Source organism: Streptomyces sp. NPDC001868 (assembly GCF_040297125.1).
In the GTDB taxonomy this organism is placed as follows: Bacteria; Actinomycetota; Actinomycetes; order Streptomycetales; family Streptomycetaceae; genus Streptomyces.
In genome coordinates this window covers 331,524-389,194 of record NZ_JBEOYO010000001.1, presented here as the reverse complement: position 1 = coordinate 389,194, position 57,671 = coordinate 331,524, and the positions used below count along the sequence as shown (strand labels likewise).

Here is a 57,671-nt window from a genome sequence, read left to right as displayed (position 1 = left end):
GCCGACGCGCTCGCCCGGTTCCGCGAGGAGACCCCGCACCGCACCCAGCTCCTCCCGGTCAGCCACGCCTTCCACTCCGCCGACATGGAACCGGCCGTCGCACCCTTCGCCGAGGCCGTGGCCGCCACCGCCCTCAAGCCGCCCACCATTCCGTTCGTCTCCACCCTGACCGGGACCTGGCACACCCCCGACTCCGCCGTCGACGCCGCGCACTGGGCCGAGGCCATCCGCCGGCCCGTCCGCTTCGCCCAGGCCCTGACCGTGCTCGCCGAGACCGTCCCGCAGGCCGTCTGGGAGATCGGGCCCCACCCCCATCTCACGCCCCTGGCCCGTACGACCCTCCCCGAGCCGCACCCCGTCTGGCTCACCACGCTCCACCGCGGGCGCGAGGACCAGGTCCAGCTCCACACGGCCCTGGCCGCCCACCACAACCGCGCGGGCGCCGACCTGACCTGGAGCGCGCTCCACGAGGGCAAGCGGCACCGCACGACCACCATCCCCACCTATCCGTTCCACCGAGAGCCGCTGGCCGCGCCCCCCGCTCGCCGCCGCGCCGTGACGAAGGCCGTCAGCCACCCGCTGTTCGACCGCCACTACGAGCACCGGAGCGAGGGACAGTGACGCACCGAGCCGAGACCTACGAGAAGACCTTCGCGGGACACGAACCCTTCATCGCCCAGCACCGCGCCGCGGGCACCGGACTGCTGCCCGCCGCCGTGCAGTTGGAGATGGCGATGGTGGGCGTCGCCCGGCTCGGGCCGTTCACTCCGCTGGAACTCACCGACGTGGCCTTCCTCAGGCCCCTCACCGTCGCCGACGACGCGACGGCCGCCGTCCGGCTCGACATCGCCCACGACCCGGACATCGGCCCGGACATCCGCTTCGAACTGAGCACCGTCGTGGCCGGGGAACGCAAACAGCTGTCCACCGGCCGCGGCCGGCGGCTTCCGGACGGCTCGGCTCCCGGGCCCGCCCCCCGGGTGACCGGCACCCGCACCATCACCTCGGACGACCTGTACGACAGCTGGTCGCGCGCCGGCCTGCGGTACGGGCCGGACTTCCGTACGGTCCGGGAGCTGACCGTCGGCGACGGCACCGCCCGGGCCGTCCTGCGCAGCGACGCCGAGCCCATGCCGTGGTTCGCCCACCCCCTGCTGACGGACGGCGTGTTCCAGGTCGTCAGCTGCGCGCTCCAGGACCTCCCGGGCACGACCGCGCCCCGGCCCATGCTGCCGATCGGCGTGGCCCGCGTCGCCGTCCACACCGATCTGTCGGCCCTGTCGTCCGGAGCCACCGTCCTGGTCCGCCGGACCGGGATCGAGGGCGCCTACTCGACGGCCGACGCCGTGATCCTCGGGCCGGGCGGCGAGGTCGCCGCTCAGTTCGACGGTGTCCGTATGCGCCGTACGACCGCGATGGCCCCGGCCACCGGGCCCTCGGGGCGGGCCGAGCCGTCGGGGCGGACCGCCCAGCCGCTCTCCCGCATCCACTGGCGGCCCGCGCCCGGCCCGGAGCGCGAGCCAGCGCACGGCACCTGGGTGGTGCTGCACCACGGCGACACGCTGGGCGAGCACACCGCCCGGCAACTGCGCGCCGAGGGCGCCCGCGTGGTGGAGGCCGGCCTCGGCACGTCCCCGGCACACCCTGCGCGGGACCGCGACCACCTTGTTCTGCCGCACGCCGACGAGGACGGATTCCGGCGGCTGTGGGAGGACATCGGCGAGCCGGTGGCGGGAGTCGTGCACCTGTGGAACGCCACCGAAGCGGCCGACGACCGTACGGAGGACTCCGAACTCCGCGCCGGACTGTACGGGTGCTTCGCCGCCCTGAAGACGCTCGGCGAGCGGCAGCGCAGGTCCCGTTTCCTCGTGGTGACCCGGCACGCCCAGCCGGTGTCGGACGACGACACGCCCGTGCCCGCCCGCGCGGCCCTGTGGGGTCTCGTGCGGACGGCGGCCATCGAGTACCCCGGCCTGCGCCCCCGGCTCATCGACCTGGACGACACCGCCGACCTCGACGACACCGCCGTCGTCGACGCGCTCACGGCGGAACTCGGCGAGGGCCCCACGGAGGTCGCCTACCGGCTCGGCGTCCGCCACGAACCCGTCCGGCTCTTCGATCTGCTCGACGTGCGGGACCGTACGTCGAACCGGCCCATCAGGCAGGGCGGCCGCTATCTCGTGCTCGGTGGACACGGGGGACTGGGCCTGGAGGTGGCCCGGCGGTTCGCCGAGGAGGGTGCCGGACTCGTCGCGCTCGTCAGCCGGAGCGGTACAGCGGGCGCCGACCGGTCCCGGCTGGCCGGGATCGAGGCGGCGGGCTGCGCGGTCGTGTCCTACGCCGCCGACATCACCGCCCCCGGTGAGCTGCGGGCCGTCGTGGAACGCGTCCGGGACGAACACGGCGCACCGCACGGCGTGGTCCACGCGGCGGGCACCCTCAAGGACGGACTGATCCGGTCCACCACCGCCGAGGACATCGACGCGGTCATGCGGCCCAAGGCCGACGGCGTCCGCGAACTCGCCGCCGCCGTCGCCGGAACGGACCTCGACTTCGCCGTCCTGTTCGCCTCCGTCTCCGGCACCTTCGGCAACCTCGGCCAGGGCGGATACGCCGCCGCCAACGCCTATCTCGACGCCTTCGCCCACGCGCACGGCACGCCCTGGCTCAGCGTCGACTGGGGCCTGTGGGGCGAGGTCGGCATGGGTACGGCGGTCGCGGACCAGCTCCGCCGCCGGGGCGTCCGGCCGCTGGGGACGACCGAGGCCCTGGACGCCTTGACAGCAGTCCTGGGCACAGACGCCCGCCAGGTGGTCGTCGCCCACCCCGACGGCACGGAGCCTGGGCCCGAGGCCGCCACGGAGTCCCGGCCCGACACCACGGGGGGCGTGCACGCCGACGAGGGCCGGGAGCGGGTGGAGGACGAGCTGGAGCGCTTCCTCGGCGAACGGCTGGGCGTGACCTCCTTCGACCGCCGTACCCCCCTCGCCGACTACGGCATGAGCTCCATCATGAGCGTCGAGCTGTCGGAGGAGCTGTCCCGCCGCTGGGACCTCCACCTCCCGGCCACCCTCTTCCTGGAACACGGCGACTTCACCGAACTGGCACGGGCGTTGACGGACCGGTACGGCGCGGCGGGCGCGGTACGGGCGCCGGCCGCCGGGGAGACCGCTGAACCGGCGGCGGCCGACGCACACGCAGCACAGGAGGCACAGGAGGCACAGGAGGCACAGGAGGCAGAGGAGGCAGAGGAGGCGCGGGCGGTACAGGACGTGCGGGAGCCCGAGTCGGAGGTCGCTCCTGCCGCCACCTCTCCCCGGCGGGCGAAGACCGGGCGGGACACGGACGTGGCCGTGGTCGCCGTCTCCGGCGACCTGCCCGGCGCCCCCGATGTCGCCGGTCTGTGGCCGCTGCTGCGCTCCGGCGGACACGCGTTCACCGAGATCCCGGCCGAACGCTGGGACATCGACGCGCACTTCGAGGAACGCGGCCCCCATATGACGGGCACCTACTGCCGCACCGGCGCCTTCCTCGACGACATAGACCGCTTCGATCCGTCGTTCTTCGGCATCTCCGTGCGTGAGGCCGAAGAGATGGACGCCCAGCAGAAGCTGCTGCTCGAACACGCCTGGGCGGTACGCGACGAGAGCGGTCTCGTCGGCCGCCGCGACATCGGCGTCTTCGTCGGGGCCACGTACACCCACCACCGCGACGCCCAGGGCCTGGACAGCGTCGGACCGCACACCGCGCTCGGTTCCCTGAACGCCGTACTGGCCAACCGTGTCTCCTACGCGCTCGATCTGACGGGCCCCTCGCAGACCGTCGACACCTTCTGCTCCTCCTCCCTCGTCGCCGTCCAGCAGGCGGTCGCCGCGCTGCGCGCCGGGACGTGCGCCGCCGCGATCGTGGCGGGCTGCCACGTCGGGCTCACCCCCTGGTACTACCGCAGCCTCAGCCAGCTCGGGGCCCTGTCCCAGACCCTGCCGCACCCCTTCGACGACCGTGCCGACGGCTTCGTCCCCGGCGAGGGAGCGATCGCCGTCATGCTCAAGCGTCGTGCGGACGCCGAGCGTGACGGTGACCGGATCTGGGGTGTGATCCGGGGGACGGCCGTCAACCACGGCGGCCGGGGCAGCGCCCTGCCCGTGCCCCGCAGCGAGGCCCAGACCGCCGTCGTCCGCGCCGCCCTCGACGACGCCGGGGTGGCCCCGGCGGACATCACCCTGATCGAGAGCCACGGCACGGCGACCCGGCTGGGCGACCCCGTCGAGATCGCCGCGCTCACCGACGTGTTCGGCGACGACCCGGACCGCCGTACGCCGGTGCACATCGGCTCGGTGAAGGCCAACATCGGCCATCTGGAACCGGCCGCCGGACTCGCCGGACTGGTCAAGGTCCTCCTGTGCCTGCGACACGGCGAGATTCCGCCCCTCGCCGGCTACGAGAGCCCCGGCGCACACCTCGACCTCACCGGCGCGCCCTTCGTGATCCCTACGGAACCCCGTCCATGGCGCTCGGATGGCCCGCGCCGCGCGGGGATCAGCGCCTTCGGCATGGGCGGCACCAACGCGCACATCGTCGTGGAGGAGTACGAGGGGCACTCCGCCGCACAGCCCGCCGAGCCCACCCCCGCACCCTCCCGCCTGGGCGAACACCTCCTGCTCCTGTCCGCACACACGCCGGAGGCACTGGCCCGGCGCGCGGCGGACCTGGCACAGCTGCTGCGGGCCGAGCCGTCGGCCGCGAGCGCGTTGTGCCGCTCGGCCGCCGTGGGCCGCGACCACCTGCGGCACCGCGTCGCGGTCCTCGGCTCCACGGCCGAGGACCTGTCGGCCGGACTGGCGCACGTCGTCCACCGGGGTGGCGAGGCCCTGGGCGCCGTCCTGCGCGGCGGCACGCTCCTGGAGAGCGGTGCCCGTACGGCCGACGCCGCGCTCGCCGCCCGCATGGCCCCCTTCACCTCCCACACCGCCGAACGGCTCGCGGCCCAACTCCGCGTCCCGGAGGACCGGTTGAGCACCGCACTGGCCTTCTTCCACGTCGGCGGCGGAACCGTCGACTGGCACCGGGTGTACGAGGGAACACCGGCGCGACGGGTCGCCCTGCCGCCGTACCCCTTCCGGACGGGCTCCACGGGGACGGGCTCCACTACGACGGAGGGCCCGGACGAGGGCACGGTCGCGATGGCCGCGACCGTCCACCGGCTGTCCCGCGCCCACCGCGTGTTCGGAGAGGCGACGCTGCCGGGGGCGCTGACGGCGGCCCTGGCACTCGGGAGCGCCGACGTCCTGCGGCGGATCGCGTTCGTGGGCCGGGGCACCGGACTCCACACCCTCACCAGCGACCTGGACGATCCCACCCGCACGGGACCGGTCACGTTCCGGTACGGCGACCGGATCGTCGCCCGCCTCGAAACGGGCCGTGCGGACGAGCCGCTCGGCGACCCGGCCGGCGCCCATGACATCGACGCCCTGCGCGCGGGCCTCGACCGGACGCTGGACCCCACGGGCCTGTACGCCTGGTTCGCGGCCAAGGGCATGGACTTCGCCGCCCCCCTGCGTTCCCTCACGGACGTGCGCTTCGGGCCGGCCCGCGTGCTCGCCCGGGTCGACGGCACCACCGGCGACGACCTGGAGAGGACCGTGGTCGCCCTCGACGCCGCCCTGCAGAGCATGGCCGTACTGACCCTGGCCGACCCGTCCGCGACGTCGGCGACCTATCTGCCGGTGTCCATCGGACGGGTCGTACGGCGGGACGATCCGGCGCGGACGACCTACGTGCTGCTCGACGCCGACACCACCTCGCCGGACGGGGTACGACGCGGCCACGCCACCCTGCTGGCCGCGGACGGCAGGGTGCTGGTGCGCCTTGAGGACGTGGAGTACCGCACGGTGACGGCGAAGGACGCGTCCGACGTGGTCGAGGAGCCGCGCCGGGACGCGCCCCGGCCGGTCGTGACCGCGTCCTCGTCCGCCCCCGGAGCCGCGATCCAGGCCTCGGTGCTCGCCCTCGTGCGGAACACCCTGCACGACCCGAGCGTCACCCCCACCACCTCGCTGTCCTCCGCCGGACTCGACTCAATGCTCGCGACGGCCATCGCGGCCGACATCGAGGAGACCCACGGTGTGCGGCTGAGCCCCACGGATGTCCTGGACGCGGCGGACTGCCGCGCCCTGGCCGCACGGGTCGCCGAGCAGGCCGACGTGCCCGAGCCGGCCGACGTGCCCGGTCGGACCGTCACTCTCACCACGCCCGCCGTCACCGCCGAACCCACGCCCGCGGTCACCGTCGAGCCCACGCCCGCCGTCGCCGCCGAATCCACGCCCGACCCGAAGGACATGGCCGTCATCGGCTTCGCCCTCGCCCTCCCCGGAGCCCAGAACCCGACGGAGCTGTGGTCGCTGCTCACCCGGGGCGGCACCGAGATCGGCCCCGCGCCCGCGCACCGCTGGGGAACGTACGCGCAGGGCACGGAGTCCGATGTCGGCGGCTTCCTCGGCAACGTCGAGGAGTTCGACGCCCGCTTCTTCGACTTCTTCCCCAAACAGGCCGAGGTGCTCGACCCCCAGGTCCGCTGGCTGCTGCGGACGACCTGGGAGGCATGCGAGTCGGCCGGCCTGCCGCCACGTCGGCTCCCGTCGTCCACGGGCGTGTTCGTCGGCGCCAGCTACCAGCACTACCGCGACTACAACATCGCGCCGGAACTGGACGCCCACAGCGGCCTCGGCAACCACAACGCCTTCCTCGCCAACCGGCTCAGCCACTTCCTCGACCTGCGCGGCCCGAGCATGACGGTCGACACGCTCTGCTCGTCGTCGCTGGTGGCCCTGCACACGGCGGTGCGCAGCATCAGGAACGGCGAGTGCGAACAGGCCGTCGTCGCGGGTGTCCGGGTCGCCATGTCGCCGTTGCACTACGTGGCCATGAGGAACCTGCGGGCCCTGTCACCTTCGGGTGCGTCGCGTGCCTTCGACGCGGCGGCCGACGGGTTCGTGCCGGGTGAGGGGGTGGTGTCGGTGGTGGTGAAGCCGCTGGCCGCCGCCCTGCGGGACGGGGACCGGGTGCGCGGTGTCATCCGGGGTAGCGCGGTCAACCATGGGGGCCGCACCAGCGGGTTGACGGTGCCGAGCGCCCGCGCGCAGGGGGACGTCATCGCCGGGGCGCTGCGGGACGCGGGGGTCTCGCCGGAGACGGTCGGGCTGCTGGAGGCGCACGGTACGGGGACGGGGCTGGGCGATCCGATCGAGGTCGAGGGGCTGACCCGGGCGTGGCGGGAGCACACGGATCGGGCGCAGTTCTGTGCGATCGGGTCGTTGAAGTCGAACATCGGTCATCTGGAGCCGGCCGCCGGTCTGGCGGGGCTGGTGAAGGCCTTGTTGGCGATGGAGCACGAGGTGATCCCGCCGACGCTGCACGTGACCCGCCCCAACGACCACATCCGCTTCGAGGACACGCCCTTCTACCTCGCTGACCGCCCTCAGCCGTGGCCGCGTGGCGGTCACCCCCGGCGGGCCGCGATCAGCGCCTTCGGCATGGGCGGCGTCAACGCCCACGTCATCGTCGAGGAGCCACCGGCGGCGCCGATTCGCGCCGGGGCGGCCCCGAGCGGCCATCTGGTACGGGTGACCGGCGTCGACGAGGCCGCCGTGCGCGCCCTCGCCACCGCCTACGCGGACCGCTTCGACGCGGCACGCGACGCCTGGGAGACCGCCGACCTCTGCCACACGGCCAACGTCGGCCGCTCGCCCCTGGAGTTCCAGACGGCCGTCAGCGGACCCGACGCCGCCGCGCTCGCGACGGCGCTGCGCGCGGTCGCCGCAGGCCGTGTGCCGATCGCCCGCGCCGACAGCGGCCTGACCGCCGAACAGGCCCAGGAACGGGCCCAGGAACAGGCCCAGGAACGGGACCGGGGACAGGCTCCGGGAGACAGGGCTCCGGCCGGGGAACCGCACCACCACCCCACCGCCGTCGCCGCCCTGGTCCGCGCCGGATACGCGCACGTCGACTGGGCGGCGCTCTCCGCGCCCGGAGCACGGGTCACGGACCTGCCGACGTACCCGTTCGCCGCGCAGAAGCACTGGCACATGCACGAGCCCAAGGCGGAAGCACGGGCCGGGCGCCGCCCCGAAGCCCTCCGGACCGAGTGGCGCACGGGCGAACTGCCGCCGCCCGCACCCTCGTTGCGACAAGCCTCCGTGCGCCTGGTCACCACGGACCCCGCCCTGCGGGACGCGCTCACCTCCGCTCTTCGCGACCAGGGCGCGATCGTCGAGGAGACTGCTCGAACGAGGCGGAACGGGCAGACAGCTCCGACCGAGCGGACCCCTCTGCACGCGGACACGATCGTCGTCGTGGACACTCCGCACCGGCAGTCCGCCGAGCCGGACGACCTGAGCGTGTTCTGGTCCGAACTCGGCGCCCTCGTCGCGGCGTTGCCCGCCCACGGGCGGCTGCTCTGGGCGGGACACCACAGCGCGGCCGTGCACGCGGCGGAACGCGGACGGCTGCGTCCGGAGGCCGCCGCCATGGCCATGGCCGTACGGGCGGCCTGCGCGGAGAGCCGGAAGCACTCCGCCGTCGTCGACCTGGACCCGGCGGACCCGGCGGACGTAAGGGCCCGGCAGATCGCCGCCGAGTACGCGGCGCTGCCCCAGGGCCCCGACGCCGAGCCGGGCACGGACCCGTACTCCGGCACCTTCGCGGCCTACCGCCACGGCATCCGGTATGTTCCGCACACGGTCGCCGCCCAGCCCGGTCCGGCGTACGAGCCGTCCGGGGACGGGTACTACCTGGTGACCGGCGGACTCGGCGCCGTCGGACGGCATCTGGTCCGGCGGCTCGTCGACCGGGGAGCGCGTCGGATCGGCGTGGTCGGGCGGTCCGTGATCGACGAGACCCGCTCCGAACCGCTGCGGGAGCTGTCGGGGCGGGCCGAGGTGGCGTATCTGCCCTGTGATGTGTCCGACGCGTCGGCTCTGGCCGCCGTGGCACGGGAGTTCGGGGCGCGCTGGGGCCGGCTGCTCGGTGTCGTGCACTGCTCCGGCGGGGTCAACCCGTTCGGCGCGATGCACCGCCGGCCCTGGAGCGACGCCACGAAGGTGGTCGCCCCGAAGATCCCCGGCTCACTGAACGCCGTACGGCTTGCTCAGGAGCAGGGCGCCGACTTCGCGGTCCTGGTCTCCTCGATCGCGGGCACCCAGGCCCGGGCCGGCCGCGGCCTGGTCGACTACGGCCTTGCCAACGCCTACCAACTGGCGCTGGCCGAACGCGAGAACGGCATCGCCACCACGGTCACCGCGCACGCCTGGCCCAACTGGACGGGCACCGGCATGGAGGCGGACGCGTCCTACTCCGCCGCGCACTCCATCGGCACCCATGAGGCGGCGGACGCGTTCCTCGACCACCTACGGTCGGGCGGCGCGGTCGTCTTCCCCGGCACCGCGCCCACACCCACGTCCCCGCCCGCACCCACGTCCACGCCCCCGCCCACACCCACAGAGCCCGACGTTCCCGCCGCATCGGCACAGGGCGCGGCGCGTTCCGGGGCGTACGGCGCGGTCACCGAGACCCGTACCGAGACCCGTACCGGGATCCGTACCGTGATCCCCGCACCGGCGACCGGTGGACGGGATCGCGCGGAGATGCGCGGGCATGTGCGGGACGCCTTCGTGCACGTCCTGGGGGAGGACCCGGGCGACCGCCCGCTCCAGGCGCTGGCACTGGACTCCCTGGTCATCGCCGAGCTGACCACCGCCCTGGAACAGCGCGGCGGCCTCACCGTCGACCCGTCCCTGTTCATGCGGGTTCGCACGGCCGACGACATCGCGGCCGCGCTCGCCACGGCCACGGCCACGGCCACAGCCACGTCGGGCCGGTCCGCCGCCCCCGAGCAGGAGGCGCCGCCCGGTCGGCCCGTGGCCTCCGACGACCAGCGCGCCTCGGCCCTGAGCGCCCTGTTGCATCCGCTGCTCACCCGCGACCGGGGAACGGTGACGCCATGACGCCGGTGCCGAACGAAAGGACCGCTGTGAGCGAGCCCGACAGCCGAATCGCCGTGATCGGCATGGCGGTACGGCTCCCGGGGGCCGAGGACGTCACGGACTTCGGGACCCTGCTGAGGCACGACGGGGTCGAGGTCGACGAGGTCCCGCCGAGCCGCTGGGCCAGGGGGCTGTACCTCGGGGACGGCGCCCACCAGGGCACGCACCACCGTGGTGCCTTCCTGCTGGACCCGTTCTCCTTCGACCACGCGGCGTTCGGCATGACCGCCGAGGACGCCGTCCTCCTCGACCCGCAGCAGCGCGTGATGCTGGAGGTCGGCGCCCGGGCCCTGGAGGACTCCGGCTATCTGGGGGCGCGTCGGCGGCTCGACGCGGGCGTGTTCGTCGGCGCCCGTATGAACGGCTACGGGTTCGACCACGGACGGGGCCCGGGCCCCGGGGGTGCCCAGGTACCCGGCCTCGCCGGGGAGCCGAGGGCAGCATCCCTCTGGGGCCGGTCGCAGAACTTCATGGCGGCCTGGCTGTCCGACCGGTTCGACCTGGCGGGCCCGAGTCTCGTCGTCGACACCGCGTGCTCGTCCTCCCTGTCCGCCGTCTGGCTGGCCTGCCAGAGCCTGACGGCGGGAGCCTGCGAGCTGGCCGTCGTCGGCGCGGTCGACCTGCTGATCGACCCGCTCACCTTCGTCCTGCTCTCCCGCACCGGAGCCCTGTCCCCGGACGGCCTGTGCCGGACCTTCGACCGCAGGGCCGACGGGTACGTACCCGGCGAGGGAGCCGTCGCCCTGGTCCTGAAGCCGATGCGCGCGGCACTGGTCGACGGCGACCTGGTCCTCGGCGCCATCGCCGCGACCGCCGTCAACAACGACGGCCGCACCATGGGCGTCACCTCGCCCAACGTGGAGGCCCAGGTCGAACTGCTCGGCAAGGTCTACGAGCGGATCGACCCCGCGACCGTCCAGTACGTCGAGGCCCACGGCACCGGCACGGCCATCGGCGACCCGATCGAGGCGCGCGCCCTCACCGAGGTGTTCGGCCGGCACGGTGTGCCCCGCAACTCCGTGGCCCTCGGCTCCCTCAAGCGCCGCATCGGCCATCTGCACTCGGCGTCGGGCCTGGCGGGACTGGCCAAGGTCATCGTCATGCTGCGCGACGGCATCGTCCCCGCGCTCACCGTCGAGGAGCCCAACCCCCGCCTCGGCCTGGCCGGCAGCCCCTTCCACCTCCCCGCCACGCACGGCCCCTGGCCCGAGACGCCCGTGCGACGCGCCGCGGTGAGCGGCTTCGGCTTCGGCGGGACGAACGCGCACGTCGTCGCCGAAGCCGTACCCCCGGCTCCGCGCGCGCGGAACCACACCGGCGGGCAGCCCCGTACGGTCCACGTCCTGCCCCTGTCGGCCGACACGCCGTACGCGCTGCGGGAACTGGTCGCGCAGTGGATCGAGTTCCTGCCCACCGTGGCCGACGACCTCGACGACGTGTGCGCCACCGCCCGGCTGGCACGTCCGCACCGCTCGGAGCGGGTCGCCGTCTCCGGCGCCGACGCCACGGAGCTGACGTCCGCCCTGCGCGCCTGGCTCCTGCGGTACGACGCGTCCGACACCGCCGCGCCCGGCCTGCTCGCCGTCCGCGTGCGGCCCCGTGAGGACGAGGCACCCCCCGCCTGGCTCGTCGCCCTCGACCGCTCGGTGCCTCCCGTGCACGAGATAATCGGCCGCTTCGAGACGGCGACCGGAGCACGCCTGACCGACTTCACCGGCGAACTGCTGCGCATCAGCGAGGGAGTCGCCCTCGCGGTGGCGCTGCGCGACGCGGGGCTGCCGGACAGCGCGGTGGACCTGCCCCCGGGGTGGGAGGCGATCCGGGAGTTCGCGTGGGGCCGTGTACCGCTCGAAGAGGCGTTGGCCGACGTCCTGCGCCACGACGGTGACCCCGCCCCCGAGCCCCCGCACGAGCCCACCGCCGCCGCCGACCTGTGCGCCCGCCTGGCCCGGGCCCACGACGGCCGGGACGTGGCCGAGGTGCTCGCCGCGCTCACCGCCGACCTCTTCGCGGCCGGCCGGGACATCGACTGGGCCGCCCACCAAGGGGAGACGGCATGGCACAAGCGCCTGCTGCCGTCGGCCCAGCCGCGCGGCCGGGCCCTCGACCTGCGCGAGCCCCGGCGCTCGCCCGAACCCGGCACGCCCGCCGAACTCGTACGGGACGAGGGCGCCGACGGATACGTCTTCGCCCGGGTCTTCGGGCCCGGTGAGACCCCCCTCGCCCAGCACGCCGTGTACCGCAGGATCATGCTGCCGGGGGTGGCGTGGTTCGAGTTCCTGCGCGAGGGCGCCGCGTTGCGCGGCGAACCCTTCCACGGAGTACGGGACCTGCTGTTCCACCGCCCGCTGATCCCCTCCGGCGCGTGCCGCGTGGTGTGCCGCGTCGACGCGCGGGGGCGGTTCACGGTGGAGGACGACGGGAACGGGGCCCCCTTCGTCACCGGCCTTCTGTTGCGCGAGCCCGCCACCCGGCCGACCCCCGTACCGATCCCCGCACTGATCGGTTCCTGTGGGGAGGTGCACGCCGGCTCGGGTCTCTACCGGTGGCTCCGGCGCATCGGCTACCACCACGGCCGCTACTACCGGAACATCTCCTGGGTGGCGGGCCTTCCGGACGGCGGCACGCTCGCCCGGATCGAGGGGCGCCGCCAGCGGGAGTCGAACCCGCCCGGCGTCCAGCTGTTCCCGGGGCTGCTCGACAGCGTCACCATCGCCGCGATCGCCCCGGACAACCCGGTGTTCGGCGCCGCCGAGGCCTCCGCGTTCATTCCGCTCTCGGCGGGCCGGGTGGACGTCCACGGCCCGCTGGACGACGCCGCCTACGTCCGTACGGAGATCGCCTTCTGGAACGAGGAGGCCTGCCGCGTCACCCAGACGGTGACCGACACGACGGGCCGGCCGCTGCTGGTCTTCGGCGACATGTCGTCCAAGAGGGTGCCGCTGGAGGCGTTCAGCGACGAGGGGGCCACGCTCGGCGGTGCCGCCCTGCCCGTGCCCAGCGACACCACCACCCCGCCTCCCATCCGCACCGCCCCCGCCCCTGCCCCCGCGACGCGCGGCGACCGGCCGGTGATGCCCGGGCGGGTGCTCGACTGGTTCCTGGAGCTGACGGGGACCTCCGCGGACGACGCCGACACGGAGTTCCTGTCGGCCGGGTTCGACTCGGTGGGCCTGGTGTCGCTGAGCGAGCGGATCTCCCAGGAGTTCGGGCTGTCGCTCTACCCGACGGTGTTCTTCGAGCACCCGACACCCCGGCAGTTCGCCGAGTTCGTCCTGACCGAGGCCCCGGACCGGGCCGCCGCACTGGCCCCGTCGCCCCGCCCGGCCGACGGGACGTCAACCCCCGCCACGCCGCCCGCGCCCGCCGAGCCGGCCACCGCGCCCCGGACACCCGCCGACGACCCGACCCCGGCCCCCCGCCCGTCCACCACGAGGCCCGCGGCGCCCGCCCCCACACCCACAACTGCCCCCACACCCACAACCGACCGCACACCCGCCCCCGACCGCACACCCGACACCGCCCGCTCCCGCGACATCGCCGTCGTCGGCGCGGCGGTCCGTCTTCCCACCGCACGTACCCTCACCGGCTTCGCGGACCTCCTGCGCGAAGGCCGGGACACCGTACGCGCGCTGCCCGACGGCCGCTGGAGCCGGCCGTCGTACGGACCGGCCCCGCACGCCTCGTTCCTGGAGGCCGTGGACGAGTTCGACCCGGGCCCGTTCCGGATCTCGCCCCGGGAAGCGCCCCTGATCGACCCCCAGGCGAGGATCGTGTACGAAACGATCTGGGAGGCCCTGGAGGACGGGGCACGGGCGGGCGAGCGGGCCGAGCGCAGCCGTACCGGACTGTGGATCGCGTACAGCCACGACCACTACCACGAGGAGCGCGCCCGCCACGGCGTACCGGACGGCCGGGGCCTGGGTCTGGAGGCGATGATCGCGAACCGGCTGTCCTACCTGATGGACTGGCACGGCCCGAGCGCGCTCGTCAACACCCTCTGCTCGTCCTCGCTGGTGGCCGTGCACACGGCCTTGCAGCATCTGCGCGCCGGGGACATCGACACGGCGGTGATCGGTGCCGTGCACGCCGCCATCAGCCCGGAGTACTTCCGCTCGATGGGCGATCTGATGGCCCTGTCACCACGGCACCGCTGCCGTGCCTTCGACAGCACCGGCGACGGCTTCGTCCCCGGAGAGGGCGCGGTCGCCGTCGTCCTGCGGCGGCACGACGACGCCCGGCGGGACGGCGACCGGATCCGGGGCCTCATCAAGGGCGCGGCCGTGAACCACGGCGGCCGTACCACCCGTTACTCCGCCCCGAGCCCCCGCGCCCAACGGGACGTCATCACGGCGGCGCTGCGGGACGCGGAGATCTCCCCGGAGACGGTCGGGCTGCTGGAGGCGCACGGCACGGGGACGAGCCTCGGCGACCCCATCGAGATCGACGGGCTGACCCGGGCGTGGCGGGAGCACACCGACCGGGCGCAGTTCTGCGCGATCGGGTCGTTGAAGTCGAACATCGGTCATCTGGAGCCGGCCGCCGGTCTGGCGGGACTGGTGAAGGCCTTGTTGGCGATGGAGCACGAGGTGATCCCGCCGACGCTGCACGTGACCCGCCCCAACGACCACATCCGCTTCGAGGACACGCCCTTCTACCTCGCCGACCGCCCCCAGCCGTGGCCGCGTGGCGGTCACCCCCGGCGGGCCGCGATCAGCGCCTTCGGCATGGGCGGCGTCAACGCCCACGTCATCGTCGAAGAGCCACCGCCGGTGCCCCGGGACACCCCTCTCCCGCAGGACAGCCACATCGTGCGGGTCGGCGCGGCGGACGAGGCCACCCTGCGCGACCTGGCCGGTGCCTACGCCGACCAGCTCGCCGGCACCGCCGAGGACCGGCTCGGCGACTTCGCCCGCACCGCCAACACCGCACGCACCGCCCACCGTTACCGCACGGCGGTGCACGGCGCCACGGCCGGCGAACTGGCCGCCCGGCTCGCGGAGGTCGCCTCGGCCACCACACCCCCGACCCGGCACACCCGTACGGCGACGACGACCGCGTTCCTCTTCACCGGGCAGGGCTCGCAGTACGCCGGCATGGGCCAGGGGCTGCGGGCCACCGAACCGCACTTCCGCGACGCGCTCCAGGAATGCGCCGACCTGCTCGTCCCCTGGACCGACGTGCCCCTGCCGGACCTGCTGTACGGCGACGCCCGGCACCTGCTGGACCAGACCCGGTACGCGCAGATCGGCATCGTCAGCGTCCAGGTCGCCCTGGTGGCGTCGCTGCGGGCGGCCGGGGTCCGGCCCGACGTGGTCGCCGGGCACAGCCTGGGCGAACTGACCGCGGCCTGGGCGGCGGGAGTGCTCGCCCTGCCCGACCTGCTGCGGCTGACCGCGCTGCGCGGCGAGCTGATGCAGGCCCAGCCCGCGACCGGAACGATGGCCGTCGTCCACACCGACGCGCACACCCTCATGGCCGAACTGGAGGCGTACCCCGGCCTCGAGATCGCCGCCCACAACGCGCCGCGCGTCCACACCGTCAGCGGCCCGGCGGAGGTGATGGCCCGCTTCCGCCGGGAAACCTCCGCCCGCGTACAGCCCCTGACGGTCAGCCACGCCTTCCACTCGGCGATGATGGAACCCGCCCTCGCCCCCTTCGCGGACGCCGTGGCCGCCACCCCGCTCGCACCCCCGTCGATCCCCTTCGCCAGCACCCTCACCGGCACCTGGCACAGCGACATCACCGCCACCGACCCCGGGCACTGGGCCCAGGCGATCCGCCGCCCCGTCCGCTTCGCCCAGGCCGTCACCACCCTGGCCGAGACGGACCCCCACGCCGTCTGGGAGATCGGCCCGCATCCGCAGCTGGTCCCGCTCGCCCGCGCCACGCTCACCGAGCAGCGCCCCGACCTCGACTGCGCGTGGATCACCACGCTCCGGCGGGGCCGTGAGGACCAGCCGCAGTTCCACGCCGCGCTGACGGCCCACCACAACCACACCGGCACCGACCTGGACTGGACCGGCCTCCACCACGGCAAACACCAGAGCGTCACCACCGTCCCCGGCTACCCCTTCCGGCGCCGCCGGTTCTGGATCACACCCGGCACGCCCACCGCACCGGGCCCCGACACCACGACCACCGACAGCACCCATCCGCACGAGACGAAAAGGCCCGAGCACCATGGCTAGCGAATACGGACTGAAGCGACACTTCAACGGTGAGGCCGCGCGCCTCATCGGCGGCAAGGTCCGCGCCGTCCACCCCGAGTTCGACGTCGAGGGATACGCCACCGAAGTCGAACAGCGCATCCCCGGCAAGGAACTCAAGGACCGCGTCCTCGTCCTGACCGAGGGACTGCGCACCCGGCTCCCCGAGGACTACCCGGCCGCCGTGGCCGTGCTCGTGTCGATCCTCGGCGACGACCTCGCCGAGGGCGAGGGCATGTTCAACACCAGCTGGTTCCTCATGCCGGTGGCCAGGTTCGTGGAGGAGTACGGCCGGGACCACCCCGAGGTGTCCCTGGACGCCATCGAGGAGATCACCCGGCGCCACACCGGCGAGTACGCCATCAGGCCCTTCGTCGAGCTCCACTACGCGATGACCATGAAGCGCGTCGCGGAGTGGGCGGTCAGCCCGAGCCACAACGTACGGCGCCTCGCCAGCGAGGGAATCCGCCCGCGTCTGCCCTGGGCCCGCACCCTCGACGTGTTCGTGAAGGACCCGGCGCCCCTCCTGGAGATCCTCGAACCCCTGCGCAGCGACCCCTCCGAGTACGTGCGCAAGTCCGTCGCCAACAACCTCAACGACATCTCCAAGGACACCCCCGACCTCGCGCTCGCCACAGCGCTGCGCTGGCTGGAGGAGAGCCCCACGCCCGAGACGAACTGGATCGTGAAGCACGCCCTGCGCACCCTCGTGAAGAAGGGCGACCAGCAGGCCCTGGCCATCCTCGGGGCGACCGGCGGCGAACTCGTCCAGGTCACCGACCTGCGCGTCACCCCCGGGGCGGTGGTCGTCGGGGACACCGTCGTCATCGACTTCACCGTCGAGAACGCCGACGACCGGGCCCACAGCGTCACCGTCGACTACGTGGTCCACCACGTGCGCAAGAACGGCCGCAGCATCCCCAAGGTCTTCAAGCTGACGACCCTCGAACTCGCCGCCGGCGAACGGCGGGTCGTGCGCAAGAGCCACACCCTCAAGGAGGTGCAGACCCGCCGGTACTACGCGGGTGAGCACGCGGTCGACATTCAGGTGAACGGCCTGGTCAAGGCCACCGAGCGGTTCGACCTACGCACATGAGCGGCACCCGGGTCCATCTCGCCGCCACCGATCCGCTGGTTCACGACCACCGGATCGGTGACACCCCCGTCGTCCCGGCCGCCGCCCAGATCGACGCCCTGCTCACCGCCTGCGACACCGGACGGCCCGACCGCGTGTGGACGCTGGAGAACGTCACCTTCCGCGCCCCGCTGCGGGTGACCGGGCCGGGCGTCGACCTGAGCGTGGTCACGGCCGACGACGGGCGCTGCGCGCTCAGTTCGCACCCGGCCGACGGAGACGGCGCGCCGGTCGAGCACAGCACGGCGCACGCCACCGGTGTTCCCCTGCCGCCGCCCCACTACGTCGACCTGACCGGGCTGCGGGCCGACTGCACGCGGTCCGTCCCGCTGACGGACGTGGCCGCGTGGCGGCGGGCCAGCGGCATCACCTACGGGCCCGCCTACCGGGCGATCCGGTCCGCGTACCGGGGGCAGGACCGGATGCTGGTGGTGCTGCGCGCGGACGACGACCTGCACGGGACCCGGTTCGTGCCGCCGCCGCTGCTCGACAGCGTCTTCCAGGCCCTGGGCATGCTCGACGACGGGGCCGCCGGGGCGTGCCTGCCGTGGTTCGTGGGCCGGCTCGTGGCCCGCCGGCGGATCTCCGGCACGGTCCTCGCCCTCGTCGAGCGGGACGCCTCCGCCGGGTCCCGGGGCGGTGCCGTACGGGGAAGGGCCACCGTCTGCAACCAGCAGGGCGAGGTGCTGCTCGAACTGGACCGCGTCACCCTCAAGTCACCGGCCCCGCCCCGGCCCGCCGGGGCGGTGGGGGAGCGGGCCCGGTCGGCCCGGTCTGCCCGGTCGGCGAGCGGCTCGATCGAGACCGTCGTCTGGCGGGGGACCGAACCGGCCGTCGTCCCCCGGGCCTCCGATGCCCCTCTGCTGCTCATCTCGGCGCAGCCGACACCGGTGCCGGAGGGCCGGTCCGTCGTCCGTCTGACGCCGGACGAGCTGACCGAGGAGCGTCTCGCGGACGTGCTCGACGGCACGCCCGTGGGCGCGGTGCTGTACGCCGCGCCCACGGGCGTGCCGGCGGGCGAGGAGCGGGTGGAGGAGGCCCTGCAGGGGGTGTTCACCCTGGTACGGCGGCTCGCGGCACGTCCGCCGATGCCCGATCTGCTGATCGTCACCGCCGGGGCCCACCAGGTCGCGGAAGGGGAGAGCGTCGACCCCTTCATGACCTCCCTGTGGGGACTCGGCCGCACCCTGCGCGTGGAACACCCCCGCACCACCGTCCGTCTGGTGGACCTGGAGGCCGGTGCCGAGCTCACGGCGACCGCGCTGGAGGAGGTACTCGGACAGACCGAGCCGGAACTCGCCCGCCGCACGGGCGGTTGGTACCGGCCCTCGCTGGAGCCGAGCGGGCCCGCACCGGAAGCACCCTCCGACGGCGGCGCACCCTCCGACGGCGGCGCGCGGGTTCCCCGGTTCCGTGGCGGGCGCTTCCTCATCACCGGCGGCATGGGCGGCATCGGGCTGCGGGTCGCGGAGTTCCTGGCGGCCGAAGGCTGCGCCCGGCTGACCCTCGTGGGCCGGACCGTCCCGGACGCGGGGGAGGCGCGGGCACGGCTCGACCGGCTCGGTGCCCTCTGCGAGGTGGACACCGTGGCCGCGGACGTCCGCCGGCTCCCGGAGGTGCTCGACGGCGCCGAACGCTACGACGGGGTGTTCCACGCCGCCGGCGTGCTGCGCGACGGCCTGGCCCGCACCCTGACGCCGGACCGGATCGGGGACGTCCTCGGCCCCAAGACCGGCGGCGTGCAGGCGATCGCCGAGCTGATCGCCCGCGCCGACTCCCCGGACTTCGTCGCCCTCTTCTCGTCCGTCGCCTCCGTACGCGCCAACGTCGGGCAGAGCTCCTACGCGGCGGCCAACGCCTACCTCGACGGCTACGCCGCCCGCAGACGCGCCGACGGCGAGCCCTGGTTCAGCCTCGGCTGGGGGCTGTGGAACGTCGGCATGGGCGAGGGCATCGCCCCGAAGGCCGCCGCGCACGGCGTCCCGGTCCTCACGGCGGACAGCGGGGTCGCCCTGCTGCGCGCCGTCCTCGGCCGTCCACCCGCCCACTACGTCCTGTCCGCCGCCGTCGACGCGAAGGAAGAACCCATGACCGCTGTGACACCGGAACGCGGGCTGTGGCTGTCCCTGACCACGGCCCTGACGAACGTCCTGCACGTCGACGACGTGGCGCCCGAGGACGATCTGCTGGAGCTGGGCCTCGACTCGATGATGGCGGTCGAGCTGGCAGCCGCCCTGTCCACCGACGGCTTCGAGGTCGACCCGATGGTCTTCTTCGAGCACAGCACGGTCGGCGCCCTCGCCGACCACCTCCAGCCGCCGACCCGAACGACCGCGCCGGCCCAGCCCCCCGCGACCGCGACCGTGCCCACCCCGCCGGCCCCGGCCCCCACGGCCCCGGCCCCCACGGCCCCGGCCCTCGCGACACCGACCCCTGCGGCTCCGGCCCCCGCCCCTCCGGCCCCCGAGAGGGAACGCCCGGCGCCGGCCGCCGCGCACCGGAACACGGCCGACTCCTTCGTCCCCGACTGGGACCGCTTCCGCGCCCCGGAACCCGCCGCCCGCCCCGAGGACGGCCCGGCACCCGCCCGCCCCCTCCCGGCGGCCGCGCGCACAGCGCACCCCACGAACGCACTGCTTCCCGGGGCGGCCACGTCCCGGACGGCTCCGGCCCCCGAGGCACCCCGGCCCACCGCCCGCATCCCCCGGCGCACCCTCCCCGGCCGCCTCTCCAGCAGGCCCGACGGCACCTTCCTGGACCGGCGCATCGACGCCCTCTCCGTGGAGGACCGGGTGGTCGTCGCCAAGGACGAGTACTTCTACGAGCCCGTCATCGAGGAGGCCCGGGGCGCCCGCATCAAGTTCGACGGCCGCTGGTTCCTCAACTTCGCCTCGTACAGCTACCTCGGCCTCATCGGACACGACTACATCGAGCAGCAGGCGCTGCGTGCCGTGGAACGGCACGGGACCGGCGCCCACGGCGTACGGCTCCTCGCGGGCACCCTCCATCTGCACCGCGAACTGGAACTCACGCTCGCCCGGTTCCTGGGCACCGAGGACGCCGTCGTCTTCTCCAGCGGCTACATCACCAACGTGGCCACGGTGGGCGCGCTGGTCGGCCCCGGCGACGTCATCATCGGCGACGTCTACAACCACGCCAGCATCCTCGACGGCTACCGGCTGTCGGGCGCCAAGGTCGTCACGTACGCGCACAACGACCTCGCCGACCTGGAGCGCGCCCTGAGGAAGGCGGGGGACGCGGGACGGCTGGTGGTGACCGACGCCGTCTTCAGCATGGACGGCGACGTGGCCGACCTGCCGGGCATCGTCGAGCTGTGCGAGCGGTACGACGCCCCGCTGATGGTGGACGAGGCGCACAGCCTCGGTGTGCTCGGCCGTACAGGACGCGGTATCACCGAGCACTTCGGCATCGACCCCGCCCGCGTCGACGTGAAGATGGGCACGCTGTCCAAGACCGTGCCCAGCGCGGGCGGTTACATCGCGGGATCGAGCGACCTCGTCTTCGCGCTGAAGAACAACGCGCGGGGCTGGATGTTCTCCGCCGCCGCGACACCGGCCCAGGTGGCGGCGGCCAGGGCGGCGATCGAGGTGATCGACGCGGCGCCTGAACTGCCCCGCGAACTGCGGGCCCGTACCGCCCGCTACCGGGAGCAGCTGAGGGCGCTGGGCTTCGACACGCTCACCGGGGAGACGCCGGTCGTGCCGATCATCTGCCGCAGCGCCGAGCAGGCGGGCGCCATGGCCCGCGCGTGCCAGCTCGACGGGCTGTTCGTCCAGCCGATCGTCTACCCGGCGGTGCCAAGGACCCTGCCGAGGCTGCGGACGATCGTCAACCTCGGCCACTCGGAGGCCGATCTGGACACCGCCGTCGCGACGTTGGAGAAGGCCGGCCGGGCCTGCGGCCTCCTCACCTGACCACGGAACCGACACGCCACGGAACCGACACGCCACGGAACGACAAGGCACGAAACGCCACGACAAGGCACGGCGGTACGGCACCACGGCACGTCGCACGACCACACGACGACCAAGGGGGAATGGACATGACGGACTTCGACCAGACGGCGTTCTTCTCGGCGGTACTGAAGACCATCGCCTCGACCCGCAACCACGGCACCGACCGGGACGAGCACACCAAGGGCGTGGTGGAGCCGGCGGCGCGCATCCGCTCTGTCGAGGAGGAGGCCGGGGAGCGGCGGCTCACCTCCGGCGAGACCGGTGAGGTGCTGGACCTGCTCGACTCCACGTTCCGCGCCAAGCGCACCCCGGACGAGGAGCGGGAGTACTACCTCCAGTACATCGAGAAGGTCTCCGGCGTCAGCCGGGCCTCCCTGGGTGTGTCCGCCTGGTGAACACGTCCGACCTCGCGTGGTTCAGCCACGAGATGTGCTTCTGGCACGACCCCGGGCCCGGCTCGGGGTACGTGCCGGTGGGGCCCGGCGTCGAACCGCTCCGCCAGTTCGCGGTCGACCCCGATCTGCGCCGGGCCGAGGGACTGGTCCAGGCGTCCGGCGTGATGGACCGGTACACCCGCGTCACACCCGCGCCCGCCTCGGACGAGGACCTGCTGCTGGTGCATGTGCCGGAGCACATCGAGCGCGTCGAGGCGGTGTCGGCGTCCGGCGGGGGTGACGCCGGCGTGTACGCGCACGTCAACTACCACAGCGCACAGGCCGCGCGGCTCGCCGTCGGCGCCTCGGTCCAGGCCGTCGAGCAGGTCCTGGACGGGCGGTTCCGGCGGGCGTACTGCCTGGTCCGCCCGCCCGGCCACCACGCGGAACCCGACCGGGCCATGGCCCTGTGCCTCTACAACAACGTGGCCGTCGCCGCGCGGGCCGCGCGGCGCCGCGGGGTGCGCCGGGTGCTGATCCTGGACTGGGACGTGCACCACGGCAACGGCATCCAGCGGGTGTTCTACGACGACCCCGACGTCCTGTACGTGTCGATCCACCAGGACGGGCTCTTCCCGGCGGCCTCCGGTCTCGTCGGGGAGACGGGTACGGGCGCCGGGACGGGCAGCACGCTCAACGTCCCGCTGCCCCCGGGGACGGGGCACGACGCGTATCTCGCCGTCGTCGCCCGTGTCGTGGAGCCCGCGGCCCGTGCGTTCGGCCCCGATCTGATCCTGGTCGCGGCGGGCGTCGACGCGAGCGGCCACGACCCGATGGGCCGCATGATGTGCACCAGCCGGACGTTCCACGCCATGACGTCGGCGCTGTGCCGACTGGCCGACGAACTGTCCGGGGGCCGGATCGTCTTCGTCCACGAGGGCGGCTACTCGGCCTGGTACCAGCCGATGCTCGTCCTGGGCACGGCGAGCGCGATCGCCGGTCTGCCCGCCCCGCAGGACCCGTTCCTGCACTCGCTGGACCATCTGCCGGGGCAGCGGCTGCAACGCCACCAGAGGCGGGTGATCGAGCACCTGGAGGCCCGTCACCCGCTGCTGGCCCCCCAAGTGACCGCCACCGGCCCGGGACGGGGAGCAGCCGATGGGTAACTGGTGGATGACCGTCGGCGCCGGCGCCCGCCAGGCGCCCCGGTTCCGTGTGGTGGCCTTCCCGCACGCCGGCGGGTGGCCCTCCGCGTTCCGCTCCTGGTGGCAGCTGCTGCCCGCCGACGTCGAACTCGTCGTCGCCCAACTGCCGGGCCGGGGCGCCCGTATCAAGGAGCGGCCCCTGACCCGCGTCGAGCCCCTCGTCGACGCGCTCGTCCGGGACCTCGCGGACCTGCCCCCGCTGCCGTACGCGGTCGTCGGCCACAGTTTCGGCAGCGTGCTGGCCTACGAACTCACCCGGCTGATGGAGCAGAAGGGGCTCGCACCGGAGTTGCTGGCCGTCTCTGCGCGGCAGCCCCCGTGCTTCCCCGACGAGCCGCCGTTCGCCCACCTCAGGAGCGACGCCGAACTGCTGGAACACCTGCTGGACATCGGCGGTATGACGCCGCAGCTGTTGAACCGGGCCGATCTCGTCCAGCCGTCGCTGCGCGCCATCCGCGCGGACCTGGAGGCGATGGAGCGGTACGAGCGGCCGCTGTCGGGCACCGGCGTGCCCATCCTGGCGCTCGGGGCCGTCGACGATCCCGTCGTCGTCGCCGAGCGGCTGCATCTGTGGTCCCTGGAGACGACCGGTGGTTTCGGGCGGCTGATGTTCACCGGCGGTCATTTCTACCTCTACGAGCCCGCGCACGCCGCGGCCGTCCTCCACCGTCTGGTGGCCGGCCGGCCCGGCGCACCGTATGCGGGCGTCCCGGACGAGGGCCGTGTCCCTGGTCCGCCCAGCCTCCCGGCACCCGTTCCGGGCGGCGATTCGAAGTACCCCTTGAAGGAGACAAGTTGAGCACCATCACCGATACCCCCCACCAGGCCGGCCCACGGGAGTGGCTGGGCCTGGCCGTGCTGGCGCTTCCCACGCTGCTGCTGTCGATCGACGTGAGCGTGCTGCACCTGGCGGTCCCGCACATCAGTGAGGGCCTGGACCCCTCGGCCTCCCAGATGCTGTGGATCATCGACATCTACGGCTTTCTGATCGCCGGCTTCCTGGTGACCATGGGCACGCTGGGCGACCGTGTCGGCCGCCGGAAGCTGCTGCTGATCGGCGCCGCCGCCTTCGGTGTCGCCTCGGTGGCCGCCGCCTACGCCGACACCCCGGCCGCGCTGATCGCGGCGCGCGCGGCGCTCGGCATCACCGGCGCGACCCTGATGCCCTCCACGCTGGCGCTGATCAGCAACATGTTCCGCGACGCCCGGCAGCGAGGCGTGGCCATCGCCGTCTGGGTCACCATGTTCTCCGTCGGCATCGCACTCGGCCCGGTGGTCGGGGGCGCCATGCTGGAGTACTTCTGGTGGGGGTCGGTCTTCCTGCTCGGTGTGCCCGTCATGGCGCTGCTGCTGGTGGCGGGCCCCGTCCTGCTGCCGGAGTACCGCGACGAGCAGGCCGGCCGGGTCGACCTGGTCAGCGTGGCCCTGTCGCTGGCGGCGATCCTGCCGGTGATCTACGGCCTGAAGGAGATCGCCAACGACGGCGTGTCCGCGCTGCCGCTGCTGGTCCTCGTCGTGGGCCTGGCCGTGAGCGCCGTGTTCGTCCGTCGCCAGCGCACCCTGGAGAGCCCGCTGCTGGACTTCCGTCTGTTCGGCAACCCCGCCTTCCGTACGTCCCTGGTGACGCTGCTGCTGAGCATGCTGGTCGCGGGCGGCACCTATCTGTTCGTGACGCAGTACCTGCAGCTGGTGGGCGGGCTGTCCCCGATGAAGGCCGGCCTGTACCTGCTGCCCGCCGCCTTCGCGCTGATCGTGACGGCCGTGGTGTCCCCGATCGCCGCGAGCAAGATCAGGCCCGCGTACGTCGTCGCCGTCGGCCTGGTCGTGTCGGCGCTCGGCCACGTCACGCTGGCCCTCGCGGACAGCACCTCCGGGATCGCGCAGGTCGTGACCGGCTTCGCCTTCGTGTACGCCGGTGGCGGCCCGCTCATCGCGCTGGGCACCGACATCGTCGTCGGATCGGCGCCGCCCGAGCAGGCCGGGTCCGCCGCGGCCATCTCGGAGACCAGCACCGAGCTGGGCATGGCGCTCGGCGTGGCCATCCTCGGCAGTGTCGGTACCGCGGTGTACCGCAGCGGCGTGGACGTTCCCGCCGGGGTGCCGGACGGCGCCGGTGACACGCTCGCCGGGGCGCTGGAGGCGGCGAAGGGCCTGTCCTCGGACGTGGCGGCGGCGTTCGCCGACTCGGGCCGGGCCGCGTTCACCGACGGCATGAACGTCATCGGGGTCATCGGGGCGCTGGTGGCGCTCGGGACGGCCGTGCTCGTCGCCGTCGTCATCAAGTTCCCGCCCACGGGAGCGGCCGAGGAGCAGGCCGAGGAGCCGGCCGAGGAGCAGGCCGGGGAGCAGGCCGGGGAGCAGGCCGGGGAGTCCGCCGAGAGCCCCGCCGCGCCCGCGCGGCAGGCCGCCTCCTGACCCGGGAGCGGCCCGTCCGCCCTCAGGCGCCGGGGGGATCCGTGTAGGCGGCGGCGTACTCGTCGGTGGGCGCGATGGGCGTGATGACGTCGATGAGTACGCCGTCGGGGGCGGCGACGATGAAGTGCCGCTGCCCGAAGTCCTCGCTGCGCAGCGGCAGTTCGGGTTTCAGGCCGAGGTCGTCCACGAGCCGGGCGTACTCGGCGTCGACGTCGGTCACCTCGAAGTTGAGCAGGACGCCCTGGGCGGGGCGGCGGAACGCCGGGGGGATCGTCTCGTGGCCGGCGTCGACCAGGGCGAGTTCGTAGTGCGGTGGCTCGTGCCGCCGGAGGCTGACGTACCAGTCGTTCTCGAAGGTCGTCTCGAATCCGAGCAGGCCGGTGTAGAACCTCACGGATTCCTGGAGCAGCGGGGTGCAGATCACCGGGTAGAAACCGGTCATGGCGGAGGACGTCATCGGGGCACCTTTCCGAGGTGGTCGCGGGGCGTCTGAGCGGGTGGCGTTCGTCGTGTCAACGAGGAGCGCCACCCGTCGTCACGTCCGCCGGGTGCGAGAGCGGGGGCACATGACGGTGGAGGGGCCGAGGGAACCGGAGCGTCCGCAGGTGTGGGCCGTGCGGCGTCCTCCACCGTGGGACGAGGCGCTCAGCCTCTCCCTGCTGGACCCGGCGGAGCGGCGCAGGGCCCGCTCCTTCCGGCGGGAACCGGACCGTTCCCGTTACGTCGCGGCGCACACGGCACTCCGTCTGCTGCTGGCCGCGCACCTCGATTGCCATCCCGTCGACGTCCTGTACGGACGTGAGCCGTGCGCGCGCTGCGGCGGTCCGCACGGCAGACCCGTACTCCTCGATCCCGAGGCGGGCCTGTGTTTCTCGCTCTCCCATGCCCCGGGCCTGTCCCTCGTCGCGATCGGCCGCGTGCCCCTGGGGGTGGACGCCGAGCGGGTACCCGGCCGCAGGACCGTCGAGGCGTGCCTGGAGCGCCTGCACCCCGAGGAGCGGCGCGAGCTGCTGGCGGTCCCCGAGGAGGAGCGGTCCTCGCGGTTCTGCCGGCTCTGGGCGCGCAAGGAGGCCTATCTGAAGGCTCTCGGGACCGGGCTCGGACGCGGACTGGAGCGGGACTGGCTGGGGGACCGCGCGGGGCCCGGGACGCCCGCGCGCCCGTCGGGCTGGACCGTCCGGAACCTGTCCTGCGGTCCGCAGAACACCACCCATGCCGCGGCCCTGGCCGTCCCGTCGGGCACCCCCGTGCCCGGCGCGCCGTACCGGCTGAACTGGGCTGCTTTCCAGGGTGACTTGCAGGGACGGGCGGTGAACGGCACCGGCGGCGGCCCTTGTTGACATACCGATGGTATGTCACTAAGTTCACTCGCATACCTTCGGTACGTGACTGGAGATGGCGCTCCATGCTGACCAGCCTCTGTCCGGTGATCCGCACCACACGCCTCGAGGAGTCCCGCGAGTTCTACACCAAGCTGTTCGGCTACAAGGTCACACACGAGACGGACTGGTACGTCGGTCTCGGCCGCCCCGGACTGACGCCCTGTGAACTCGCCCTTCTCGACACCACGCACCCGGCCCTGCCGGAAGCGCAGCGGCGGCCGGTGCGCATGATCCGCTTCACCCTCGAAGTGGAGGGCGGGGAACGGGAGCTGGAACGCATCGCCGCCTGCGGCGCGTCCGCCGCGAGGCGATCACCCGACACCGGAGGTTCCGCGGGGAACGACTTGGTCGTCACCGATCCGAACGGAGTACAGATCCTCGTCGTCGCACCGAAATGACCCATCGGCGCGTACGCGAGATCGACAGCCAAGAGGGGGAAGGCAGTCATGCCCGGAAGAATCGACGCCGGTGTGGCGGTCGCGGTCATGCGCGCCGCGGGACTCGAACCACTGGAGCCCTATCCCGGGGCGAACGTGGCCTGGAACAGCCGCTGCGTCAAGAACGCGCACCATGTCGCGCCCACCTTCACCTCGGTGCGCATCGGTGCGAGCGGGGGATGCCGGCACTGCGGACGCCTCGCCGCCGGCGAGCGGCGACGGGCGGCCGGCCGGGAGCGGGCCGAGGCGGACATGCGCGCCGCAGGCTTCGAACCGCTGGAGCCCTACCCGGGATCCAGGGTGAGATGGTCCTGCCGGCACATCGTCTGCGGCCGTACCGTCCATCCCCGGCTCTTCGGGATCCGTGCCGGAAAGGGCGGCTGCCGCGCGTGCGCGGGCCGGGTACCGGTGGAGCGCGAGACCGCCGAGGCGGAGATGCGCGCGATCGGCATGGAACCGCTGGAACCCTTCCCCGGCCGGGTGCGCGACCGGTGGCGGTGCCGTTGCGTGGCCTGCGGTCACATCGGCACCCCCACGCTGAACAACATCCGCCGCGGCCAGGGCGGCTGCTACACCTGCGCACGCCGCGCCGGCCGCCCCTCCGCGCGAGCCGACGAACTCGCCCGCTGAGCGGGCCGACGGGCCGAGCGGCACGGCGAGGGCGTCCCGCACCCGGCGGGGCGCCCTCGCCGTCACTCGACCCGCAGGGCGTCCAGCATCGCCACCAGCGCGGTCTGGGTGTCGTCCAGATCGCGGGGGTTCGTCGAAGCGGCCAGCCACAGCGCCGCCTCGTTCATCGCGCCCGACAGCAGATGGGTGAGCGGCTCGACCGGCTGCGCGGCGATCGTCCCCTTGCCGATCAACTCCTCCAGCACCTGCGCCAGATGCTGCCCCGAAGTCGTCTCGTTCATGGCCCGCCACTCGCTCCACCCGAGCACCGCCGGACCGTCGACCAGCATGATGCGCTGGATCTCCGGATCCGTGGACACGGTGAGGAACGCCTGGCATCCGGAGACCAGTTGGTCCCAGGTGTCCTCCCGGGCGTCCGCAGTCTCGGCGATCCGGTCGGCCACCTCCTGCTGCACCTGCTCCAGCACGGCCCGGAACAACTCGGCCTTGCTGGCGAAGTGGTGGTACAGCGCCCCCTTGGTGACCCCTGCCGCCCGCACGATCTCCGACAGACCCACGGCTCCGTACCCCAGCGTGGAGAACAACCGTCTGCTCTCCCGCACCAACGCCTGCCGAGTCCGCTCCCGCTGCTGAGCCCGAACCCCTTGAGTCATCCTCTCCCCCCGCTCTTCACGTACTGAAGGTACGTCAACCGGGGAGTCAGCGGTACTCCTTGAGTCGACTGCGGGGCCATCGCCGCCCTCGGTCACGGTCCGTCCGGTTCAGCGGGAGTCGGGGCGCCGGACGAGGAGGGCCTCGCGCAGGACGGAGAACGGCGGGTCGGCGATCAGATAGAAGTGGTTGCCGCTGACGCCGGCCTCCTGGACGGGCAGGGTGCTCAGGGCGCTCCACGGGCGGCGGTCCGCGTCGTCGTCCCGGTCGCCGACGATGGTGGTGACCGGGCAGGTGAGCAGGGGCTCGGGCGCCATGGCGTAGTCGTGGAACATACGGCCGTCGGCGATCAGATAGGGCAGGACCACCTCCTGGAAGATCGGGTCGGCCGCCATCTCCGCGTCGGTGCCGCCCATCCTGACCAGATCGTCGAGCAGCCGGTCGGGGTCCTCCTCGGCGACGAGGCCGGTGGGCAGCGGGGCGTCACGGGAACCCGAAGCGAACAGGTGCTCGATGTGGATGCCCCGGCGTTGCAGCGCGCGTGCCGTCTCCAGGGCGATGGGAGCGCCCAGACTGTGCCCGAAGAACGCCAGCGGGACATCCGCCAGGGGTTCGAGCGCCTCGGCGATGTCGGCGGCCAACCGAAGGAGGTCGTGCGGAGGCTCCTCGTCGAACCGGTCGGCGCGGCCCGGGTACTGGACCGCGTGGACCTCCGCCTCGGTCAGCGCCTCGCCCCAGGAACGGTAGAAGGAGGCCGACCCGCCGGCGTGCGGGAAGCACACCAGTCGCGTACGCGCTTCCGGCCGGGCCGTCTCGCATGCCAGCCAGCGCGAGGTGTTCGCGGTCATCGACGGGCCCCCTTCCGTGCGCGCTGCTGTCGGAGCCGGGCGGTCCGGGCTCTGCGGGCGGCCTCGGCCGAGGAGGCCGGCGCCGCGTCCTCGCCCTGCTCCCGGCCGGCGCGGATGAGCGTGACCTGTGCCGCCACGGTGGTCTCCTGGAACAGGTCGACGATCGACGGCCGCAGCCCGCAGTGCTGTTCCAGCGCGTCCTGCAGCTGGAACATGGCCAGTGAATGGCCCCCGAGATCGAAGAAGTTGACGTCCGGCGGCACCACCGCCACGCCGAGCACCTCCGACCAGGCGGCGGTCACCTGGGCGGTGAGCGGATCGTCGGAGCGGGACACGGCGGCGGGGCGGGTGACGGACGGCTCGGCGGCGAGCGTCCGCAGCAGTGCGCGGTCGAGCTTGCCGTTGAGGTTGCGCGGCAGCTCCGGCAGCACCCGCAGTTCGCCGGGCACCATCACGGCAGGCAGCTGTTCCGCCAGGGCGCGGCGCAGCGCGAGCGGGTCCGCGCCCTCCCGCGAGGCCACGAAGCCGATCAGACCCGTTCCTCGTACGTCGGGCAGGACGACCGCCTCCTGGACGCCTTCCAGCGGGCGCAGTGCCGACTCGACCGCGCCGAGTTCCACGCGGTGGCCGCGCACCTTGATCTGGTCGTCCTTGCGGCCGATGAAGTCCAGCCCGTGGGCCGTGTTCCGGCGCACGAGGTCGCCGGTCCGGTACATGCGGGCGCCCGGCTCGTCGGCGAAGGGGTCGTCGAGGAAGGCCGCCGCCGTGGCCTCGGGGCGGCCGAAGTAGCCACGGGCCACCCCCGGCCCGCCGATGAACAACTCGCCCTCCGCGCCCGGCGGTACGGGCCGGAGTCCGTCGTCGAGGACGTAGAGCAGAGCACCGGGGATGGGCCCGCCGATGCCGACTGGTCCGGCCCCGGTGAAACGCTGGAAGGTGGCCCACACGGTCGTCTCGGTCGGGCCGTACTCGTTGACCAGATCCACCCCGGGGGAGTGGACCGCGAAGTGCCGGTCGACCAGTGCCTGCGGAAGGGCCTCGCCCGCGACGATCACCTGCCGCAGGGAGGCCAGCGGCTCGGTCCCGGCGCGCTCGGCGGCGTCGAGCAGCAGCCCGTACAGCGTGGGCACGCACAGGGTGCGGGTCACACGGTGGCGGGCGATGAGGGCGACCAGCCGCTCCGGGTCGCGCAGTTCGGCGTCGGACGCCACGACCAGGCAGCCGCCCGCCTGGAGCGTCCCCCAAATCCCGGCGACCGAGGAGTCGAAGGCCGACGGTGACAGCAGGAGGAAGGTCGGGGTCCCCGGATGGACGAGGAGGCGGGCCCGGGTCGAGGCGGTGAGGTTGCGGTGCTCGACGACGACACCCTTGGGCTCGCCCGTACTGCCGGAGGTGTAGATGAGATAGGCCGGGTCCGCCGGGCCGACCGTGGCGGCGAAGGAGTCGGAGGGCGCGGTGTCCGGTTCCTCGCCTGGTACGTCGGGGACCGTCACGACGGGCACCCGGGAACCCGCCGTACGAGACCGCGTCCGGGCCGTAGCCACCACGGCCCGCACCCGCGCGTCGTCGAGGATCGCGGCGATCCGGGCATCCGGCTGCGCCGGATCGACGGGCACATAGGCGGCGCCCGCGCCGAGGACGCCGAGCACGGACGCGATCATCGCGGCGGAGGGCTCGGCGAGGAGGGCGACCCGGTCACCGGCGCCCACCCCGGCCGCGGCCAGACGGTGGGACAACCGCCGGGACCAGGCGACGAGATCGCCGTACGTGAGGTCGAGGTCACCGCAGCGCAGGGCGACCGCCGTGGGACGGTCGGCGGCCAGTGAAGCCACCGCTTCGTGTGCGGGAACGAACGCTTCTTCGGGCAATGGTTCGCCGATGAATTTCACATGGTGCGAGGCCGACAAGAAGAACTCCCCTGTGCAATAAGCGGAATTGGGTAATCCGTGTTGCGGGGCGGCCGAATTGTGTTCGCCCGCCCATAATGAGGATCCTGATTAGCGGTCGGATTCGTCCCGGATTCGGACGACCACCGCGATATGGCCGTTCAGTGTCCGCCGGGCCAGCATCTCGCGCACGGGGACACGGATGTCGAACTCGCTGTTCACCCTGCGGATGAGCCGGGTGATCAGCAGGGAATCTCCGCCTTCGGCGAAGAAGTCGGCATCCGCCGGGAAATCGTCCCGACCGAGCAGTTCCGCCCAGATCCGTGTCACTCCCTCCGCCGGATCGACGGGTGCCGGGCACTCGGGTTCCGGTTCCTCGCTCGGCTGTTCCGGAAGCGGGGCGGGGGCCGGGGCGTTCGCGGGGGCGACGAGCGCCTCCGGGGCGGCGAGCGCCTCCGGGGCCACCGAGCGCGGACCCGCGAAGGGATAGCCGGGGAGTCGGACCCTGCGGCCCCCGCCGGTCAGCGCGTCCACGGCTATCGGCTGGCCCAGGGCCCACAGGGCGCCGACACCGGCGAGCGCGGTCGTCCCCTGCGCGTCCCTGGCCCGGTCCAGGGCGACCACGGGGAAGCCGGCCGCCTCCGCCGGTGGTGAGAGGGGGCGCCCCGGGCCGATCTCCACGGCCAGGGCGCCCGGCAGGTGTGCGGCCAGTGAGTCGAGGGCGGCGCCGAACAGTACGGACTGCCGGACCTGGGTGACGAACAGGTCGCGCGGGAGGACCGTACCGGCCGCGACGACCCGACCGGACACATTGAGCGCGATCGGCAGGGTGGGCGGCCGGAGCTCGATCCGCTCCATCGCCCGGGTGAGCGCGGGCAGCGCGGGCTCGATCAGACGGGAGTGGCCGGCGTGGGAGTAGCGCAGCCGCCGTACGAAACAGGTGTCGCCGACGCGCCGCAGATATTCGTCGACCTCCTCGACCGGCCCGCCCAGCACACAGGAGTCAGGGCCGTTGACCGCGGCCACGTCGAGGTCGAGACCCCATTCCTCGGCGTGCGCGAGGGCCTGTTTCACGTCCACCCCGAGGGCCAGCATCGCGCCCTCCGGGCAGTCCTGCATGGCCCGGCCGCGCGCCGTGATGAACGCGGCGGCGTCCTCCAGGCCGAAGACTCCGGCGACCGCGGCGGCGGTGATCTCCCCGGAACTGTGTCCGCACACGGCGGCCGGCCGGACCCCCAGGTCCATGAGCGCGGTCGCCGCCGCGTGGCCCACGGCGAAGAGGGCCGGCTGCGCCAGCGCGGGCCGGTTCAGCTCGTCGGCGGGGAAGTCCGGGTCGAACAGCGCCTGCCGGATCCGCTCCGCCAGCGGGGAGTCGAACACCGCGAGGCACCGGTCCAGCGCCGGGCGGAACCCGGGCAGGACGGTGAAGGGCTCGGCCATTCCCGGGCGTTGGGCGCCCCCGCCGGGGAAGAGGAGGATCACCGGGTCGGGTCCCGTCACCGGCGCGGTGCCCCGGAAGGTCCCGGCCCGGGCGGCGAGGCGCTCGGCTACCTCGGTGCTCGTCCGGCCCGTGACGGCGAGGCGCTCGCCCAGCGCGGGGCGGCCGTTGACGAGGGTGCCGCACACGTCGTGGAGATCCGGGTCATGGGCCCGGAGATGGTCGGCCAGCCCGTCGGCCACCCGGTCGAGCGCCTCGGGATCCGCAGCGGACAGCAGCACCAGGCGCTCGCGCGGCGCCCGTGCCCCCGCCCCGGAGCCGGCCGGCTCGCGTGGTGGTGCCTGCTCGATCACGACGTGTGCGTTGGTGCCGCCGATACCGAACGCGCTCACCCCGGCGCGTCGCGGGCGCTCACCGGTCCAGGGGACGGCCTCGGTGGGGACGTACAGGGGGCAGTCCTCGGTCTCCAGCAGGGGATTGGGCGCGGTGAACCCGGCGACCGGCGGGATCACACCGCTACGGACCACGAGCAGGGCCCTGATCAGCGCGGCGACCCCGGCGGCGGCGTCCAGATGGCCGATGGAGGCCTTCAGGGCGCCCACCGCCACACTGCCCGGCCGGGCCCCCGCCCCGCGCAGCGCGGAGCTGGCCGCCGCCCACTCGATCGGGTCCCCGATCCGGGTGCCGGTGCCATGGGCCTCCAGATAGCCGAGGGAGCCGCCGTCGACCTCGGCCGCGTCCAGCGCCGCGCCGATGACCCGCTGCTGCCCGGTGGAGGAGGGCGCGTAGTAACCGGCCTTCGCGTTCCCGTCGTTGTTGATCGCGGTGCCCAGGATGACGCCGTACGGCACCGGATCGTCCTCGGTGATGTCCGACAGACGGCGCAGGACCACGGCACCCGCGCCGGACCCGGCGATCACCCCGTCCGCGTGCCGGTCGAACGGCCGGCACGCCCCCGTCGCCGACAGCACGCCGCCCGGCTGGTGCAGATGGCCCGCCTGCGGATAGCCGAACCCGGCTCCCACCACCAGGGCCTGGTCGCAGTCGCCGCCGAGCAGTGCCTGCACCGCCAGGTGCACGGCCACCAGCGAGGAGGAGCAGGCCGTCTGCACGGCGAAGGCCGGCCCGGTCAGGCCCAGTCTGTACGCCACGCGGCTCGCCATGAAGTCCGGCTCGGTGCCGTGGATCACATCGTCCAGCAGGCCCGGATCGAGGCTTCCGCCACGGACCATCGCGCGCATGTAGCCGCTGCCCGTCATGGACGCGTAGACGCTGGTCACCAGAGTGTCGTCGCGGGGCGGAACCCCCGCGTCCGCGAGGGCGTTCCAGGCCACCTCCAGCATCCAGCGATGCTGGGGGTCCATCAGTTCGGCCTCGCGCCCCCGGATCTGGAAGAAGTCGTGGTCGAAGCGGTCCCAGTCGTCGAGATGGCCGCGTACGGGCACATAGTCCGGGTCGGATACCAGTGCGGCGGGGACACCGGCCGCGAGCAACTCCTCCCGCGTGTATCTCCTGCTGTGCACGCCGCCGTGGAGCTGGGAGTCCCACCAGTCGTCCAATTCACGGGGACCCGGTAACCGCGCCGCCATGCCCATGACCGCGATGTCCAGGGAACGATCCCGACTCGTCACAACGTCCCCCATCATGCCGTTGGATATCGGATATTCCATCTGATGCCGCACCGATGCCGTGTCGCCCCGTGATCATATTCATGCTGAACTCGGTCTCAACCCCTTTTTGAGAAAAGGAGGTTGGCAGGAAACGATCAGACATGGCAACGTCGTACGCTCCTGATTGTGAAGGGGGTCGACGAGTTGCAGTCGAATGAAACACCGGGGGAAGGACTGCATGACGTCTTCGCCGCACAGGCGCGCGCTCGACCGCGATCCACAGCACTCGTTGCAGGGGACACCCAGGTGTCCTACGGTGAATTGGACGCCCGCGCCGAGCGATTAGCGGACCGACTCGCAGCAGCCGGTGTCGCCCAGGGGCAGTCGGTGCCGATCCTGATGCCGCGCTCCGTCGACCTGGTCGTCGCTCTGCTGGCCGTTCTCAAATGCGGTGCCGCCTACGCGCTGCTCGATCCGGACTGGCCGCCCGCGCGTCTCGACGCGGTGGTCGCACAGCTCCGGCCGCCCCTCGTCGTCGCCCGACGGGGCACCGAGGCCCGGCTGTCCGCGCCGCTGTGGACACCGGCCGACGACGGCCCGGGGGAGAACCCGGCCCGCCGCACCGCCGTGGCGGTTCGGGACTCCGACGCGTGCTGTGTGTTCTTCACCTCCGGAACCACGGGACGCCCCAAGGGAGTGATCACCCCGCACCGGGCGACGGCACGGCTCTTCCGGCCCGGCACCTTCGCCCGCTTCGACCGGGACACGGTCGTCCCCCTCGCGGCGGCGCTGCCGTGGGACGCGTTCTCCCTCGAACTGTGGGCCGCGCTGTACAACGGCGGCACCTGCGTCCTGGTCGCCGAGCCGTTCCTCACGGCCGAGGCCCTGCGCGCGACGGTCGCCGGCCACGGGGTGAACACGGTGTGGCTGACCAGCAGTCTGTTCAACCTGATCGTGGACGAGGACCTGACGGCGATGAGCGGCCTGTCCCAGGTCGTCATCGGCGGGGAACGACTCTCCGCGCGGCACGTCGCCCGCTTCCTCGACCGGTTCCCCGACACGGCCCTGATCAACGGCTACGGCCCGGTCGAGAGCACGGTGTTCACCACCACCCACCGCATCACCGCCCCGGACTGCGCCCGGCCCGCCGGCATCCCGCTGGGCCGGGCGGTACCGGGCACCTCCGTCTTCGTCCTCCAGGGCGACCGCCCCTGCGCGCCCGGAGAACCGGGGGAGATCTGCGTCGCGGGCGACGGCCTGGCCCACGGCTACCTCGGTGAACCGGCCCTCACCGCCGAGAAGTTCACGTACGTCGACATTCTCGGTGAACGGGTCCGGCTGTACCGCACCGGGGACCTGGGCGCCCTGGACGAGAACGGGATCGTCGAGTTCCGCGGCCGGATCGACCGGCAGGTGAAGGTCCGGGGCAACCGTGTCGAACCCGTTGAGGTGGAGCGGCAGATCGTCCGCCTGGTCCCGTCCGTCGCCGACTGCCGGGTGGTCCCGCGCTGGAACGAACTCGCCGGCGCCTTCGAACTGGTGGCGTTCTGCGTCCCGAACCGGGCGGGCGCGGCCCCACCGGACGCTCCACCGGACATACCGGCGATCCTCGCCCGCCACCTGCCCGCCTACCAACGCCCCGCCGACATCGCCTTTGTCGACTCCTTCCCGCTGACCGGCAGAGGCAAGCTGGACGACCGCGCCCTGCTGGCGAGCGTGCCCGAGGAGCCCGCCGAGCATGCCCACGGCCCCGTCAGCCCCGTCGGTCCCGTTGGTGACGTCGGCCCCGTGGACACCGTCGGTGACGTCGGAGATCCGCTCGTCCGTCTGGTGGCCGAGGCCTTCGCCGCCGTGCTGGGCCGGCGGACCGTCCCGCCGCACATGTCGTTCTTCGAACTGGGCGGCACCTCGCTCCAGGCCGCCCGTGCCTGCACCCGCATCGGCAAGCGGGCGGGGCGACCGGTCCCGCTGTCCGGCCTGTACGAGCACACGTCGGCCGAACGCCTCGGAACGTGGCTGCGGTCGACGCGGGCCAGGGACACCGCCGTACCGTCACCGACCGGTGACATCCCGCTGACCGGTGACATCCCGTTGACCGCGATGGAGTTGGTCTTCCTCACCCGGCATCTGACGGCGCCGCAGGACCGGTCCTCGTACTGCCTGATGACCTGGCACCTGGACGGCCCGCTCGACCCGGACGCCCTGGAGGTGGCCGTCGCCGCCGTCCACGAGCGGCACCAGACGCTGCGTACGGCCTTCCGCGTGGACCCCCGGCCCCATGCCGAGGTCACCGACATCTCCGCCCCGCCACTGGAACTCCTGGACGCCAGACCGACCGTGGACGAGGCGGTCGGCGCGCTGCGACGGCTCTTCGAGGAGCCCCTCGAACCCCAGGACGCCGATCTGTGGCGCACCGCGCTGGTGCCGGTCACCGGCACCGGAGGCCGGCTCTTCGGGGTGCTGGTCCACCACATCGTCTTCGACGGCCGGTCGGAATCCGTCCTGGCCCGCGACCTCTCCGACGCCTACGCCGGGCGCGAGCCGCGCACGACCCCGCCCACCCTGGCCGAGCGTGCCCGGCTGACGGCGGCGGTCACGGCGGTCACGGACTCGGCGGACCCGGCGAGGCGCACGGAGCGGATACGGGAGGAGTTCCGGGGCGTGCCCGAGCTCCGCTGGCCCGAGGCGCCCGGCCCCGGGGAGACCGGGACGGGACACCTCGACGTGTCCTTCGCCCCCGCTCTCACGGCCCGCCTCGACGAACGGGGCGCCGCACCCGGAGCGAGCCGGTTCACGGTGCTCCTGTCGGCCTGGGCGGACACGATGGCCGAGGTCAGCGGGCAGCGGGACTTCGCGGTGGGCGTGCCCGTCGCCGAGCGCACCGTCCCGGAGCTGGAGCGGACCATCGGCTGTCTGATCAACATGGTGCCGGTGCGCCTGGGCGGCGCCGCCCTCGGCGGTGGCGAGGACGGCATCCGGGAGACCGGCAGACGGGTCCACCGAGCCTTCGCACGCGGCGACGTCCCCTTCACTGCCCTCGCAGGGGCCGTGGGGACGACCACGGCCGGGCGACCTCCGGTGTTCCAGACCCTCTTCGCCCTCCAGGACAACCCTCCGCCCCGGCTCGACCTGCCCGGTGTCACCGCCGCGCATCTGCGCCCGCCGTACGCCGCCCTCCCGCTGGAACTGCACCTGGAGGTGTGGCCGGACGAGGACGGCGCGCTCGACGTGGTGCTCTCGTACCGGCGTGACACCGTCGCCCACACCACCGCGTCGAAGCTGCTCGACGGCTTCCACGACCGTCTGGCCCTGATCGCCGCGGGAGCCGCGTCATGACCGTCATCGCCTTCACCCCCGCCGATGTCGTCGACCCGGAGCTGCACGCCTCCGGCGAGGTGCACGAGCTGTGGCGCCGGATGCGACAGGACGCCCCGGTCCACTGGCACGAGCCGGGCGACCTGCCCGGCTTCTGGTCGCTCACCCGGTACGAGGACATCCGGGACGTGTACCAGGACCCGGGCCTCTTCAGTTCGGCGCGGGGCGTCCTGCTGCGGCCGACGCAACTGGGGGAGGACCCCGGCAGCGGACTGACCATGGCCCTGACCGATCCACCACGGCACCGCGCCCTGCGCGGGCAGGTGGCCGACCGGTTCAGCGAACGGTGCGCCCGTTCCCTGGCGGGGGAGATGCGCGCCGAGGTCCGCTCGGTCGTGACCCGCGCCGTCGAGTCGGGCACCTGCGACGTGGTCCACGACATCGGAGCCCGGCTCTCCGGCCACAGCATCGCCCGGCTGCTCGGTGTGCCGCCGGAGGACCGCGAGCGACTGCTGAGGTGGACCACGGAGGCGTTCGAGTCCGGCAAACCCCTCACCAGCCACCTCCCGCTGATGCGCTTCTTCATCGACCTGATGTACGCGCGGATGGAGGAGCCCGCCGACGACGCAATGAGCATGTTCGTCAACAACGAGGTGGAGGGCGACCTGCTCACCGAGACCGAGATCCTGCTCGGCGTCGAGAACCTCGTCGGAGCGTCGGAGAACGCGGGCCTGTCGATGGCCTCCGGCATCCTCGCCCTCGCCGCGCATCCGGGGCAGTGGGAGCGGCTCGTGCGGGAGCGGGACGGCGAGTTCGTCAGGACCGCGGCGGAGGAGGTGCTGCGGTGGACGAGCAGCGCCACGCACAGCATGCGCACGGCCACGGCGGACACCGTCGTCCGGGGGCGGCACATCGCCGCCGGGGACCGGGTCGTTCTGTGGATCCCCTCGGCCAACCGGGACGAGTCCGTGTTCACCGAACCCGGACGCTTCGACCTCGGCCGGCAGCCCAACCGCCATCTGGCCCTGGGAACGGGCGAGCACGTCTGCGTCGGGAGCACCATGGCCCGCCACCAGATGCGGATGCTCCTGGAGACACTCGCGGAGACGGTCACCGCCGTCGAACCGGCCGGAGACATCGAGCCGCTGCGCTCGATCACGGTGAACGGCCCGGCGCACGCCACCGTGCGCCTCGTCGCCCGCTGAGCTCACACGGGCCGTACTCACACGGGCCGTACTCACACGGGCCGTCCTCACACGGGCCGTACGGCCGACCCGCTCTCCGCCGGTTCGGGATGCGCCTGCCGGGACTGCGCCCAGCGGACGGCGAGCGGCGCCATCAGTCCCGTCAGGGCGAACAGGGTCCCGACGACGAACCAGCCGGGGCGGCCCCAGGTGATGCACAGCGAGATGATCAGCGCCGGTCCGAGGGCGTCGGCCAACCCCGCGCCCAGGCCGAACACGCCCAGGTACTGGCCGGTGGAGTGCTGCGGGGCGAGGGCGAAGGACACCTCGAAACCCGCGGCGGAGTACCAGAGTTCACCGATCGTGTGGATCACCGCCGCGGTGAGGAGCAGGGCCGCGGCGGTCCACGCCGGTATGCCCGCGGCCAGTGAGATCAGGGAGCAGGAGACGAGAAAGGCCACGCCTGCCCGCCGGTAGGCGTTTCCCCCCGCCGCCGGGGACACGATGTTGCGGCTCGCTCGTACCTGGAACGCGATCACGATGACGGTACTGGTGAGGATCGTGCCCGAGATGAGCCAGTGCGGGGCGGTGGTGGCTCCGACGAGCCAGAGGGGGATGCCCACGGTGAGCACCTTGAACTGCACGGCCATGATGCCGTCGAGGGCGGTGAGCAGGAGGTAGGGGCGGTCGCGGAGGGCGGTCCAGCGGGGGCCGCCGGCGGCGGGGAGCGGTGCGACCGGCGGGAGGAGGACCAGGATCACCGCCGAGAACACGAAGGCGATCGCGTTGCCGACGACCATCAGCTGGTAGGCGGTGAGCGTGCCGACCTGAACCACCCAGCCCGCCAGCACCGCGCCCAGCGAGATGCCCAGGTTGGTCACCGCACGGAGATAGGCCCGGAACTCCTGCGGCCGGTCCCCTCCGTAGTGCCTGATGAGCGGGGACCGTGCGGCTGTTCCCGCCGTCTTCGCCCCGGCGGCCGCGCAGACCGCGAGCACGAACGGCCAGAAGCTGTCCGCGAGTACGAAGCCGGCCGTGGCCGCCGCCTGCACCGCGAGGGTGGCCGTATAGACGCCACGCGCTCCGAACCTGTCCGCCAGATGACCGACCGTGACACCCAGAGCCAGCGCGACGAGACCGGCCAACCCGAGGCCGAGCCCCACCTCGGCCGCCGGAAGGCGAACCGCCTGCGTGAAGTACAGCACGCCGGCGGTCAGGTACAGGCCGCTGCCGATGGTGTAGACGAAGTTCGACGCCGCGAGGACGCGTTGCGGCCGGCTGTCCGGGATCAGGCGGGGCATGGTGGGAGCTCCACGTCACAGAGGGCGAGTACGGGCCCGGCAAGCTTTGTTGTGCAGTACCTGCCAAAGCAAGAGGGCCCACGTTGCCATCCGGCCGGGGGTGTCGCCGGCAGCGAAGGGTGGAGCCTACGGGACGAGTTCCCAGTCCTGTGAGCCGTCGGCGGCCGCGTTCCGCAGGGTCAGCGGCGCTCCGTCGGACGCGCCGGTCAGGTACAGGTTCGTGTTCTTGGCCGACTGCAGCCGGTAGAAGCCGTCGTCCGTCCTGACGAGGTTCCAGCTGCCGGTGGCGCTGTCGTCGACCCACTGGCCGATCCGCTGACCGGCGGTCGCGTTCCCGGTCCAGATGGCTGCCGCGCGACCTCCGGACTTGTTGAGCAGCGTCCTGCCACCGTTCGGCTCGGTCACCACATGCCAGTACTGGGTGTCCGGGTTCGCCGCCGCCCCGGGTTCCTCCAGGACGACGTCTGGAACGTCCCCGTTGCCGAGATTCGCGTCGTTGGTGTTGTCGCCGGTGCCGATCACCTGGTCGGTTCTGCGGTTCACCAACTGGTAGTAGGCACCGTCCGACTGGCCGAGATCGACCTCGGCGAACTTGAGCGTCGAGGTGCCCTGGTTGTTGAGGACGACGATCCGGCCGGTGCCCTCGACGTACTGCAGGTTGCGGCTGTAGCCGGCCTGCGAGGTCGTCTGGTACTCCTTCCACGTTCCGTCGCTGCGCCCGCTCTCGTTGACCCAGACACTGCCGCTGCCTGCCGCGTTGTAGACCAGGCGCCCTCCCGGAAGCCTGATGATCACCGGGCTGCCGCCTCTGGCGAGCGGACGGGAACCGGAGTCGACCGGCAGGGAGGCGACGTCCGTGCCGGTGGCGGAGCCCTTGTAGAACTCCAGCGGGCTGTCGGCGATCACCAATCTGGTGTTGGCGCCGCCGCCCCAGTACTCGAAGGGGAGCATCCACTTGCCGTCCGTCGTCCGCACGACGTTCGTCATCCCGGGCCGGCCGCCGCCGATCTCCGTCTTCCCGCCGCCCATGTCCTGGGTCAGACCCGCGAGGTCCACGACGGGAGCGCTCCAGTTCGCGCTGCGGCCGTCCCAGGTCCTGTGCACGAGGATCTGACCGAGGGAGTCCTTGGCAGTGTCGTTCGCCGGGTCCAGCGTCGGCACACCGGTGGTCGCGTTGAAGCCGAGGTAGTCGTTCTCGTCGGAGTAGTAGCAGACGAGCTTGCCCTTGTAGACCATCAGGTACGGCTCCCAGAGGGGATCGACCTGCTTGTTCGTGTTGGCGTTGGCGATGTTCTGCCCGGTGGCGCCCGCGCTCCCGCCCTGCCAGCCCCCGGTCGCCACCACGTTCTGGATCTTCCACGTCACGCCGTCGTCGACACTGGAGTAGAGGGCGATCGCCAAATCCTTGCGGTCGCCGTCGTTGGACGGTGTCCAGTGCGGGTCGGCCGCCTTGTGCTCGCGGTAGTAGTGGTCGTCGCCCGACACGACACTCGCGAGGAGCAGCGTGCCCTGCTTCAGGTCTCCCACGTCCTGCGGAAGTGTGTAGAGGTACGGGTTGGTCCAATTGCTCGTGTACTTCGCGTACTTGGAGTCACCGGAAAGGTACGCCGGTGCCTTCACCTCCGACAGCGGCTGCCATGAAGTGCCGCCGTCGTCGCTCTTGTAGACCGGGAGCGTCTGCCTGTCGGCGCTGCCCGTCTCCGTCACGACCGTCGACTTCTCGAACGACGCGACCAGACGACCGCTCGGCAGCTGCGCCGACTTGGGGTAGACCGCGCAGTTGCCCCGTCCCTTCAGACACGGTTCGCTGCCGAGCTGGTACAGGGTCCCGCCCGTCGGGTTGTACGCCTGCGCGGCGGACGCGGGTATGGCCAGCATCGCGGACGCCGCGACGAAGGCTCCCAGCGCTTTCCCTGCTCTACCGCCACCGCCACCGCTACCGCTACCTCGACCTCTGTTACTGCCGTGCATTGTTCCTCCTCGGGGGATGAGCATGGTGATGCCTGTCCGGGGCGGATCACCGACCGGTGTGATCCGCCGACGGCGAAGGGGGCGGCGAAGGGGGCGGCGCGCCGGGGGAGGGCGTGCGGAACGGGATGGACAGGGCCTGGCCATGGCCGGTGGCGTCGCCTCTGACTGCGCGGTCATGTCTACGCAGTCATAGGGCGGTCGTCAAGAGTTCGGAACGTATCCGCGATGATCGATGGGGCCGGGCCGCCTACAGGACGCCGGGACGATGACGTGCTGAGCGGTGGGCGCACGGCCTGGGGCGTGCGCGTGGGCGACGGTGCCCATGTCCGCGACGTCGAGGGCGAGATCCAACGACTCCGGCTGGGGGCCACCCCGTGAAGCGCCGCCCTGCGGCCGGCCCTCCTCGCCCACGAACGCGCCACTGTGCTCCGGGTCCGCGACGACCGCGAGGGCGCGGCGTCAAGGCGGCGGTGTCCGGTCGGTGCTCACCGGTCCCCAGAAGATAGGGCGCCGGTCGAGGACGGTCAACGGAACTGACAAGTTCGGTTCCGGAAAAGTCGATCACGACCGCCGCCGTCGGCCGCGTGCGTCTCATGTCGGCCGATCGAGAGCCGTCGCGCCTCACGCCGCGCGCCGGAGAAATGTGGGATCAAACTGGCCGGTTCCATTGACGTGCTCTCGGTGGAAATCTATCTTCTGGTCGAACTTGCGAACAGTGTTCGATTTTTCGAACTATGGCCGTCGAAGGGGCAGTCCGTGTTCCTCACCCGTCACTGGCTCACCTCCGGGCCGACTCCGCCGGCCCTCGTCGCCGGCTTAGCCCCCCGGCCCGCCACCACCGGCAGTTCGTGACGTTCCGTGTCACACGGAGCAGGCCCCGTACCACCCCTCCGGAACGGTGAGCGGGCTCCGCGCTTCTCCCTCGACTCCACGTTCACCCGACCGTGGCACCCGCAGAAAGACAGGAGACGCACATGGCCAGGCTTCTCGCCCGGCTGGCGGCGACACTCATAGCCGCCTGTCTGCTCTTCACCTCCCAAGCCCTCACCACACCTCAGCGAGCGGCCGCGGCCGACCCCGGCTATCTGATGACCCACTTCATCGGGGAGGGGGCGACCGGCCAGCAAATGTACTTCTCGTACAGCGCGGACGGTCTGAACTGGACCGACCTCAACGGTGGGGGGATGACCCTGCGCTCCACCGTGGGCACGCGAGGGGTGCGTGACCCCGCACTCGTGCGCTCACCCGACGGCAGCAAGTACTGGATCATCGCGACCGACCTGTGCATCAGCTGCGGCCAGTCCTGGAGCGACTCCATCAACAACGGCAGCCGCAGCCTCGTGGTGTGGGAGTCGACGGACCTGGTCACCTGGTCCCAGCCGTGGCTGCTGAACGTCGCCGGCGCGATCCCCGACGGGCGCAACGCATGGGCACCGGAGGCGATCTGGGACTCGGCCACCAACAGCTACGTCCTGTACTGGGCGACCAACAAGCCCCTCAACGGCGCGACGAAGCACCGCATCTACTACGCCCGCACCACCGACTTCCGTACGATCACCACTCCGCAGATCTACATCGAGCGCCCCGGCACGCAGGAGATCATCGACACCCAGATCGTCGAAGTACCGTCCGGTGTCGGCAACTTCCGCTATGTGCGGGCCTCCGGTGACGGCCAGATCACGATCGAGGGCAGCAACTCGATCCTCGGCACCTGGACCAACCTCGGCAACCTCTCCGGCATCGGCCTGACCGGCGCGCAGGTCGAGGGCCCGATGTGGCTGAAGTTCAGAGACCGCAACGAGTGGACCCTCTACCTCGACCAGTACGCGGCCGGAAAGGGATACATGCCGGTCACGACGACCAACCCGTCTGCCACCGGCACCTACAAGCTCCCGACGGCGGGCACCTACTCCCTGGGCGGCAACAAGAAGCGCCACGGTTCGATCCTGACCCTGACGGCCGCCGAGGACGCCCGGATCCAGGCGCGCTGGGCCAACGTGGCGGGCAAGCGGCTGCAGTCCTTCAACTTCCAGGACCGCTACGTCCGCCACGCCAACTTCGACGTGCGCATCGACCAGAACGTCACCAACCAGGACGCACAGTTCCGGCCCCGGCCCGGTCTGGCCGGTACCGGCACCGTCTCCTTCGAGTCGGTGAACTTCCCCGGTCACTACCTGCGGCACGACGGCTCCGACTTCCAACTGGTCTACAACGACGGCACCACCCAGTTCGCCGAGGACGCCACCTTCCGTCAGGTCGCCGGCCTCGCCGACTCCTCCTGGTCCTCGTTCCAGTCGTACAACCACCCCGACCGCTACATCCGCCACTACGCCTTCCAGCTGAAGCTCGAAACCATCACCACCGCCACGGGCCGCGGTGACGCCACCTTCCGTCTGACCAGCTGATTCGGCCCAGGCTGCCGACGCTCGCCTCATGGGGCGGGCGTCGGCGGCCCACCCGGGGTGCGCAGCCGCCCCTTCGAGAGGAAAGACCATGCTGAGAAGACTGATCAGGAGATCGACGTTCCTGGTCGCCCTGGCGGCGCTCGCCGTGGGCGTGGCCGTACCGGCGCAGACGGCAGCGGCGGCGGACGCCGACGCCGCCTATGTGATGGGTTACTTCAAGGAGTCGATCAGCGGCGCGGGCAATGTCAACGCCCTGCACCTGGCCGTCAGCGACGACGCCGGGAGTGGACGCCGCTCAACGACAACAACGCGATCCTGACCCCGACCGTGGGCACCAAGGGCATCCGCGACCCGTTCCTGTACCGGCTGCGTGACGGCAGTTGGGTGGCGCTCGCGACCGACATCCCCGTCGGCGGCGACTTCGCGAAGGCCAACGCGAACATCCATGTCTGGACCTCGCCGGACCTGGTGAACTGGTCGGCCGACCGCCTCCTCAAGGTCAACGCCACCAACCCGAACTTCTACAGCTGGGCCCCGGCCGTCCACTGGGACCCGGTCCGGGCCGCCTACGGCATCACCTTCACCACCGTCCCGCAGGGCAAGTCGTACTCGGTGATCGACGTCGCCTACACGACCGACTTCGTCACCGCCACCAACCCCGCCGTGTTCTACGACGCGGGCACCGGCGTCATCGACTCGCACGTCGTCACCGATGTCAGCGGCCAGAACTACCTGTACTACAAGGACAACGCGACGGGCAGACTGGCCGGCGCCCGCTCCACGTCGGTCGAACCGGGCAGCTTCACCAAGTACGCCACCGGCGTCGCCGAGAACCGCTGCACCGAGGCCCCGACCCTGGTGAAGTCGCTGACCTCGTCGAGCTGGTCGCTGTGGGGCGACACCTACTGCCCCAACGCCAAGTTCGACCTCTGGCAGGGCGACCTGACGGCGGGGACATGGACCAAGGCCGGCCGCCAGTCCTACACCGCGCCCCTCAACGCCAAGCACAACACCGTGCACCCGATCACGGCCGCCGACCGCGACCGGCTCCTCGCCAAGTACGGCGGCACGAGCTGGAACCTGCTGAAGTCGTACAACTTCCCCGGGCACTACGTCCGTCACTCCGGCTTCACCGGCCGGATCAGTGAGCTGCCGTTCGACCCGTTCCAGGACGCGCAGTGGCGGCTGCGGCCCGGCCTGTCCGACGCGTCCGACGCGTCCGGCGTGTCGTTCGAGTCGGTCAACTTCCCCGGCTACTACCTGCGGCAGGAGAACTTCGAGATCAAGGTCGTCAAGAACGACGGAACGGCCGGCTTCGCCACCGACGCAACCTTCACCCGCGTCGCCGGCCTCGCCGACGCCACCTGGTCGTCGTTCCGCTCGGCCAGGTTCCCGACCCGCTACCTCCGGCACTCGTCGTTCGTGCTGCGCCTCGACGAGATCTCGACCGCGACGGGCCGCGCCGACGCCACGTTCAACGTCGTCCACTGACCACTGACCACTGCTGACTGCCGACTCATGGGGGCGGCGCCCCCGTGCTCTCCAGGGCCTGGCCACCGCCCCGGAGACCACCATCTGGACCAAGCACGCCAGCGGCGAGATGGGCGCCCACATCTGGGCGCCGGAGGTCCACTTCATCGACGGCAATCGGTACGTCTACTTCTCCGCCGGCGCCGCCAACGACAAGTGGAGGATCGGCATGCTCACCGCCAACGCGAGCGCCGACCTGACGAACCCGGCCTCCTGGACCAAGAGCGCCCAGCCGGTGTTCAAGAGCAACGACGCCACCGGCCAGTACGGCCCCGGCCACAACTCCTTCACCGTCTCCGAGAACGGCAAGTCGGACATCCTCGTCGCCGACGGTGCCACCCCCGTCCGCCTCTCCTCGTACAACTTCCCCGCCGCTACCTCCGCCACTTCAACAACCTGCTCTACACCCAGCCGGCGAGCACCGCCCTCGACCGTCAGGACGCCACCTACTACGCGGAGTAGGGAGAGAGCCGGAATCGCCGTCTAGGCCTTGCGGGCGAGCAGGTGGATCGCCTTGAACTGGCGCCGGTCGGTGGGCTCGGGCTCGCGAACCATCCGGGCCACCTCGGTGAGCCCGGACTCGCGCAGCAGCGCGGCGAGATGGTCGGGCCACCACCGATAGGCCGGCGCGACGGCGTGATCGAAGACCTGCGTCGGGTGAGAGGGGTCCTCGCTGGCCGAGAAGCCGATCAGCAGGTGGCCGCCGGGTGCCAGCACACGATGGAACTCCGCCAGGATGACGGGGAGTTCCGGGGGCGGAGTGTGGATGACGGACCAACGGGAGAGGACACCGCCCAGCACGCCGTCGGCGATGTCCAGCCCGGTCATCGAGCCCACGTCGAACCGCAGGCCCGGATAGGCCTGCCGAGCCAGTTCGACCATCGCGGGAGAGGCGTCGACACCGAACGCCGCCACCCCCAACTCGTCCAGATGGGCGGTGATATGGCCGGGCCCGCACCCGAGGTCCGCGCACCGCCCGTCCCCACGCGCGCGTACGACCTCGGCGAAGGCGCCCAGGATCGCGCGGTCCAGAGGACTGTCCCGCAGCGTGTCGCGGAACATCTCCGCATAGGTGGAGGCAACGGCGTCGTAGGCCTCGCGGGTGGAGCCGGGAGCATCGTGTTCGACCATGGTCGCGAGCGTAGTTCCTGGCCCGCGACGAACCCAGGGAATCACGAGCCACCTTGCGAGACCCGATCCCCGCCCCGCCGCGCCGCGGGGATCGGGCGGGGCCGCCCCTGTGTACGGTCGTAGCGGACCGCGAGGTCCGCATCCACGAGCGGGAGCGCGACAGCGCGATCGCACCGCCCCTCGCCCCGCCGGGCGGGCGAGGCCGACCGGAAGGCACGCTGAAGATGACCGGGCAACGCGACCGTTGGGCGGAACTGACCGGCGGACGAGCGGGAGAGGAGTACGCCCGGCGTTTCGCGCGGCTCGCCGAGTCGGGCCAGGACGTCCATGGCGAGGCCGCCTTCTGCGCCGCGCTGCTGGAGCCCGCCGCCCGGATCCTCGACGCCGGCTGCGGCACAGGCCGTATCGCGATCCGGCTCGCCGAGCTGGGCCACCACTGCACCGGCGTGGACGTCGACCCCTCGATGCTCGCCGTCGCCCGCCGCGAGGCCCCCACGCAGGAATGGCTCCTCGGCGACCTGGCCCGCCTGGACACCCTCGGCCTGACCCCGGGCTTCGACCTGGCGCTCGCCGCCGGGAACGTCATCCCGCTGCTGGCCCCCGGCACCGAACCGGCCGTCGTCCGCCACCTGGCCGCCGCCCTGCGCCCCGGCGGACTGCTGGTCACGGGCATGGGACTGGACGCCGCACACCTGCCCCTGCCACAACCACCGTTGACCCTCGCGGAGTTCGACAACTGGTGCACCGAGGCGGGACTGACCCTCCGCGAGCGCTATGCCACCTGGGGCGGCGACCCCTACTCCGAGGGCTGCGGCTACGCGGTCAGCGTGCACTCCCGCCCCACCATGTGAGCCGGGGCGGCCCACCCCCCCACCCTGATCCGTACGGAGCCCCACCATGTCCGGTCCGCATGACCCGTACGTCCGCGTCCGCGACGCCCGTGAACACAACCTCAAGGGCGTGGACGTCGACATTCCGCGCGATGTGCTGGCGGTGTTCACCGGTGTGTCCGGATCCGGGAAGTCGTCGCTGGCGTTCGGCACGATCTACGCCGAGGCGCAGCGCCGCTACTTCGAGTCGGTGGCGCCGTACGCCCGCCGCCTCATCCACCAGGTCGGCGCGCCGAAGGTCGCCGAGATCACCGGTCTGCCGCCCGCCGTCTCGCTGCGGCAGCGGCGTGCCGCGCCCACGTCGCGCTCGTCGGTCGGGACGCTCACGAACCTGTCGAACTCCCTGCGGATGCTCTTCTCCCGCGCGGGTGACTACCCGCCCGGCGCGGAGCGCCTCGACTCGGACTCCTTCTCCCCGAACACGGCGGCCGGGGCGTGCCCGGAGTGCCACGGGCTCGGCCGGGTGCACCGTACGACCGAGGAGTCACTCGTCCCGGACGCCTCGCTGTCCATCCGCGAGGGGGCCATCGCCGCGTGGCCGGGTGCGTGGCAGGGCAAGAACCTGCGCGACATCCTCGACGCGCTCGGCCACGACGTGGACCGGCCCTGGCGCGAACTCCCCGCCGAACAGCGGGAATGGATCCTGTTCACCGACGACCAGCCGGTGGTGACGGTGCATCCGGTCCGGGACGCCGACCGCATCCAACGGCCTTACCAGGGCACGTACATGAGCGCCCGCCGGTATGTGATGAAGACGTTCGCCGACACCAGGAGCGCGACCCTGCGGGCGAAGGCGGAACGCTTCCTGCACAGCGCGCCGTGCCCGGCGTGCGGCGGGAGCAGGCTGCGGCCCGAGGCGCTCGCGGTGACCTTCGCGGGACGTACGATCGCCGAGCTGGCCGCGCTGCCGCTGGCGGAGCTGGCCGACCTGCCGGGGAGCGCCTCCGAAACGGCGCGTGTCCTCACCGACGACCTCAGGTCCCGTGTCGAGCCCATCCTCGAACTGGGTCTCGGCTATCTCAGCCTGGACCGGGCGACCCCGAGCCTGTCGGCGGGGGAGCTGCAACGGCTGCGGCTGGCCACGCAGTTGAGGTCCGGACTGTTCGGCGTCGTCTACGTCCTCGACGAGCCGTCGGCGGGACTGCACCCGGCGGACACCGAGGCCCTGCTCACCATGCTCGACCGGCTGAAGAGCGCGGGCAACTCGGTGTTCGTGGTGGAGCACCATCTCGACGTGATGCGCGGCGCCGACTGGCTGGTGGACGTGGGCCCGCTGGCCGGCGAGCACGGCGGGAGAGTGCTGCACAGCGGGCCGGTGGCGGAGCTGGCCTCCGTCGCGGAGTCGGCGACCGCCCGTTTCCTCTTCGGCCGCGCACCCGCACCGGACCGCCAAGACCGGTCCCCTCGGGGGCAGTTGAAGGTCGGACCGGTGACCCGGCACAACCTGCGCGGAGTCACCGCCGAATTCCCGCTGGGCGTGTTCACCGCGGTCACCGGCGTGTCCGGATCGGGGAAGTCCACGCTCGTCGGTGAGATCGGCGAGAACCTGCCGGGAGTGGGACGGCTGGTGTCGGTCGACCAGAAGCCCATCGGCCGCACCCCGCGCTCGAACCTGGCCACGTACACCGGCCTCTTCGACGTCGTCCGCAAGGTGTTCGCGGCCACCGACGGGGCACGCGAGCGCGGTTACGGCGCCGGACGGTTCTCGTTCAACGTGGCGGGCGGACGCTGCGAGACCTGCCAGGGCGAGGGGTTCGTGAGCGTGGAGCTGCTGTTCCTGCCGAGCACCTACGCGCCCTGCCCGGAGTGCGGCGGCTCCCGCTACAACCCCCGGACGCTTGAAGTGACCTACCGGGGACACACCATCGCGCAGGTGCTGGACCTGACGGTCGAGGCGGCGGCGGAGTTCTTCACGGACACCCCGGCCGCCGCCCGCGGCCTCGCCACCCTGCTCGACGTGGGCCTCGGCTATCTGCGCCTCGGCCAGCCCGCGACGGAACTGTCCGGCGGCGAGGCCCAGCGCATCAAACTCGCCGCCGAACTGCGGCACGGGCGCCGCGGCCACACCCTGTACGTCCTCGACGAACCCACGACCGGACTCCACCCGGCCGATGTGGAGGTGCTGATGCGGCAACTGCACGGCCTCGTCGACGCCGGGCACACCGTGGTGGTCGTCGAGCACGACATGGCCGTGGTCGCGGGCGCCGACTGGGTGATCGACCTCGGCCCGGGCGGCGGCGACGCGGGCGGACGGATCGTGGCGGCGGGCACCCCGGCCGACGTGGCGCGGGCGGCGGGGAGCGCGACCGGACCGTATCTGGCCCGGACGCTCACATAGGCGGAGCGCGACGGGGCACTCGGGTTCTCCCGACCGACCTGAGGAGCCGAATCGTGATCATCGCCGCAGTCATCGGAATATGTGTGGTCCTCGCCGTACTGGCCTTCTTCGTCCCGCGTCTGTCCCGCCACCCCGAACGCGGTACGCAGCGTTCGCTCGGCACCGGCGCGCGGGCCGGCGGCAAGGCGCCCGGCGTCCTGGGCCGACTGTTCAGCAAGCCGTTCCGGTCGAGTTCCCGCGCCGTGGGCCGCAGCGGCTCGGCCGGCCGCCGCACCCGTGGCCGTATGCCCTTCTGACCCGGGCGAGGCCATGCCGAGCGGTGTGCCCGCCCGAGGGAGGTGAGGCACCCCGCGGCCGTCGCCGGATCCTGTCCCGGCTGTACGGTTCTCCCGGCGGCAAGATCATGTTCCTCGTCCGGCCGGGGAACGACAGGAGGAGACGTTCTCGATGGGGACCGTTGTGCACGTCCCGCAGACGCGGGACATGATCGGGGAGGAACTCTCCGGGGACGAGGCGCTCACCGCGCTGAGGCACTACGGAGGCCGCCGACTGCTCCTCGACGCGTTCGCCCGGTTCCGCTACGCCGACGGCTTCACCAACGCCCGCTCGCTCGCGTTCCAAGTGGTCCTGGGCCTGGTGCCGTTCACCATCGCGCTGGTCGGCGTGGCCACCACCGTGCACACCGAGAGCGTGAGCCGGGTCATCGAACTCACCCTCGGCCAGATCGTGCCCGGCGCCAGCGCGACTCTGGTCGAGGACGCTCTGGACGCCACCGCGCGCAGCGCCGGTTCCGGAGTTTGGAACGCCGTCGCCATGTGGCTGGGCCTGGCCTTCGCCGTACTCAACCTCGCCTCCGCGATGGCGCAGGTCGAGCGGGGCGCCAACCGCATCTACGGCATCGAACGCGACCGGCCGTTCGCCGCCAAGTACGGGCGGTCCCTGCTCCTCGCCCTCGCGGCGGGCATGCCGATGGTCCTCGGATTCCTCGTGCTCGTCGCGGGCGACGCCGTCGGGAAGGCGGTGGTGGAGGCCCTCGGCTGGCCCCCGGAACTGCTCGACTGGTGGGGGCCCCTCGAAGTCCCCCTGGGCGTGCTCCTCGCCTGGGTCGCGTCGGCGGTGATCTTCCGCTGGTCTCCGCGCAGGGACCAGCCGGGCTACACCTGGCTCGCGTTCGGCTCGGCGGTCCACCTCGTCCTGTGGATCACCGCCACGTGGCTGCTGTCGCTCTACGTCGCCGAAAGCGGATCGTTCGGCGCCGTGTACGGACCGCTGACGGCCTTCGTCGCCCTGCTGCTGTGGGCCAACCTGACCGGTGTGGCGCTCTTCCTGGGCATCGCGTTCGCCGCTCAACTCGAAGCGGCCCGGGCCGGGATCACCGAGGCCGTCCAGCCGGATCCGGGACCGGGACCCTGATCCCCGGCCCGCGAACGTGCCGTGGGCCAGGGACGACCCGCATGCGACCCGGATCTCAGCGCCGGGCCAGCACCCACACACTCAGCCCGAACATCAGGACACCCAGGGGGAGATGGACCGACGGCACATGCGCGATGCCGAGCACGACCTGGGCCGAGGCGAGGACGAGGAATCCGGACGCGTGCCAGACGGGCCGGGGCGAGCCACCGCCCGGCTTCCACGCCAGCACCGCCGCGAGTACGTAGAGCATCGACGCCCCGTACATCACCCGGGCGCCCACACTGTGCAGCGTCTCCCCGTAGGACGAGCTCAGCAGCAGGCCGGCGGAGACCGCCTGAAGGAAGATGGTCAGGGTCTGCAGGGCGATCGCGATCCGCAGGAAGGATGAGCCGCGCCGCGCGTTCGCCGTAGCCGTCACCTGGGTGGTCATGTCAGTCCCCGTTTCCGCCCTCGGGCAGTGGATCGATAAGGTCTCACCGGTCCGACGACATGGGCCCGCGAAAGGTAAGGCGGTAAGGCGAGGGGGCGGCCGGACAGCATGGGGAGTGTCGGGGCCGACGCGGACGAGACAGCCGGCGAGCGACGCCGACTGATCAATGTCGCCTACCGGCTGCTCGGTTCGGTGACCGAGGCCGAGGACGCCGTACAGGACGCCTACGCACGCTGGTACGCGCTGCCGCGAAGCCGGCGGGAGGACATCCTGTCTCCCGGTGCCTGGCTGACGACGGTGACCAGCCGCATCTGCCTGGACCTGCTCGGCTCGGCGCGGGCCCGCCGCGAACGGTATGTCGGCGCGTGGCTCCCCGAGCCACTGCCCGACCGCGCCGAGGGGAGCCGCGCGGGCGGCGCCGACCTCCTCGGACCCACCGGTCCCGCCGACCCGGCCGACCAGATCGTCCTCGACGAGTCGGTGGCCATGGCCTTCCTCGTCGTCCTGGAGTCGATGACACCCGCCGAGCGGGTCGCGTTCGTCCTGCACGACGTCTTCCGGTACCCGTTCGCCGAGATCGCCGACATCCTCGGCCGGACCCCCGGTGCCGCCAAGCAACTGGCGGCCTCCGCCCGGCGGCGCGTGAGCGTCGCACGTGCACCGGCGACGACCGGACAGGCCGACGTGGTGAGACATGTCAAAGAGGCATGGGAGACCAAGGACATCGCCGCCCTCGTCACCCTCCTCGACCCGGCCGCCGTGATGACCGCCGACGGCGGCGGCATGGTCGGCACCGTCCTGCGCCCGGTCGAGGGCGGCGCGCGCATCGCCCAGTACATGATCGCCATCGCCGACCGGGCTCCCGGGCTCGAACTCCTGGAGCGGTCGGTCAACGGAGTGCCGGGCCTGGTGGCCCGGCGCGCCGGCGTCGTCCTGACCGTGGCGTCGTTCGACATCTCCGACGGACGCGTCACCCGGATCTGGGTGATCCGCAACCCGGAGAAGCTGCGGCCGTGGGCGAGGGCCGCGGACTCCTGAGCGGATCTCGCGGTCCGTCGACATTCCGCGGGACATCCGAAGCGTCTCGTTGTTGTGCAAAACGTTTTGGATATCTACCTTGTGCCGCATGAGCGACAGAACGCCCCCTTCCGCCCCCCGGCACCGCCTCCTGGTGCGCGGCTGCGACGTACTGCGCGTCCCGGTGGCAGGCGAGTGCGACGTGCTGCCCGCGCGGGACATCGTGGTGGAGGACGGGGTCATCACGGACGTCCGGCCGACGGGCTCGGACCGGCCGCAGGAGCGGGGCGCGGAGGTGGTCGACGGGCGCGGGCTGCTGGCTCTGCCCGGGCTCGTGAACGCGCACACGCACAGCCCGATGGTGTTGATGCGGGGCGCCGCCGAGGACGTGACGGTCGAGGGATGGTTCAACGACCGGGTGTGGCCGATGGAGTCCAACCTCACCGCCGAGGACGTACGGGTCGGCGCCCTGCTGGCCTGCGCGGAGATGATCCGGTCGGGGGTCACCACCTTCGCCGACCACTACTTCCACCCCGGGCGGATCGCCGAGGCGGTCGCCGAGACGGGGCTGCGGGCCGACATCGCGCCCACCTACTTCAGCTCCGGCGGCGAAGGGGCGCTGGAGACCACCGTCGCCTTCGCGGAGGAGTGGCACGGCGGGGCCGGCGGCCGGGTCACCGTCTCCCTCGGGCCGCACGCCCCGTACACCGTGGACGACAAGGACCTGCGGACCCTGGCCGACCACGCCCGCCGGCTCGGCGTGCGGATGCACATCCACGCCGCCGAGCACCTGGAGCAGACGGAGTCGAGCCTGGAGCGGCGCGGGATCACCCCGATCCGCGTCCTGTACGACACCGGCGTCCTGGACGCGGGCGCGCTCATCGCGCACGGCTGCGGGATCGTCGAACGGGACCTGCCACTGCTGGCCGAGCACGCCGGCACGACCGCCGTGGCCTGCTGCCCCAAGGTGTACCTCAAGCACGCGCTGTCCCCGCTGACCCCGGTCCGCGACCTGCTCGCCGCCGGGGTCACCGTGGCCGTCGGCACGGACGGGGCCGCCGGACACAACACGCTGGACGTGTGGGAGGCGCTGCGGCTGGTCGCGCTCACACAGAAGCAGGCGGTGCGCGACGCGACCTGGATGACCGTCTCGGACACGCTCCGGACGGCCGTGCGGGGCGGGGCCCGGGCCCTGGGACTCCAGGACCGGATCGGGGCGCTGGAGCCGGGCATGCGCGCCGACATCGTCCTCACCGACCTGTCCGGCCCGCACTGCCGTCCCCTGCACGATCCGCGCGCCGCCCTCGTCTACAGCGCCCGCGCCAGTGACGTCCGCACCGTCGTCGTCGACGGACGGGTCCTGATGCGGGACGGGCGGCTGCTCACCGTCGACGAGCCCGCCCTGCTCGCCGAGGCCGACGCACGGGTGGCACGGATCCTCGACACCTCCCACGGAAGGGCGGTGCAGCACTATGACCCGTGACCTGCACGAAGCGGGCATCACCCACGACAGACCGGCGGTGCGCCGGGCCGCCTCCATCAAGGACGTGGCGGCGGCGGCCGGGGTCAGCCCGACCACCGTCTCCCATGTGCTGAGCGGCAACCGGCCCGTCAACGAGGACACGGCCGCCCGGGTGCGCAGCGTCGTCAACCGGCTCGGATACGTCCCCGCGTCGCTGGCCCGCAGTCTCCAGGCGGGCTCCACCTCCGTGATCGGGCTGCTGATCCCGGACATCAGCAACACCTTCTTCGCCGAGCTGGCCAAGGGCGCCGAGGACGCCGCCCACGACCTCGGCTACGGGCTGATCCTGTGCAACACCGAGTTCGACGCCGACCGCGAGGACCGCTACCTCGGCATGATCCGCAGCCGGTTCATCGACGGCATGGTGTACGCCTCCGGCTCGCCCCCGTCCCGGCGACGGCTGGAGGCGCTGATGGGCAAGTTCCCGATCGCGCTCGCCGACGAGGAGGTCGAGGGGCTGAACGGCGCGCTCATCGCCAGCGCCGACCACGAGGCGGGCGGGAGGCTGGTCGGCGAGCACCTCAGGGCGCTCGGCCACCGCCGGGCCCTGATGCTGACCGGCCCCCGCGACCTGAAGAGCGGCGCGGCCCGCGCACACGGCTTCGTCCAGGCCTTCCGGGGCGATGTCGTCGAGCGGGTGGGCGACTTCAAGGAGGAGTCCGGATACCGCCTGGTCGCCGAACTGCTCGACGCGGGCGGCCTCGCGGACCGTACCGCCGTGTTCGCGGCCAACGACCTGATGGCGTTCGGCGCGCTCGCCGCGCTCCGGGAGGCCGGACTGACCGTGCCGGACGACGTCTCCGTCGTCGGCTTCGACGACATCCGGGCCGCCTCGCTGATCAACCCGCCCCTGACCACCGTCCACCAGCCCGCCTACGACGTCGGGCGCACCGCCACCGCGCAACTCCTCCAGTACGTCTCCCGGGGCGAGGTCCCGCCCGCGTCCCGGCACACCCTCCCCGTCGAACTGAAGGTACGGGGGAGCACGGCGCCACCCGCCTCCCCCTGACCCGCACCACCCCCGCACCCCGGACCCCGCACCCCGGACCCCGCGCCACGCGGCCATGTCCCTGTGCCCCGAAGCCCGCGACACGACCCCGAACACCCCGAAGCACCCCCGAAACCAAGGCGGTTCCCCATGCCCCGAGTCCTCGTCATCGGCGAGTCCTGGTTCACGTACACGGTCCATCAGAAGGGCTTCGACGCCTTTCACACCGCCGAGTACACCGAGGGCGGCGGCGTCTTCCTCGACGCGCTGCGCACCCGCGGCCACGAGGTGACGTACGTGCCCGCGCACGAGATATCCACCCGGGTCCCGGACACCGCCGAAGGCTTCGACGCGTACGACGTCGTGGTCATCAGCGACGTCGGGGCCAACAGCTTCCAGCTGCCGCCGGAGACCTTCAACCGGTCCGAGCCCTCGCCCGACCGCTCGGAGCTGGTCCGGGACTTCGTCGAACGCGGCGGAGCGGTGCTGATGATCGGCGGCTACCTCACGTTCAGCGGCATCGACGCCCGTGCCCGCTGGGGGCGTACACCGCTGGCCGCCGCCCTGCCGGTGACGATGCTCGACCGCGACGACCGGGTGGAACTGCCCGCCGGGGCCGTGCCCGAAGTGGTGGGCCGCCACCCGGTCGTGGCCGGCCTCGACCCGACCTGGCCGTCGCTGCTCGGCCTCAACGAGGTCACCGTACGACCCGACGCCACGCTGCTCGCCGAGTGCGCCGGGCATCCGCTGCTGGCCGTCGGCGGCCATGGCACGGGCCGTTCGGCGGCCTTCACCTCAGACGTGGCCCCGCACTGGGCCCCGCCGCCCTTCCTGGAGTGGGACGGCTACCCCGAACTGTGGGACCGCCTGGTGCGCTGGCTCGCGGGGGAGGAGCTGTGACGGCCACCGAAAGGCCCGACGCCACCGCCCCCGCACCCGTCGGCACCCCCCACATCGCCGCCGCCCCCGGCGACTTCGCCCCCCTCGTGCTCATGCCGGGCGACCCGCGCCGGGCCCGGCGGATCGCCGAGACGTTCCTCGACGACGCCCGGCTCGTCACCGATGTGCGCGGCATCCTCGGCTACACCGGCAGCCACCGGGGCGTACCGATGTCCGTCCTCGCCTCCGGCATGGGCATACCGTCGGTGTCGATCTACGCGACGGAACTGTTCCGGCACTACGGGGTCCGCCGGATCGTCCGGGTCGGCACGGCGGGCGCGCTCCCCGTCTCGGTCGCCGTACGGGACGTCGTCATCGCCTCCGCCGCGCACACCGACTCCAGCGTCAGCCGGCTCCTGGTGAACGGTGTGACCCTCTCCCTCGCCGCCTCCTACGGGTCGCTGCGCGCCGCCGTGGACGCGGCGGACGCCGTCGAACGGGAGGCGTCGGACGACTCGCCCGGCGGGGCCGTGCACATCGGGCCGGTGTTCTCCAGCGACCACTTCTACCTCGACCGGCCCGACGTCCTCGACGCCCTCGAACGCCGGGGCACCCTCGCGGTCGAGATGGAGGCGGCCGGGCTGTACGCGGTGGCCGCGGCGGAGGGCGGCGAGGCCCTCGCCGTACTGACCGTGTCGGACCACGTCCGCACCGGGGAGGCCCTGTCCGCCGGAGACCGGGAGACCTGCTTCGACCGGGCCGTACGCATCGCCGCGTCCGCGCTGCTGGCCGACGGCTGAATTTCCCCTGGAAGAAATCAAACAGAAACCCGTCGGCGTAGCCAAAACGTTTTGCACTTTCTACTGTCGACCCAGTCCCTTCCCCTTCCCTATCCCCGTAGTGAGAGCAGAAATGATCAGGAGGCCGATGATGATGAGAAGTTACGGACCGGGCGCCGCCGTCGCGGTGGCGGGAATGCTGGTACTGACCGGCTGCGGGGGATCGGGCTCGGACGACTCCGGGTCGGCCTCCTCCGGAAAGACCCGGATCAAATTGGTGGTCAATGGCGGACTCGGCGACAAGTCGTTCTTCGACTCCGCCCACGAGGGCCTGAAGCGGG

36 protein-coding genes and 1 pseudogene (2 of these 37 cut by a window edge) are annotated in these 57,671 nt (G+C 72.5%); 28 read left to right on the top strand and 9 right to left on the bottom strand.

Annotation, left to right across the window (positions count from 1 at the left end; translation table 11 throughout):
- From ABT147_RS01785 to ABT147_RS01745, 9 genes are all read left to right on the top strand, one after another.
- Nucleotides 1–621, top strand: the final stretch of a protein-coding gene (locus tag ABT147_RS01785) for an amino acid adenylation domain-containing protein (RefSeq protein ID WP_351401609.1). It extends 8,943 nt beyond the left edge of the window; the window shows 621 of its 9,564 coding nt (coding positions 8,944–9,564); the start codon falls outside the window, past its left edge; its stop codon occupies nt 619–621.
- Nucleotides 618–10,001: an SDR family NAD(P)-dependent oxidoreductase gene (locus tag ABT147_RS01780; RefSeq protein ID WP_351401607.1), complete on the top strand. Its 9,384-nt coding sequence runs from the start codon at nt 618–620 to the stop codon at nt 9,999–10,001. The genes ABT147_RS01785 and ABT147_RS01780 overlap by 4 nt, the downstream gene beginning before the upstream one ends.
- 26 nt (nt 10,002–10,027) lie before the next feature.
- Nucleotides 10,028–16,231, top strand: a complete 6,204-nt coding sequence (locus ABT147_RS01775) for a beta-ketoacyl synthase N-terminal-like domain-containing protein (protein WP_351401605.1) — start codon at nt 10,028–10,030, stop codon at nt 16,229–16,231.
- Complete coding sequence (locus tag ABT147_RS01770; RefSeq protein WP_351401603.1) at nt 16,224–17,345, top strand: DNA alkylation repair protein; 1,122 nt, start codon at nt 16,224–16,226, stop codon at nt 17,343–17,345. The genes ABT147_RS01775 and ABT147_RS01770 overlap by 8 nt, the downstream gene beginning before the upstream one ends.
- Nucleotides 17,342–21,319 (top strand): aminotransferase class I/II-fold pyridoxal phosphate-dependent enzyme, encoded by a 3,978-nt coding sequence (locus ABT147_RS01765; RefSeq protein WP_351401601.1) that lies wholly within the window; start codon nt 17,342–17,344, stop codon nt 21,317–21,319. Before ABT147_RS01770 ends, ABT147_RS01765 begins: the two co-directional genes overlap by 4 nt.
- Before the next feature lie 128 nt (nt 21,320–21,447).
- Complete coding sequence (locus ABT147_RS01760; RefSeq protein ID WP_351401598.1) at nt 21,448–21,756, top strand: hypothetical protein; 309 nt, start codon at nt 21,448–21,450, stop codon at nt 21,754–21,756.
- Nucleotides 21,753–22,901: a class II histone deacetylase gene (locus ABT147_RS01755; RefSeq protein WP_351401596.1), complete on the top strand. Its 1,149-nt coding sequence runs from the start codon at nt 21,753–21,755 to the stop codon at nt 22,899–22,901. Before ABT147_RS01760 ends, ABT147_RS01755 begins: the two co-directional genes overlap by 4 nt.
- Nucleotides 22,894–23,739 (top strand): thioesterase II family protein, encoded by an 846-nt coding sequence (locus tag ABT147_RS01750; protein ID WP_351401594.1) that lies wholly within the window; start codon nt 22,894–22,896, stop codon nt 23,737–23,739. Before ABT147_RS01755 ends, ABT147_RS01750 begins: the two co-directional genes overlap by 8 nt.
- Entirely contained in the window at nt 23,736–25,355 is a 1,620-nt protein-coding gene (locus ABT147_RS01745) for an MFS transporter (RefSeq protein WP_351401592.1), read from the top strand. The genes ABT147_RS01750 and ABT147_RS01745 overlap by 4 nt, the downstream gene beginning before the upstream one ends.
- A gap of 22 nt (nt 25,356–25,377) precedes the next feature.
- Here the strand turns inward: ABT147_RS01745 and ABT147_RS01740 are convergent, their stop codons facing one another.
- A complete protein-coding gene (locus tag ABT147_RS01740) occupies nt 25,378–25,812 on the bottom strand; it encodes a VOC family protein (RefSeq protein WP_351401590.1) in 435 nt (144 codons plus the stop codon).
- Between the two features lie 157 nt (nt 25,813–25,969).
- Between ABT147_RS01740 and ABT147_RS01735 the strand changes: the two genes are divergently transcribed.
- From ABT147_RS01735 to ABT147_RS01725, 3 genes are all read left to right on the top strand, one after another.
- Nucleotides 25,970–26,695: a 4'-phosphopantetheinyl transferase family protein gene (locus tag ABT147_RS01735; RefSeq protein ID WP_351401587.1), complete on the top strand. Its 726-nt coding sequence runs from the start codon at nt 25,970–25,972 to the stop codon at nt 26,693–26,695.
- 65 nt (nt 26,696–26,760) lie between these two features.
- Nucleotides 26,761–27,135 (top strand): VOC family protein, encoded by a 375-nt coding sequence (locus ABT147_RS01730; protein ID WP_351401585.1) that lies wholly within the window; start codon nt 26,761–26,763, stop codon nt 27,133–27,135.
- Between the two features lie 48 nt (nt 27,136–27,183).
- Nucleotides 27,184–27,804: a hypothetical protein gene (locus ABT147_RS01725; protein WP_351401583.1), complete on the top strand. Its 621-nt coding sequence runs from the start codon at nt 27,184–27,186 to the stop codon at nt 27,802–27,804.
- A 62-nt stretch (nt 27,805–27,866) separates the two neighbouring features.
- Here the strand turns inward: ABT147_RS01725 and ABT147_RS01720 are convergent, their stop codons facing one another.
- From ABT147_RS01720 to ABT147_RS01705, 4 genes are all read right to left on the bottom strand, one after another.
- Nucleotides 27,867–28,457 carry a TetR/AcrR family transcriptional regulator gene (locus tag ABT147_RS01720; RefSeq protein WP_351401581.1) on the bottom strand — a complete coding sequence of 197 codons (591 nt, stop codon included), beginning with the start codon at nt 28,455–28,457 and terminating at the stop codon, nt 27,867–27,869.
- 108 nt (nt 28,458–28,565) lie between these two features.
- Nucleotides 28,566–29,303: a thioesterase II family protein gene (locus ABT147_RS01715; protein ID WP_351401578.1), complete on the bottom strand. Its 738-nt coding sequence runs from the start codon at nt 29,301–29,303 to the stop codon at nt 28,566–28,568.
- Nucleotides 29,300–31,135: a non-ribosomal peptide synthetase gene (locus ABT147_RS01710; protein ID WP_351401576.1), complete on the bottom strand. Its 1,836-nt coding sequence runs from the start codon at nt 31,133–31,135 to the stop codon at nt 29,300–29,302. Before ABT147_RS01710 ends, ABT147_RS01715 begins: the two co-directional genes overlap by 4 nt.
- Before the next feature lie 165 nt (nt 31,136–31,300).
- Nucleotides 31,301–34,258, bottom strand: coding sequence for a type I polyketide synthase (locus ABT147_RS01705; protein WP_351401574.1), 2,958 nt, complete (start codon nt 34,256–34,258; stop codon nt 31,301–31,303).
- A gap of 165 nt (nt 34,259–34,423) precedes the next feature.
- On the opposite strand from ABT147_RS01705, the gene ABT147_RS01700 reads away from it, so the two are divergent.
- Nucleotides 34,424–37,573 carry a non-ribosomal peptide synthetase gene (locus ABT147_RS01700; protein ID WP_351401572.1) on the top strand — a complete coding sequence of 1,050 codons (3,150 nt, stop codon included), beginning with the start codon at nt 34,424–34,426 and terminating at the stop codon, nt 37,571–37,573.
- A complete protein-coding gene (locus ABT147_RS01695; RefSeq protein WP_351401569.1) occupies nt 37,570–38,757 on the top strand; it encodes a cytochrome P450 in 1,188 nt (395 codons plus the stop codon). The genes ABT147_RS01700 and ABT147_RS01695 overlap by 4 nt, the downstream gene beginning before the upstream one ends.
- Nucleotides 38,758–38,804: 47 nt before the next feature.
- On the opposite strand, the gene ABT147_RS01690 is transcribed toward ABT147_RS01695, so the two are convergent.
- The gene (locus ABT147_RS01690; protein ID WP_351401567.1) at nt 38,805–40,037 is read right to left on the bottom strand and encodes an MFS transporter; all 1,233 of its coding nucleotides are present in this window, start codon (nt 40,035–40,037) and stop codon (nt 38,805–38,807) included.
- Between the two features lie 126 nt (nt 40,038–40,163).
- Nucleotides 40,164–41,915 carry an RICIN domain-containing protein gene (locus ABT147_RS01685; RefSeq protein WP_351401565.1) on the bottom strand — a complete coding sequence of 584 codons (1,752 nt, stop codon included), beginning with the start codon at nt 41,913–41,915 and terminating at the stop codon, nt 40,164–40,166.
- Between the two features lie 1,067 nt (nt 41,916–42,982).
- Here ABT147_RS01685 and ABT147_RS01680 point away from each other — a divergent pair.
- The 4 genes and pseudogenes from ABT147_RS01680 to ABT147_RS01665 all read left to right on the top strand — a co-directional run.
- On the top strand, nt 42,983–44,413 hold the full coding sequence (locus ABT147_RS01680; RefSeq protein ID WP_351401563.1) for a glycoside hydrolase family 43 protein: 1,431 nt from the start codon (nt 42,983–42,985) through the stop codon (nt 44,411–44,413).
- Nucleotides 44,414–44,501: 88 nt separating this feature from the next.
- Complete coding sequence (locus ABT147_RS01675) at nt 44,502–44,732, top strand: hypothetical protein (RefSeq protein ID WP_351401561.1); 231 nt, start codon at nt 44,502–44,504, stop codon at nt 44,730–44,732.
- Between the two features lie 8 nt (nt 44,733–44,740).
- Nucleotides 44,741–45,904 (top strand): glycoside hydrolase family 43 protein, encoded by a 1,164-nt coding sequence (locus tag ABT147_RS01670; RefSeq protein WP_351401559.1) that lies wholly within the window; start codon nt 44,741–44,743, stop codon nt 45,902–45,904.
- 34 nt (nt 45,905–45,938) lie between these two features.
- Nucleotides 45,939–46,333, top strand: a pseudogene (locus tag ABT147_RS01665) (glycoside hydrolase family protein); the annotation flags it as partial.
- A gap of 93 nt (nt 46,334–46,426) precedes the next feature.
- Here the strand turns inward: ABT147_RS01665 and ABT147_RS01660 are convergent.
- Nucleotides 46,427–47,074, bottom strand: coding sequence for a class I SAM-dependent methyltransferase (locus ABT147_RS01660; RefSeq protein ID WP_351401555.1), 648 nt, complete (start codon nt 47,072–47,074; stop codon nt 46,427–46,429).
- A 224-nt stretch (nt 47,075–47,298) separates the two neighbouring features.
- Between ABT147_RS01660 and ABT147_RS01655 the strand changes: the two genes are divergently transcribed.
- The 4 genes from ABT147_RS01655 to ABT147_RS01640 all read left to right on the top strand — a co-directional run bounded on the left by ABT147_RS01655 (nt 47,299) and on the right by ABT147_RS01640 (nt 51,715).
- A complete protein-coding gene (locus ABT147_RS01655; RefSeq protein WP_351401553.1) occupies nt 47,299–47,925 on the top strand; it encodes a class I SAM-dependent methyltransferase in 627 nt (208 codons plus the stop codon).
- Between the two features lie 46 nt (nt 47,926–47,971).
- Nucleotides 47,972–50,302, top strand: coding sequence for an ATP-binding cassette domain-containing protein (locus tag ABT147_RS01650; protein WP_351401551.1), 2,331 nt, complete (start codon nt 47,972–47,974; stop codon nt 50,300–50,302).
- 53 nt (nt 50,303–50,355) lie between these two features.
- On the top strand, nt 50,356–50,598 hold the full coding sequence (locus ABT147_RS01645; protein WP_351401549.1) for a DUF6411 family protein: 243 nt from the start codon (nt 50,356–50,358) through the stop codon (nt 50,596–50,598).
- A 151-nt stretch (nt 50,599–50,749) separates the two neighbouring features.
- Nucleotides 50,750–51,715: a YihY/virulence factor BrkB family protein gene (locus ABT147_RS01640; protein ID WP_351401546.1), complete on the top strand. Its 966-nt coding sequence runs from the start codon at nt 50,750–50,752 to the stop codon at nt 51,713–51,715.
- 55 nt (nt 51,716–51,770) lie between these two features.
- On the opposite strand, the gene ABT147_RS01635 is transcribed toward ABT147_RS01640, so the two are convergent.
- The gene (locus ABT147_RS01635) at nt 51,771–52,145 is read right to left on the bottom strand and encodes a hypothetical protein (protein WP_351401544.1); all 375 of its coding nucleotides are present in this window, start codon (nt 52,143–52,145) and stop codon (nt 51,771–51,773) included.
- Nucleotides 52,146–52,253: 108 nt separating this feature from the next.
- On the opposite strand from ABT147_RS01635, the gene sigJ reads away from it, so the two are divergent.
- From sigJ to ABT147_RS01605, 6 genes are all read left to right on the top strand, one after another.
- Complete coding sequence (sigJ, locus tag ABT147_RS01630; protein WP_351401542.1) at nt 52,254–53,183, top strand: RNA polymerase sigma factor SigJ; 930 nt, start codon at nt 52,254–52,256, stop codon at nt 53,181–53,183.
- Nucleotides 53,184–53,271: 88 nt separating this feature from the next.
- Nucleotides 53,272–54,645, top strand: a complete 1,374-nt coding sequence (locus tag ABT147_RS01625; RefSeq protein ID WP_351401540.1) for an amidohydrolase — start codon at nt 53,272–53,274, stop codon at nt 54,643–54,645.
- Nucleotides 54,635–55,693, top strand: coding sequence for a LacI family DNA-binding transcriptional regulator (locus ABT147_RS01620; protein WP_351401539.1), 1,059 nt, complete (start codon nt 54,635–54,637; stop codon nt 55,691–55,693). The genes ABT147_RS01625 and ABT147_RS01620 overlap by 11 nt, the downstream gene beginning before the upstream one ends.
- 129 nt (nt 55,694–55,822) lie before the next feature.
- Nucleotides 55,823–56,572 (top strand): glutamine amidotransferase, encoded by a 750-nt coding sequence (locus tag ABT147_RS01615; RefSeq protein WP_351401537.1) that lies wholly within the window; start codon nt 55,823–55,825, stop codon nt 56,570–56,572.
- Nucleotides 56,569–57,351, top strand: a complete 783-nt coding sequence (gene deoD, locus ABT147_RS01610) for a purine-nucleoside phosphorylase (RefSeq protein WP_351401535.1) — start codon at nt 56,569–56,571, stop codon at nt 57,349–57,351. Before ABT147_RS01615 ends, deoD begins: the two co-directional genes overlap by 4 nt.
- Before the next feature lie 127 nt (nt 57,352–57,478).
- Nucleotides 57,479–57,671, top strand: partial view of a BMP family lipoprotein gene (locus ABT147_RS01605; RefSeq protein WP_351401532.1) — the 5' portion only. The gene runs 905 nt beyond the window's last position; only the first 193 of its 1,098 coding nucleotides appear in the window; it begins with the start codon at nt 57,479–57,481; its stop codon lies off the right edge, out of view.

Excerpts from the sequence above, each read along its gene's own strand:
- ABT147_RS01730 (WP_351401585.1), top strand. The coding sequence starts at position 26,761 with ATGCTGACCAGCCTCTGTCCGGTGATCCGCACCACACGCCTCGAGGAG.
- sigJ (WP_351401542.1), top strand. The coding sequence starts at position 52,254 with ATGGGGAGTGTCGGGGCCGACGCGGACGAGACAGCCGGCGAGCGACGC.
- ABT147_RS01685 (WP_351401565.1), bottom strand. The coding sequence starts at position 41,915 with ATGCTGGCCATACCCGCGTCCGCCGCGCAGGCGTACAACCCGACGGGC.
- ABT147_RS01760 (WP_351401598.1), top strand. The coding sequence starts at position 21,448 with ATGACGGACTTCGACCAGACGGCGTTCTTCTCGGCGGTACTGAAGACC.
- ABT147_RS01765 (WP_351401601.1), top strand. The coding sequence starts at position 17,342 with ATGAGCGGCACCCGGGTCCATCTCGCCGCCACCGATCCGCTGGTTCAC.
- ABT147_RS01620 (WP_351401539.1), top strand. The coding sequence starts at position 54,635 with ATGACCCGTGACCTGCACGAAGCGGGCATCACCCACGACAGACCGGCG.
- ABT147_RS01615 (WP_351401537.1), top strand. The coding sequence starts at position 55,823 with ATGCCCCGAGTCCTCGTCATCGGCGAGTCCTGGTTCACGTACACGGTC.
- ABT147_RS01635 (WP_351401544.1), bottom strand. The coding sequence starts at position 52,145 with ATGACCACCCAGGTGACGGCTACGGCGAACGCGCGGCGCGGCTCATCC.
- ABT147_RS01625 (WP_351401540.1), top strand. The coding sequence starts at position 53,272 with ATGAGCGACAGAACGCCCCCTTCCGCCCCCCGGCACCGCCTCCTGGTG.
- ABT147_RS01650 (WP_351401551.1), top strand. The coding sequence starts at position 47,972 with ATGTCCGGTCCGCATGACCCGTACGTCCGCGTCCGCGACGCCCGTGAA.
- ABT147_RS01740 (WP_351401590.1), bottom strand. The coding sequence starts at position 25,812 with ATGACGTCCTCCGCCATGACCGGTTTCTACCCGGTGATCTGCACCCCG.
- ABT147_RS01675 (WP_351401561.1), top strand. The coding sequence starts at position 44,502 with ATGCTGAGAAGACTGATCAGGAGATCGACGTTCCTGGTCGCCCTGGCG.
- ABT147_RS01695 (WP_351401569.1), top strand. The coding sequence starts at position 37,570 with ATGACCGTCATCGCCTTCACCCCCGCCGATGTCGTCGACCCGGAGCTG.
- ABT147_RS01770 (WP_351401603.1), top strand. The coding sequence starts at position 16,224 with ATGGCTAGCGAATACGGACTGAAGCGACACTTCAACGGTGAGGCCGCG.
- ABT147_RS01750 (WP_351401594.1), top strand. The coding sequence starts at position 22,894 with ATGGGTAACTGGTGGATGACCGTCGGCGCCGGCGCCCGCCAGGCGCCC.
- ABT147_RS01715 (WP_351401578.1), bottom strand. The coding sequence starts at position 29,303 with ATGACCGCGAACACCTCGCGCTGGCTGGCATGCGAGACGGCCCGGCCG.
- ABT147_RS01655 (WP_351401553.1), top strand. The coding sequence starts at position 47,299 with ATGACCGGGCAACGCGACCGTTGGGCGGAACTGACCGGCGGACGAGCG.
- ABT147_RS01660 (WP_351401555.1), bottom strand. The coding sequence starts at position 47,074 with ATGGTCGAACACGATGCTCCCGGCTCCACCCGCGAGGCCTACGACGCC.
- ABT147_RS01640 (WP_351401546.1), top strand. The coding sequence starts at position 50,750 with ATGGGGACCGTTGTGCACGTCCCGCAGACGCGGGACATGATCGGGGAG.
- ABT147_RS01680 (WP_351401563.1), top strand. The coding sequence starts at position 42,983 with ATGGCCAGGCTTCTCGCCCGGCTGGCGGCGACACTCATAGCCGCCTGT.
- ABT147_RS01725 (WP_351401583.1), top strand. The coding sequence starts at position 27,184 with ATGCCCGGAAGAATCGACGCCGGTGTGGCGGTCGCGGTCATGCGCGCC.
- ABT147_RS01720 (WP_351401581.1), bottom strand. The coding sequence starts at position 28,457 with ATGACTCAAGGGGTTCGGGCTCAGCAGCGGGAGCGGACTCGGCAGGCG.
- ABT147_RS01690 (WP_351401567.1), bottom strand. The coding sequence starts at position 40,037 with ATGCCCCGCCTGATCCCGGACAGCCGGCCGCAACGCGTCCTCGCGGCG.